This window comes from Streptomyces sp. NPDC050759 (assembly GCF_044456945.1).
GTDB lineage: Bacteria > Actinomycetota > Actinomycetes > Streptomycetales > Streptomycetaceae > Streptomyces.
This window is the reverse complement of record NZ_JBITGI010000030.1, coordinates 32,975-86,939: the sequence shown is the minus strand read 5'-3', so window position 1 is coordinate 86,939 and position 53,965 is coordinate 32,975. Positions and strand designations below refer to the sequence as shown.

At 69.9% G+C, this 53,965-nt stretch carries 51 protein-coding genes; 8 read left to right on the top strand and 43 right to left on the bottom strand.

Translation table 11 applies throughout. The annotated features are described in order from the left end of the window. From ACIBJB_RS46040 to pyrR, 13 genes are all read right to left on the bottom strand, one after another. A partial coding sequence (locus ACIBJB_RS46040) for an S-adenosylmethionine synthetase N-terminal domain-containing protein (protein ID WP_225845865.1) occupies positions 1–77 on the bottom strand: 77 nt, incomplete at its 3' end. A 241-nt stretch (positions 78–318) separates the two neighbouring features. After that, positions 319–1,521 (bottom strand): bifunctional phosphopantothenoylcysteine decarboxylase/phosphopantothenate--cysteine ligase CoaBC, encoded by a 1,203-nt coding sequence (gene coaBC / locus ACIBJB_RS46035; protein ID WP_398940138.1) that lies wholly within the window; start codon positions 1,519–1,521, stop codon positions 319–321. Between the two features lie 126 nt (positions 1,522–1,647). Further along, positions 1,648–1,920, bottom strand: a complete 273-nt coding sequence (gene rpoZ / locus ACIBJB_RS46030) for a DNA-directed RNA polymerase subunit omega (protein WP_003988945.1) — start codon at positions 1,918–1,920, stop codon at positions 1,648–1,650. A 65-nt stretch (positions 1,921–1,985) separates the two neighbouring features. Next, the gene (gene gmk / locus ACIBJB_RS46025; protein ID WP_398940137.1) at positions 1,986–2,579 is read right to left on the bottom strand and encodes a guanylate kinase; all 594 of its coding nucleotides are present in this window, start codon (positions 2,577–2,579) and stop codon (positions 1,986–1,988) included. A 59-nt stretch (positions 2,580–2,638) separates the two neighbouring features. Next, positions 2,639–2,962: an integration host factor gene (locus ACIBJB_RS46020; protein WP_003977346.1), complete on the bottom strand. Its 324-nt coding sequence runs from the start codon at positions 2,960–2,962 to the stop codon at positions 2,639–2,641. Between the two features lie 324 nt (positions 2,963–3,286). Beyond that, complete coding sequence (gene pyrF / locus ACIBJB_RS46015; RefSeq protein WP_398940136.1) at positions 3,287–4,126, bottom strand: orotidine-5'-phosphate decarboxylase; 840 nt, start codon at positions 4,124–4,126, stop codon at positions 3,287–3,289. Continuing rightward, positions 4,123–5,232 (bottom strand): quinone-dependent dihydroorotate dehydrogenase, encoded by a 1,110-nt coding sequence (locus ACIBJB_RS46010; protein WP_398940135.1) that lies wholly within the window; start codon positions 5,230–5,232, stop codon positions 4,123–4,125. The genes pyrF and ACIBJB_RS46010 overlap by 4 nt, the downstream gene beginning before the upstream one ends. A gap of 51 nt (positions 5,233–5,283) precedes the next feature. After that, positions 5,284–8,592, bottom strand: a complete 3,309-nt coding sequence (gene carB, locus ACIBJB_RS46005; protein WP_398940134.1) for a carbamoyl-phosphate synthase large subunit — start codon at positions 8,590–8,592, stop codon at positions 5,284–5,286. Beyond that, positions 8,585–9,757, bottom strand: a complete 1,173-nt coding sequence (gene carA / locus ACIBJB_RS46000; RefSeq protein WP_398940133.1) for a glutamine-hydrolyzing carbamoyl-phosphate synthase small subunit — start codon at positions 9,755–9,757, stop codon at positions 8,585–8,587. Before carA ends, carB begins: the two co-directional genes overlap by 8 nt. Then, positions 9,754–10,398 carry a hypothetical protein gene (locus tag ACIBJB_RS45995; RefSeq protein WP_398940132.1) on the bottom strand — a complete coding sequence of 215 codons (645 nt, stop codon included), beginning with the start codon at positions 10,396–10,398 and terminating at the stop codon, positions 9,754–9,756. Before ACIBJB_RS45995 ends, carA begins: the two co-directional genes overlap by 4 nt. Then, complete coding sequence (locus ACIBJB_RS45990; RefSeq protein ID WP_398940131.1) at positions 10,395–11,681, bottom strand: dihydroorotase; 1,287 nt, start codon at positions 11,679–11,681, stop codon at positions 10,395–10,397. Before ACIBJB_RS45990 ends, ACIBJB_RS45995 begins: the two co-directional genes overlap by 4 nt. Positions 11,682–11,686: 5 nt before the next feature. Continuing rightward, on the bottom strand, positions 11,687–12,682 hold the full coding sequence (locus tag ACIBJB_RS45985; RefSeq protein WP_398940130.1) for an aspartate carbamoyltransferase catalytic subunit: 996 nt from the start codon (positions 12,680–12,682) through the stop codon (positions 11,687–11,689). A gap of 86 nt (positions 12,683–12,768) precedes the next feature. Beyond that, positions 12,769–13,341, bottom strand: coding sequence for a bifunctional pyr operon transcriptional regulator/uracil phosphoribosyltransferase PyrR (gene pyrR, locus ACIBJB_RS45980; RefSeq protein ID WP_057614157.1), 573 nt, complete (start codon positions 13,339–13,341; stop codon positions 12,769–12,771). 253 nt (positions 13,342–13,594) lie between these two features. Between pyrR and bldD the strand changes: the two genes are divergently transcribed. Beyond that, positions 13,595–14,095: a transcriptional regulator BldD gene (gene bldD / locus ACIBJB_RS45975; protein WP_003956405.1), complete on the top strand. Its 501-nt coding sequence runs from the start codon at positions 13,595–13,597 to the stop codon at positions 14,093–14,095. Between the two features lie 329 nt (positions 14,096–14,424). Here the strand turns inward: bldD and nusB are convergent, their stop codons facing one another. From nusB to ACIBJB_RS45910, 13 genes are all read right to left on the bottom strand, one after another. Beyond that, entirely contained in the window at positions 14,425–14,859 is a 435-nt protein-coding gene (nusB, locus tag ACIBJB_RS45970; RefSeq protein ID WP_057614158.1) for a transcription antitermination factor NusB, read from the bottom strand. A gap of 2 nt (positions 14,860–14,861) precedes the next feature. Next, the gene (gene efp, locus ACIBJB_RS45965; RefSeq protein ID WP_057614159.1) at positions 14,862–15,428 is read right to left on the bottom strand and encodes an elongation factor P; all 567 of its coding nucleotides are present in this window, start codon (positions 15,426–15,428) and stop codon (positions 14,862–14,864) included. 52 nt (positions 15,429–15,480) lie between these two features. Beyond that, positions 15,481–16,584, bottom strand: coding sequence for an aminopeptidase P family protein (locus tag ACIBJB_RS45960; protein WP_398940129.1), 1,104 nt, complete (start codon positions 16,582–16,584; stop codon positions 15,481–15,483). Between the two features lie 159 nt (positions 16,585–16,743). Next, on the bottom strand, positions 16,744–17,622 hold the full coding sequence (locus ACIBJB_RS45955; protein ID WP_398940128.1) for a Pro-rich N-terminal domain-containing protein: 879 nt from the start codon (positions 17,620–17,622) through the stop codon (positions 16,744–16,746). A 290-nt stretch (positions 17,623–17,912) separates the two neighbouring features. Further along, positions 17,913–19,004, bottom strand: a complete 1,092-nt coding sequence (gene aroB, locus ACIBJB_RS45950) for a 3-dehydroquinate synthase (protein WP_398940127.1) — start codon at positions 19,002–19,004, stop codon at positions 17,913–17,915. Further along, the gene (locus ACIBJB_RS45945; protein WP_398940126.1) at positions 19,001–19,516 is read right to left on the bottom strand and encodes a shikimate kinase; all 516 of its coding nucleotides are present in this window, start codon (positions 19,514–19,516) and stop codon (positions 19,001–19,003) included. Before ACIBJB_RS45945 ends, aroB begins: the two co-directional genes overlap by 4 nt. Then, on the bottom strand, positions 19,513–20,697 hold the full coding sequence (gene aroC / locus ACIBJB_RS45940) for a chorismate synthase (protein ID WP_398940125.1): 1,185 nt from the start codon (positions 20,695–20,697) through the stop codon (positions 19,513–19,515). The genes ACIBJB_RS45945 and aroC overlap by 4 nt, the downstream gene beginning before the upstream one ends. 229 nt (positions 20,698–20,926) lie before the next feature. Then, entirely contained in the window at positions 20,927–21,766 is an 840-nt protein-coding gene (locus tag ACIBJB_RS45935; protein WP_398940124.1) for a shikimate dehydrogenase, read from the bottom strand. Continuing rightward, a complete protein-coding gene (mltG, locus tag ACIBJB_RS45930; RefSeq protein WP_398940123.1) occupies positions 21,747–23,483 on the bottom strand; it encodes an endolytic transglycosylase MltG in 1,737 nt (578 codons plus the stop codon). Before mltG ends, ACIBJB_RS45935 begins: the two co-directional genes overlap by 20 nt. A gap of 122 nt (positions 23,484–23,605) precedes the next feature. Next, the gene (ruvX, locus tag ACIBJB_RS45925) at positions 23,606–24,070 is read right to left on the bottom strand and encodes a Holliday junction resolvase RuvX (protein ID WP_007380695.1); all 465 of its coding nucleotides are present in this window, start codon (positions 24,068–24,070) and stop codon (positions 23,606–23,608) included. Beyond that, on the bottom strand, positions 24,070–26,742 hold the full coding sequence (gene alaS, locus ACIBJB_RS45920) for an alanine--tRNA ligase (protein WP_398940122.1): 2,673 nt from the start codon (positions 26,740–26,742) through the stop codon (positions 24,070–24,072). The genes ruvX and alaS overlap by 1 nt, the downstream gene beginning before the upstream one ends. After that, complete coding sequence (locus ACIBJB_RS45915; RefSeq protein ID WP_398940121.1) at positions 26,742–27,068, bottom strand: hypothetical protein; 327 nt, start codon at positions 27,066–27,068, stop codon at positions 26,742–26,744. The genes alaS and ACIBJB_RS45915 overlap by 1 nt, the downstream gene beginning before the upstream one ends. A gap of 10 nt (positions 27,069–27,078) precedes the next feature. Further along, the gene (locus tag ACIBJB_RS45910) at positions 27,079–27,504 is read right to left on the bottom strand and encodes a DUF948 domain-containing protein (RefSeq protein WP_307073923.1); all 426 of its coding nucleotides are present in this window, start codon (positions 27,502–27,504) and stop codon (positions 27,079–27,081) included. 160 nt (positions 27,505–27,664) lie between these two features. Here ACIBJB_RS45910 and ACIBJB_RS45905 point away from each other — a divergent pair, with 160 nt between their 5' ends. After that, positions 27,665–29,827, top strand: coding sequence for an ATP-binding protein (locus tag ACIBJB_RS45905; protein ID WP_398940120.1), 2,163 nt, complete (start codon positions 27,665–27,667; stop codon positions 29,825–29,827). Between the two features lie 30 nt (positions 29,828–29,857). Here the strand turns inward: ACIBJB_RS45905 and rpsD are convergent, their stop codons facing one another. The 3 genes from rpsD to ACIBJB_RS45890 all read right to left on the bottom strand — a co-directional run bounded on the left by rpsD (position 29,858) and on the right by ACIBJB_RS45890 (position 32,817). After that, on the bottom strand, positions 29,858–30,472 hold the full coding sequence (gene rpsD, locus ACIBJB_RS45900; protein WP_037714931.1) for a 30S ribosomal protein S4: 615 nt from the start codon (positions 30,470–30,472) through the stop codon (positions 29,858–29,860). A gap of 280 nt (positions 30,473–30,752) precedes the next feature. After that, a complete protein-coding gene (locus ACIBJB_RS45895) occupies positions 30,753–32,108 on the bottom strand; it encodes a replication-associated recombination protein A (RefSeq protein WP_398940119.1) in 1,356 nt (451 codons plus the stop codon). 46 nt (positions 32,109–32,154) lie between these two features. Next, on the bottom strand, positions 32,155–32,817 hold the full coding sequence (locus ACIBJB_RS45890; RefSeq protein ID WP_398940118.1) for a vitamin K epoxide reductase family protein: 663 nt from the start codon (positions 32,815–32,817) through the stop codon (positions 32,155–32,157). Positions 32,818–32,962: 145 nt separating this feature from the next. Here ACIBJB_RS45890 and ACIBJB_RS45885 point away from each other — a divergent pair, with 145 nt between their 5' ends. The 4 genes from ACIBJB_RS45885 to ACIBJB_RS45870 are packed head-to-tail and all read left to right on the top strand — an operon-like array spanning position 32,963 to position 36,487. Next, complete coding sequence (locus ACIBJB_RS45885; protein WP_398940116.1) at positions 32,963–33,829, top strand: ABC transporter ATP-binding protein; 867 nt, start codon at positions 32,963–32,965, stop codon at positions 33,827–33,829. Then, positions 33,826–34,671 carry an ABC transporter permease gene (locus tag ACIBJB_RS45880; protein ID WP_398940115.1) on the top strand — a complete coding sequence of 282 codons (846 nt, stop codon included), beginning with the start codon at positions 33,826–33,828 and terminating at the stop codon, positions 34,669–34,671. Before ACIBJB_RS45885 ends, ACIBJB_RS45880 begins: the two co-directional genes overlap by 4 nt. Further along, positions 34,668–35,867 (top strand): sensor histidine kinase, encoded by a 1,200-nt coding sequence (locus tag ACIBJB_RS45875; protein ID WP_398940114.1) that lies wholly within the window; start codon positions 34,668–34,670, stop codon positions 35,865–35,867. Before ACIBJB_RS45880 ends, ACIBJB_RS45875 begins: the two co-directional genes overlap by 4 nt. Next, a complete protein-coding gene (locus tag ACIBJB_RS45870; RefSeq protein ID WP_398940113.1) occupies positions 35,864–36,487 on the top strand; it encodes a response regulator in 624 nt (207 codons plus the stop codon). The genes ACIBJB_RS45875 and ACIBJB_RS45870 overlap by 4 nt, the downstream gene beginning before the upstream one ends. 29 nt (positions 36,488–36,516) lie before the next feature. Here the strand turns inward: ACIBJB_RS45870 and hisS are convergent, their stop codons facing one another. Both hisS and ACIBJB_RS45860 read right to left on the bottom strand, forming a co-directional pair. Continuing rightward, positions 36,517–37,779 carry a histidine--tRNA ligase gene (gene hisS, locus ACIBJB_RS45865; RefSeq protein ID WP_398940112.1) on the bottom strand — a complete coding sequence of 421 codons (1,263 nt, stop codon included), beginning with the start codon at positions 37,777–37,779 and terminating at the stop codon, positions 36,517–36,519. An 11-nt stretch (positions 37,780–37,790) separates the two neighbouring features. Beyond that, positions 37,791–38,498: an MBL fold metallo-hydrolase gene (locus ACIBJB_RS45860; protein ID WP_398940111.1), complete on the bottom strand. Its 708-nt coding sequence runs from the start codon at positions 38,496–38,498 to the stop codon at positions 37,791–37,793. 180 nt (positions 38,499–38,678) lie between these two features. Between ACIBJB_RS45860 and ACIBJB_RS45855 the strand changes: the two genes are divergently transcribed. Together ACIBJB_RS45855 and ACIBJB_RS45850 are read left to right on the top strand one after the other, a co-directional pair. Continuing rightward, the gene (locus ACIBJB_RS45855; protein ID WP_398940110.1) at positions 38,679–39,494 is read left to right on the top strand and encodes a peptidylprolyl isomerase; all 816 of its coding nucleotides are present in this window, start codon (positions 38,679–38,681) and stop codon (positions 39,492–39,494) included. Positions 39,495–39,626: 132 nt separating this feature from the next. Continuing rightward, positions 39,627–40,856: a DUF349 domain-containing protein gene (locus ACIBJB_RS45850; protein WP_062045071.1), complete on the top strand. Its 1,230-nt coding sequence runs from the start codon at positions 39,627–39,629 to the stop codon at positions 40,854–40,856. Positions 40,857–40,910: 54 nt separating this feature from the next. On the opposite strand, the gene ACIBJB_RS45845 is transcribed toward ACIBJB_RS45850, so the two are convergent. The 12 genes from ACIBJB_RS45845 to ACIBJB_RS45790 form a co-directional block, all read right to left on the bottom strand. Next, positions 40,911–43,442, bottom strand: coding sequence for a RelA/SpoT family protein (locus ACIBJB_RS45845; RefSeq protein WP_398940109.1), 2,532 nt, complete (start codon positions 43,440–43,442; stop codon positions 40,911–40,913). A 233-nt stretch (positions 43,443–43,675) separates the two neighbouring features. After that, a complete protein-coding gene (locus ACIBJB_RS45840; RefSeq protein ID WP_398940108.1) occupies positions 43,676–44,224 on the bottom strand; it encodes an adenine phosphoribosyltransferase in 549 nt (182 codons plus the stop codon). Then, on the bottom strand, positions 44,221–45,327 hold the full coding sequence (secF, locus tag ACIBJB_RS45835; RefSeq protein WP_398940142.1) for a protein translocase subunit SecF: 1,107 nt from the start codon (positions 45,325–45,327) through the stop codon (positions 44,221–44,223). The genes ACIBJB_RS45840 and secF overlap by 4 nt, the downstream gene beginning before the upstream one ends. 2 nt (positions 45,328–45,329) lie before the next feature. Beyond that, entirely contained in the window at positions 45,330–47,093 is a 1,764-nt protein-coding gene (gene secD / locus ACIBJB_RS45830) for a protein translocase subunit SecD (RefSeq protein ID WP_398940107.1), read from the bottom strand. Between the two features lie 131 nt (positions 47,094–47,224). Next, positions 47,225–47,758 carry a preprotein translocase subunit YajC gene (gene yajC, locus ACIBJB_RS45825; protein WP_398940106.1) on the bottom strand — a complete coding sequence of 178 codons (534 nt, stop codon included), beginning with the start codon at positions 47,756–47,758 and terminating at the stop codon, positions 47,225–47,227. Between the two features lie 174 nt (positions 47,759–47,932). Then, complete coding sequence (ruvB, locus tag ACIBJB_RS45820) at positions 47,933–49,003, bottom strand: Holliday junction branch migration DNA helicase RuvB (RefSeq protein WP_398940105.1); 1,071 nt, start codon at positions 49,001–49,003, stop codon at positions 47,933–47,935. A gap of 25 nt (positions 49,004–49,028) precedes the next feature. Beyond that, positions 49,029–49,634: a Holliday junction branch migration protein RuvA gene (ruvA, locus tag ACIBJB_RS45815; protein ID WP_398940104.1), complete on the bottom strand. Its 606-nt coding sequence runs from the start codon at positions 49,632–49,634 to the stop codon at positions 49,029–49,031. After that, on the bottom strand, positions 49,631–50,170 hold the full coding sequence (gene ruvC / locus ACIBJB_RS45810) for a crossover junction endodeoxyribonuclease RuvC (protein ID WP_398940141.1): 540 nt from the start codon (positions 50,168–50,170) through the stop codon (positions 49,631–49,633). The genes ruvA and ruvC overlap by 4 nt, the downstream gene beginning before the upstream one ends. A 131-nt stretch (positions 50,171–50,301) precedes the next feature. Further along, positions 50,302–51,054, bottom strand: a complete 753-nt coding sequence (locus ACIBJB_RS45805) for a YebC/PmpR family DNA-binding transcriptional regulator (protein ID WP_398940103.1) — start codon at positions 51,052–51,054, stop codon at positions 50,302–50,304. 49 nt (positions 51,055–51,103) lie between these two features. Further along, positions 51,104–51,709 (bottom strand): pyridoxal 5'-phosphate synthase glutaminase subunit PdxT, encoded by a 606-nt coding sequence (pdxT, locus tag ACIBJB_RS45800; protein ID WP_398940102.1) that lies wholly within the window; start codon positions 51,707–51,709, stop codon positions 51,104–51,106. A 6-nt stretch (positions 51,710–51,715) separates the two neighbouring features. Continuing rightward, entirely contained in the window at positions 51,716–52,621 is a 906-nt protein-coding gene (gene pdxS / locus ACIBJB_RS45795; protein WP_352247992.1) for a pyridoxal 5'-phosphate synthase lyase subunit PdxS, read from the bottom strand. A gap of 115 nt (positions 52,622–52,736) precedes the next feature. Further along, positions 52,737–53,279, bottom strand: coding sequence for a hypothetical protein (locus ACIBJB_RS45790; RefSeq protein ID WP_398940101.1), 543 nt, complete (start codon positions 53,277–53,279; stop codon positions 52,737–52,739). Positions 53,280–53,965: the final 686 nt, after the last annotated feature.

Genomic DNA, 53,965 nt, shown 5'->3' with positions numbered 1-53,965 from the left:
GTGTCACTGATCTGGTCAGCGATCTTGTCGGGGTGGCCCTCGGTCACGGACTCCGAGGTGAACAGACGACGGGACACAACGCTCCCTGGGGTTGCAGCGGCTGCTGGCTGATCATTGGCGGACGGGCTCGGGGGCTGCGCCCGGCATCCGTCCGAGAACAGTTTATCGGTCGTGCTCGGCCACCGGCTCCCCCGTCTCGCCACTCGGGAGTGCCGTGACCTGCGGCACGGGCATTGTGCCCAATGACGAGCGGGCTTGGCCAGGGGCGCCACGCCTCTGTGGCAGAGGTTTGAGGGGACCGAGAAGCGAAGGAAACATTCACGTGAGGCGCTGTGTCACCAGGTCCCACACGGTTTCGGCCAGGAACTCCTTCGGGCCGTGCGGTACCGGGGTCTCGCTGCCGTCGGCGCCCAGCACCACCGCCTCGTTCTCCTCCGACCCGAAGGTCTTGCGCTCCCCCACCTCGTTGACGACGAGGAGGTCGCAGCCCTTGCGCCGCAGTTTCGTACGGCCGTTGGCCAGGACGTCGTCGGTCTCGGCGGCGAAGCCGACTATCACCTGGCCGGGGCGGGCGCGCTCGGCCGAGATCTCGGCGAGGATGTCCGGATTCCGCACCAGGACGATCGGCTCGGGGTCCTGACCGTCCTTCTTCTTGATCTTTCCGGCCGCGTAGGCCTGCGGGCGGAAGTCGGCGACCGCCGCCGCCATGACGACCGCGTCGGCGTCGGCCGCGGCCTTCAGGACCGCCTCGCGCAGCTGCACGGCCGTCCCCACGGGGACCACATCCACGCCCGCCGGGTCCGGCATACCGGTGTTCGCCGCGACCAGGGTGACCCGGGCGCCGCGCGCGGCCGCTGTGCGGGCGAGGGCGTAGCCCTGCTTTCCGGAGGAGCGGTTGCCGAGGAACCGGACGGGGTCGAGGGGCTCGCGGGTGCCGCCGGCGCTCACGACCACGTGCCGGCCCTTGAGGTCGGGCTCGGTGACGCCCCGGGCCAGCACCCGGCGGCAGACCTCGAAGATCTCCGCGGGTTCCGGCAGCCGGCCCTTGCCGGTGTCGACGCCGGTCAGCCGGCCGACGGCCGGCTCGATCACGATCGCACCGCGTCGGCGCAGCGTCTGCACGTTCTCCTGGGTGGCCGGGTGCTCCCACATCTCGGTGTGCATGGCGGGCGCGAAGACGACCGGGCAGCGGGCCGTCAGGAGGGTGTTGGTGAGGAGGTCGTCCGCCAGGCCGTGCGCGGCCCTGGCGAGGGTGTCCGCGGTCGCCGGGGCCACGACCACCAGGTCGGCGTGCTGCCCGATACGGACGTGCGGGACCTCGTGGACGTCGTCCCAGACCTCGGTGGAGACCGGATGACCGGACAGGGCGGACCAGGTCGCGGCGCCCACGAAGTGCAGTGCGGAGGCGGTGGGAACGACGCGGACGTCGTGGCCGGACTCCGTGAGCCTTCTCAGCAGCTCACAGGCCTTGTACGCGGCGATGCCGCCACTGACCCCCAGCACGACCTTCGGCTTGTCCACCGTGTCTCCCCGTCTCTCCCCGGCTCGGCAACGTACGACTGCGACGTACGGGTCCATCACACACCACAGGCCCGACAGTCGCGCTGCCGGGCCTGTGGATAAGTCAGCCAAAAGCTGAAAGTACTACTACTGCGCCGGGCCCTCGACGGCCTCGGACGTCAGCAGACCAGCGTTGATCTCACGCAGGGCGATCGAGAGCGGCTTCTCGTGGACATGGGTGTCCACCAGCGGACCGACGTACTCAAGCAGGCCCTCACCGAGCTGCGAGTAGTACGCGTTGATCTGGCGGGCCCGCTTGGCCGCGTAGATCACGAGGCTGTACTTCGAGTCCGTGGCCTCGAGGAGCTCGTCGATCGGCGGGTTGATGATGCCCTCGGGCGCGGAGATGGAAGAGGACACGCTCTACCTTCCGATGGATGGGAAAGATTCAGTGTGATGGATCAAGCCTCGATGAGCAGGCGGGATCACACCACATCCATCAAGGCTAGCAGCTCGCGCGCCACGTCCTCGACGGAGGTGTTGACCAAGGTCACATCGAACTCGGGTTCAGCCGCGAGTTCGACCGTCGCCGCCTCCAGGCGGCGTTCGATCACCTCGGGCGGCTCGGTGCCCCGTCCGGTGAGTCTGCGCACGAGCTCCTCCCAGGAGGGAGGAGCCAGGAACACCAGCTGGGCGTCCGTCATGGACTCACGGACCTGCCGGGCGCCCTGGAGATCGATCTCCAGCAGGACGGGCTCACCCGCCTCCAGCCGCTCCAGCACGGCCGCACGCGGCGTGCCGTAGCGGTTGCCGGCGAACTCCGCCCACTCCAGCAGTTCGCCGTTGGCGATCAGCTTGTCCATCTCCTCGTCGGTGACGAAGAAGTACTGGACACCGTGCTTCTCGCCGGGGCGGGGCCTGCGGGTCGTCGCCGACACCGAGAGCCAGACCTCGGGGTGTTCCTTGCGCATATGAGCGACGACCGTGCTCTTGCCGACCCCCGAGGGGCCGGAGAGCACGGTCAGCCGCGGACGTACGTCCGGGGGCTCGGGGGTCGTCCCCCGGAATGTTGCAGCCATGCAGCGATTATTCCAGCAATCCCGGAGTGCCCGGGACTCCCTTCCCGGAGTGACCCGGTTCAGGAACCGGTGCTGCCGAACTCACGCTCCAGCGAAGCGATCTGGTTGGAGCCGAGGCCGCGTACACGACGGCTCTCGGAGATGCCGAGTCGCTCCATGATCTGCTTGGCGCGGACCTTGCCCACGCCCGGCAGGGATTCGAGCAGGGCGGAGACCTTCATCTTGCCGATGACGTCGTTCTCCTGGCCCTGCTTGATGACCTCGTGAAGGGAGGCGCCGGAGTGCTTGAGTCGATTCTTGACCTCGGCCCGCTCCCGGCGAGCCGCGGCGGCCTTTTCGAGCGCGGCTGCGCGCTGTTCAGGGGTAAGGGGCGGAAGAGCCACGCCTACGTCACCTCGGATGTCGAACTTGTCGGATACGGACCGGTGAGGAACCTAGTCGCCCCACACCTGGGGAGCCACGAGCAACACGCTTGCCCGTTCACTCTGCGTCGGAGACTAGCGGGCAAGTCCGCCAGAGTCAGCGAGAACAGCGGAAAAGTCCTGGTCAGCCTCCGTCAGGTCGGACATTCCTGACATAATGCCCCGGATTTGAGGATGTATTCAGACTCAAGCGGGCCTCGAACCACGCGTCGGAGGACTCGAACGGGGCTGTCGAACATCCGCGACGACCGTCGCGTACGCCTCGTGCGGTCCTCGACGGACGCCTCAACCCGTCGGCAGCGCGGACCTGATCTCGTCCGCGAACCGTTCGGCGGACGCGCGCAGCGCACTGACGTCGGGACCGTGCCTCAGCAGACCCCGGCTGACGTTCGGGACGACATTGCGGATCGCCGACCCGAAGACACCGGGGAGATCGGCCGGTGTGGCCCCCTGGGCCCCGACCCCGGGCGCGAGGAGCGGACCGTTGATGTCCAGGTCGTACGACGACAGATCGCCGAGCGTGGCCCCGACGACGGCGCCGAAGGACCCCAGAGGCTCCTCCCCCGTGTTCTCGGCGGCCAGATGGGCCAGCATGGTCGCACCGACGTCCCGGCCGTCCGCGCGGACGGCGTGCTGGACCTCGCCGCCCTCCGGGTTGGACGTCAGCGCGAGCACGAACAGGCCCGCACCGCTCTCGCGCGCCAGCACGACGGCCGGTGAGAGCGAGCCGTAACCGAGGTACGGCGACACGGTCAGCGCGTCCGAGAACAGCGGGGAGTCCTTGCGCAGGAAGGCCTCGGCGTACGCGGCCATGGTCGAGCCGATGTCACCGCGCTTGGCGTCCATGAGGACCAGCGCGCCGGCCGCGCGGGCCTCCTGGACGGTCTTCTCCAGCACGGCGACACCGCGCGAGCCGAAGCGCTCGAAGAACGCGCTCTGGGGCTTGAACACGGCGACCCGGTCGGACAGCGCCTCCACAACCGTGCGGCTGAACCGCTCCAGACCGGCCACGTCGTCGTCCAGGCCCCATTCGGAGAGCAGTGAGGCGTGCGGGTCGATCCCCACGCACAGCGGGCCGCGCTCGTCCATGGCTCGGCGCAGGCGTGCGCCGAAGGGCTCGGTCATACCGTGGTCTTCCTCACGTCGGCGCCGACCGCGTCGGCGAGGGTGGCGTACGGACTCGTGCGCAGACGCGCGGCGAGCCCCTTGTGGACGGCGCGGGCCCAGAAGGGACCCTCGTAGATGAACGCGCTGTAGCCCTGGACCAGCGTGGCACCCGCCAGGATGCGCTGCCAGGCGTCCTCGGCGTCCTGGACGCCACCGACGCCCACCAGGGTGATCCGGTCGCCCACGCGGGCGTACAGGCGCCTCAGGACCTCCAGGGAGCGTTCCTTGAGGGGTGCTCCGGACAGGCCGCCGGTCTCGTTCACCAGGGCGGGTGCGGATGTCAGACCGAGTCCCTCGCGCGCGATGGTCGTGTTGGTGGCGATGATGCCGTCCAGACCGAGCTCGACGGCCAGGTCGGCGACCGCGTCGACGTCCTCGTCGGCGAGGTCGGGCGCGATCTTCACGAGGAGCGGGACGCGACGGGAGGCCACCCTGCGGTCGGCGGCCTCGCGGACAGCGGTCAGGAGCGGACGCAGATGGTCGACCGCCTGGAGGTTGCGCAGGCCCGGCGTGTTGGGCGACGACACGTTCACGACCAGGTAGTCGGCGTACGGCGCCAGCCGCTCCGCCGACTTCACGTAGTCACCGATCGCCTCGGTCTCCGGGACGACCTTGGTCTTGCCGATGTTGACGCCCACAACGGTCCTGAACACCGGCTCACGGGAGGCCAGGCGGGCCGCCACGGCCAGCGAGCCCTCGTTGTTGAAGCCCATGCGGTTGATGAGCGCGCGGTCCTGTACCAGGCGGAACAGCCGCTTCTTGGGGTTGCCCGGCTGGGCCTCCCCGGTCACCGTGCCGATCTCTACGTGGTCGAAGCCCAGCATCGTCAAGCCGTCGATGGCGACCGCGTTCTTGTCGAAGCCCGCGGCCAGTCCGAAGGGGCCGTGCATGCGCAGCCCGAAGGCCTCGGTGCGCAGCTCCTTGTAGCGGGGTGCGAGAGCGGCCGCGACGAACGTGCGCAGCACGGGAAGGCGGGCGGCGAGGCGGATCCATCGGAAGGCCAGATGATGGGCCTTCTCAGGGTCCAGGTGTTTGAAGACGAGGTTGAAAAAGATCTTGTACATGGTGTCCTCACCAAAAGGGGGACACCGTTTCCGGTGTCCCCCTCAGGGCTGCTAGTCGCGGGCCGCGGTCAGGTGTTCCGCGTGTTCCTGGAGCGAACGGACGCCCACATCGCCGTGGTTGAGGGCGTCGATGCCCTGGACGGCGGCGGCGAGCGCCTGGACCGTCGTCAGACACGGGACGGACCGCGCCACGGCCGCCGTACGGATCTCGTAGCCGTCGAGGCGGCCGCCGGTGCCGTAGGGGGTGTTGACGATCAGGTCGACCTCGCCGTCGTGGATGAGCTGGACGATGGTCTTCTCGCCGTTCGGGCCGGTGCCCTCGGACTGTTTGCGCACCACGGTGGCGTTGATGCCGTTGCGCTTGAGGACCTCGGCGGTGCCGGAGGTGGCGAGCAGTTCGAAGCCGTGGGCGACCAGCTCGCGCGCCGGGAAGATCATCGAGCGCTTGTCGCGGTTGGCGACGGAGATGAACGCACGCCCCTTGGTCGGCAGCGGACCGTAGGCGCCGGCCTGCGACTTGGCGTACGCCGTGCCGAAGACGGAGTCGATGCCCATGACCTCGCCGGTGGAGCGCATCTCCGGGCCGAGGACCGTGTCGACGCCGCGGCCGTGGATGTCGCGGAAGCGCGACCACGGCATGACGGCCTCCTTCACGGAGATCGGCGCGTCCAGGGGGAGTTCGCCGCCGTCGCCGTTGGCGGGCAGCAGACCCTCGGCGCGCAGTTCGGCGACGGTCGCGCCCAGCGAGATCCGGGCCGCGGCCTTGGCGAGCGGCACCGCGGTCGCCTTCGAGGTGAAGGGGACGGTGCGGGACGCGCGCGGGTTGGCCTCCAGGACGTAGAGGATGTCACCGGCCATCGCGAACTGGATGTTGATCAGGCCCCGGACGCCCACCCCGCGCGCGATGGCCTCCGTGGAGGCCCGCAGGCGCTTGATGTCGAAGCCGCCCAGCGTGATCGGCGGCAGTGCGCACGCCGAGTCGCCGGAGTGGATGCCGGCCTCCTCGATGTGCTCCATCACGCCGCCCAGGTAGAGCTCCTGGCCGTCGTAGAGGGCGTCGACGTCGATCTCGATGGCGTCGTCCAGGAACCGGTCGACGAGGACCGGCCGCGAGGGGCTGATCTCGGTCGACTCGGCGATGTAGGACTCCAGGCGGGTCTCGTCGTAGACGATCTCCATGCCGCGGCCGCCGAGGACGTAGGAGGGCCGTACGAGGACCGGGTAGCCGATCTCGTCGGCGATGGCCTTGGCGCCGGTGAAGGTGGTGGCGGTGCCGTGCTTGGGGGCCGGCAGGCCCGCCTCGGCGAGGACGCGGCCGAACGCGCCGCGGTCCTCGGCGGCGTGGATCGCCTCGGGCGGGGTGCCCACGATGGGCACGCCGTTGTCCTTGAGCGCCTGCGCCAGACCCAGCGGGGTCTGCCCGCCGAGCTGCACGATCACGCCCGCGACCGGACCGGCCTGCTGCTCCGCGTGGACGATCTCCAGGACGTCCTCGAGCGTGAGCGGCTCGAAGTACAGCCGGTCGGAGGTGTCGTAGTCGGTGGAGACGGTCTCCGGGTTGCAGTTGACCATCACCGTCTCGTACCCGGCGTCCGACAGCGCGAAGGACGCGTGCACGCAGGAGTAGTCGAACTCGATGCCCTGGCCGATGCGGTTCGGACCGGAGCCCAGGATGATCACCGCGGGCTTGGTCCGGGGCGCGACCTCGCTCTCCTCGTCGTAGGAGGAGTAGAAGTACGGCGTCTTGGCGGCGAACTCGGCCGCGCAGGTGTCGACGGTCTTGTAGACCGGGCGCACACCCAGTGCGTGCCGCACCTCGCGCACCACGTCCTCGCGCAGGCCCCGGATCTCGCCGATCTGCTGGTCGGAGAAGCCGTGCCGCTTGGCCTCGGCGAGCAGACCGGCGTCGAGGCGGTCGGCGGCGGCCAGCTCGTCCGCGATCTCCTTGATGAGGAAGAGCTGGTCGACGAACCACGGGTCGATCTTCGTGAACTCGAAGACCTCCTCGGGGGTGGCGCCCGCGCGGATGGCCTGCATGACGGTGTTGATGCGGCCGTCGGTGGGGCGCACGGCCTCCGTCAGGAGCGCGTCCTTGTCGCCGGTCTCGCCGACGAAGGTGAACTGCGAGCCCTTCTTCTCCAGCGAGCGCAGTGCCTTCTGGAAGGCCTCGGTGAAGTTGCGGCCGATCGCCATGGCCTCGCCGACCGACTTCATGGTCGTGGTCAGCGTGGAATCGGCAGAGGGGAACTTCTCGAACGCGAACCGCGGGGCCTTGACGACCACATAGTCGAGAGTCGGCTCGAAGGAGGCCGGGGTCTTCTCCGTGATGTCGTTCGGGATCTCGTCGAGCGTGTAGCCGACGGCGAGCTTGGCCGCGATCTTCGCGATCGGGAAGCCGGTCGCCTTGGAGGCGAGCGCCGAGGAACGCGACACGCGCGGGTTCATCTCGATGACGATGATGCGGCCGTCGACGGGGTTCACCGCGAACTGGATGTTGCAGCCGCCGGTGTCGACGCCGACCTCGCGGATGATCGCGATGCCGATGTCACGCAGCCGCTGGTACTCGCGGTCGGTCAGCGTCATCGCGGGCGCCACGGTGATCGAGTCGCCGGTGTGCACGCCCATCGGGTCGAAGTTCTCGATGGAGCAGACGACCACGACGTTGTCGTTCTTGTCGCGCATCAACTCCAGCTCGTACTCCTTCCAGCCGAGGATGGACTCCTCCAGGAGCACCTCGGTGGTGGGAGACAGCGTCAGCCCCTGGCCGGCGATGCGGCGCAGCTCCTCCTCGTCGTGCGCGAAGCCGGAGCCGGCGCCGCCCATGGTGAAGGAGGGGCGGACGACGACCGGGTAGCCGCCGAGCTGCCCGACCCCCTTCAGGACGTCGTCCATCGAGTGGCAGATGTAGGACCGGGCGGACTCGCCATGCCCGATCTTCTGGCGGACGGCCTCGACGACGCCCTTGAAGAGGTCGCGGTCCTCGCCCTTGTTGATCGCCTCGACGTTGGCGCCGATCAGTTCGACGCCGTACTTCTCCAGCACACCCTGCTCATGCATGGAGATGGCGGTGTTGAGGGCTGTCTGGCCGCCCAGAGTCGGCAGCAGCGCGTCCGGCCGCTCCTTGGCGATGATCTTTTCGACGAACTCCGGCGTGATCGGCTCGACGTAGGTGGCGTCGGCGATCTCCGGGTCGGTCATGATCGTCGCAGGGTTGGAGTTCACCAGGATCACCCTGAGGCCCTCGGCCTTCAGGACCCGGCACGCCTGCGTGCCGGAGTAGTCGAACTCGGCGGCCTGGCCGATGACGATCGGGCCGGAGCCGATGACCAGGACGGACTGGATATCGGTGCGCTTAGGCACGCTGGCCCTCCATCGAGACTGTGCTCATCAAAGACGTGAAGCGGTCGAACAGGTAGGCGGCGTCGTGCGGACCCGCTGCCGCTTCGGGGTGGTACTGGACGGAGAAGGCCGGCTGGTCGAGCAGCTGGAGTCCCTCCACGACGTTGTCGTTCAGGCAGACGTGCGAGACCTCGACGCGCCCGAACCTGGTCTCGCTGACCTTGTCGAGCGGCGCGTCCACGGCGAATCCGTGGTTGTGCGCGGTGACCTCGACCTTGCCGGTGGTCCGGTCCTGCACGGGCTGGTTGATGCCCCGGTGGCCGTACTTCAGCTTGTAGGTGCCGAAGCCGAGCGCGCGGCCGAGGATCTGGTTGCCGAAGCAGATGCCGAACAGGGGTGTCCTGCGCTCCAGGACGGCGGTCATCAGCGCGACCGGTCCGTCGGCGGTGGCCGGGTCGCCGGGCCCGTTGGAGAAGAAGACCCCGTCGGGAGCGACGGCGTAGACGTCCTCCGGGGTGGCCGTGGCCGGCAGTACGTGCACCTCGATGCCGCGCTCGGCCATGCGGTGCGGGGTCATGCCCTTGATGCCGAGGTCGATCGCGGCGACCGTGAACTTTTTCTCGCCGACCGCGGGGACGACGTAGGCCTCCTTGGTGGCGACCTCCTCGTAGAGCGAGGCGCCCTTCATGTGCGGCTGGGCCTGCACGCGCGCGACGAGCTCGGGCTCGGCGGCGATCGCCTCGCCGGAGAAGATCCCGGCGCGCATCGAGCCGCGCTCGCGCAGGTGGCGGGTGAGCGCGCGGGTGTCGATGCCGGAGATCCCGACGATGTCCTGCGCGACCAGCTCGTCGTCCAGGGAGCGCCTGGCGCGCCAGTTGGACGGCACACGCGCGGGGTCGCGCACGACGTAGCCGGAGACCCAGATGCGCCGCGACTCGTCGTCCTCGTCGTTCCAGCCGGTGTTGCCGATCTGCGGGGCGGTCGCGACGACGATCTGGTGGGCGTACGACGGGTCGGTCAGGGTCTCCTGGTAGCCGGTCATGCCGGTGGAGAACACGGCCTCGCCGAAGGTCTCCCCCACGGCCCCGTAGGCACGGCCGCGGAAGATCCGGCCGTCCTCCAGGACGAGTACCGCGGGAGACACCTCTTTCCTCTGCGAGGCGTTCCCCTTCGTGGAGGTCGTCATCGTGCGCCTTCCGTTTCCGTCTTGTTGATCATGGAGTTAATGGCGTCGACCCATTCGGTGTGCTCGGCCGCGCGGTCCGAGCGGAACCCGGAGTCGATCAGCCGGTCGCCGTGCGCCCAGGTCACCAGGAGCAGCCCGCCCTCGGTCAGGACCTTGCCGGCGATGCCCTTGCCGAGCACGGCCTCCCGCAGGGCCTCGCGCGGGATGAAGAAGTCGGTCGCTCCGGGGCGCACGACGTCCAGTCCCGCGTCCGTCAGCGTGAGCTCGACCCGGCTGCGGGCGCCCAGGCCGTGGGCCACGATCCGGTCGAGCCACTGCCCCGCGGTGGTGGAGCCGTGGTAGCGGCCGCTCATGCCCAGTCTCACCGGGCCGGGGTCGTCCGGCATTCCGTGCAGCGGCGGCTTGCCGCCTCCGTTGAGGGTGGTGGTGGGCGACGGGCGGGCAGGCAGCTCGGGCAGGTCGCCCTGGAGCGTGCCGCGCCACTTCCAGCCCTCACGCATCAGCCAGTAGACGAGCGCGACGAAGAGAGCGAGGCCGACGAGCCAGCCGGCGCGGGCGGCCCAGTCGGTGACCTCGGCCGACTTCTTCTCGGCGGCAAGGCCGGTGGTGAGTCCGGCGGCGAGCAGAGTTGCAGGTGTCACGTGAGCTTCCCGTCGACGAGCGTGGCCTTGCCCCGGAGCCACGTGTGCGTGACACGGCCCGGCAGCTCACGCCCCTCGTACGGAGTGTTGCGGCTGCGCGAGGCGAAGCCCGCGGGGTCCACGGACCCACGGTATTCCGTGTCGACGAGCATGAGGTTGGCGGGCTCACCAGCCGAGACGGGACGCCCGTGCCCCCTCGCCCCGCCGATCTCGGCGGGCTTGAAGGACATGCGCTCGGCGACCCCGGCCCAGTCGAGGAGCCCGGTGTCCACCATGGTCTCCTGCACCACTGACAACGCGGTCTCCAGGCCGACCATGCCCATGGCGGCCGCGGCCCACTCGCAGTCCTTGTCCTCGTGCGGGTGCGGGGCGTGGTCGGTGGCGACGATGTCGATGGTTCCGTCGGCCAGGGCCTCGCGCAGGGCGAGCACGTCCCGCTGGGTGCGCAGTGGCGGGTTCACCTTGTAGACCGGGTTGTACGACCGGACCAGCTCGTCGGTGAGCAGCAGGTGGTGCGGGGTGACCTCGGCGGTGACGTCGATGCCGCGGGACTTGGCCCAGCGGACGATCTCGACGGACCCGGCGGTCGAGAGGTGGCAGATGTGGACGCGGGAGCCGACATGCTCGGCGAGCAGGACATCCCGGGCGATGATCGATTCCTCGGCCACCGCGGGCCAGCCCCCGAGCCCCAGCTCGGCGGAGACCACGCCCTCGTTCATCTGGGCGCCCTCGGTCAGCCGCGGCTCCTGGGCGTGCTGGGCGACGACCCCGCCGAAGGCCTTCACGTACTCCAGCGCGCGCCGCATGATCACGGCGTCGTCGACGCACTTGCCGTCGTCGGAGAAGACGGTCACACCGGCGGCCGACTCGTGCATGGCACCGAGTTCGGCGAGCTTGCGGCCCTCCAGGCCGACGGTGACCGCGCCGATGGGCTGCACGTCGCAGTAGCCGTGCTGCTGGCCGAGCCGGTAGACCTGCTCGACCACACCGGCAGTGTCGGCGACCGGGAAGGTATTGGCCATGGCGAACACGGCGGTGTAACCGCCGGAGGCCGCCGCGCGCGTGCCCGTCAGCACCGTCTCGGAGTCCTCGCGGCCCGGTTCGCGCAGATGGGTGTGCAGGTCGACGAGGCCCGGCAGGAGCACCTTTCCGCCCGCGTCGACGACCTCGGCGCCCTCGCTGGAAATCCCCGTGCCGACCGCCTCGATGGACGAGCCGTCGATCAGCACGTCCTGCGGCTCGCCGCCGAGGACCTTCGCACCACGGATCAGGATCTTGCTCATGTGACTTACTTCTCCTCGATACGGGTGGGGGAGACGGCGGGCACGTTCCTCGAGTCGAACACAGCGCCACCGAGCAGCAGATACAGGACGGCCATCCGGATGGAGACTCCGTTGGCGACCTGCTCGACGACGGTGCAGCGGTCGGAGTCGGCGACCTCGGCGGTGATCTCCATGCCGCGGACCATCGGGCCGGGGTGCATCACGATGGCGTGCTCCGGCATCCGCGCCATACGGTCGCCGTCCAGGCCGTAGCGCCGCGAGTACTCGCGCTCGGTCGGGAAGAAGGCGGCGTTCATCCGCTCGCGCTGCACACGCAGCATCATCACCGCGTCGGACTTGGCGAGGGTGCCGTCGAGGTCGTACGCGACCTCGCAGGGCCAGGTCTCCACGCCGACCGGCACCAGGGTGGGCGGAGCGACGAGGGTGACCTCGGCGCCGAGGGTGTGCAGCAGGTCGACGTTGGAGCGGGCGACCCGGCTGTGCAGGATGTCACCGACGATCGTGATGCGCTTGCCGGCGAGGTCCTGGCCGATCCCCGCGTCCCGGCCGACGAGCCGGCGCCGCATGGTGAACGCGTCCAGCAGGGCCTGGGTGGGGTGCTGGTGGGTACCGTCACCGGCGTTGATGACGGCCGCGTCGATCCATCCGGAGGTGGCGAGGCGATACGGCGCCCCCGAGGCGCCGTGGCGGATGACCACGGCGTCGACACCCATGGCCTCCAGGGTCTGGGCGGTGTCCTTGAGGGACTCGCCCTTGGACACGCTGGAGCCCTTGGCGGTGAAGTTGATGACGTCCGCCGAGAGACGCTTCTCGGCGGCTTCGAAGGAGATACGCGTGCGCGTGGAGTCCTCGAAGAAGAGATTGACGATCGTGCGGCCGCGCAGGGTCGGCAGCTTCTTGATCGGCCGGTCGGCGACCCGGGCCATCTCCTCGGCGGTGTCGAGGATCAGGACGGCGTCGTCGCGGGTGAGGTCGGCGGCCGAGATGAGATGACGCTGCATCTTTCAGGCTCCGTAAGGCAGTTCAGGATCGGGAGATTCCGGGCAGGCGAGGGCACACCGGAGGGGCGCACCCGGTCCGTCTGCCGCTAGGTCTGCTTCACACCGAGCAGCACGGTGTCGCGACCGTCCTCCTCGGCGAGCTGGACCTTGACCGTCTCCCGCAGCGACGTGGGGAGGTTCTTGCCGACGTAGTCGGCGCGGATGGGCAGTTCGCGGTGGCCTCTGTCGACGAGGACCGCGAGCTGCACCGCGCGGGGGCGCCCGATGTCGTTCAGGGCGTCCAGGGCGGCGCGGATGGTGCGGCCGGAGAAGAGCACGTCGTCGACGAGGACGACCAGACGGCCGTCGATGCCGTCACCGGGAATCTCGGTGCGGGCCAGCGCACGCGGCGGGTGCATGCGCAGATCGTCCCGGTACATGGTGATGTCGAGCGAACCGACCGGAATCCTGCGGTCGGTGATCTCCTCGAGCTTGACGGCGAGCCGCTGGGCGAGGAAGACGCCTCGGGTGGGGATGCCGAGGAGCACCACGTCGTCGGCGCCCTTGGCGCGTTCGACGATCTCGTGGGCGATACGGGTCAGCACGCGCGCGATGTCGGGGCCTTCGAGAACGGGCCGGGCATCGGACGCCTGGTGGTCGGAAGTGTCCTGCTTGTCCATACGAAACGGACCTCCTTCTCCGCCTCACGGGACGGACCTTAAAGGACGTCGGATTTGCGCCATCCACGGTACCAGGCCGGAACGACGTCCCTGATCACCCCCTTGGCCCAATCAGCCACCACTCTCACGGAAGAGTCGGTGTGGACCATTCGGCTTGACGCAGAAGAGTCACGCTGCGTAACCTCACAGTGAGTTACCAGACGCGCGGCTCGAAACCACTGCGGCCGCGTCGATCCAGTGTCCGGGGAGCTATATGTCCAGCGAATACGCCAAACAGCTCGGGGCCAAGCTCCGGGCCATCCGCACCCAGCAGGGCCTTTCCCTCCACGGTGTCGAGGAGAAGTCCCAGGGACGCTGGAAGGCGGTCGTGGTCGGTTCGTACGAGCGCGGCGACCGCGCGGTGACCGTGCAGCGTCTTGCCGAGTTGGCGGATTTCTACGGCGTTCCGGTGCAGGAGCTGCTGCCCGGCACCACTCCGGGCGGGGCCGCCGAGCCGCCGCCGAAGCTGGTCCTGGACCTGGAGCGGCTGGCCCACGTCCCGGCCGAGAAGGCCGGCCCCCTCCAGCGGTATGCGGCGACCATCCAGTCCCAGCGTGGTGACTACAACGGCAAGGTGCTCTCGATCCGCCAGGACGACCTGCGCACACTCGCCGTCATCTACGACCAGTCGCCCTCGGTCCTCACCGAGCAGCTGATCAGCTGGGGCGTGCTGGACGCGGACGCGCGTCGCGCGGTGTCCCACGAGGAGAGCTGAGCCGCTCCCAGCCTCAGCAGAAACGTGCCGCCGGGGTGGCCGGAACTTCACGGTTCCGGCCACCCCGACGGCTTTCTGCGCGCCTTGTGGGGCCTCCGCGTACACGGACGCCTGAGGGCCCGCAGCGGTCTCGCTGCGGGCCCTCAGGCGTTTTCGCGCCTCTTACGCGTCGTCTCGACGCGGTCCTGCCGCCTCGTCTCGACGCGGTCCTACCGCCTCGTCCCGACGCGGTCCCACCGCCTCGTCCCGACGCAGCCCTGCCGCCTCGTCCCGACGCAGCCCTGCCGCCTCGTCCCGACGCAGCCCTACCGCCTCGTCCCGACGCGGTCCTACGCCTCGTCCCGGCGCAGCGACGGCTTCAGGTCCTTGAGCCGGCCCAGCAGGCCGTTCACGAACGAGGGCGACTCGTCCGTGGAGAACTCCTTCGCCAGCTGCACCATCTCGTCGAGCACCACCGCGTCCGGGGTCTCGTCGGCCCAGATCAGCTCATGGGCGCCCAGACGCAGGATGTTGCGGTCGACGACCGGCATCCGGTCCAGCGTCCAGCCGACCGAGTACTGCGCGATCAGCTCGTCGATGCGCTTCGCGTGCTCCGCGTAGCCCTCGACCAGCTGCATCGTGTACTCGCTCACCGGCGGCTGCCGGGTGTCTTCCCGGGAAAGCCGGATCCAGTCCGCCAGGACCGTCAGGACGTCGACTCCGCGCTGGTCGCCCTCGAAGAGGATCTGGAAGGCGCGCTTGCGGGCCGTGTTGCGGGCAGCCACGGTTAGCTGTTCACCCGGCCGAGGTAGTCGCTCGTGCGGGTGTCGACCTTGATCTTCTCACCGGTGGTGATGAAGAGCGGGACCTGGATCTGGTGACCGGTCTCCAGGGTGGCGGGCTTGGTGCCGCCGGTGGAGCGGTCGCCCTGCAGGCCCGGCTCGGTCTCCTGGACGACGAGCTCGACGGCGGCCGGCAGCTCGACGAAGAGCACCTCGCCCTCGTGCTGCGCCACGGTGGCGGTGAAGCCCTCGATCAGGAAGTTGGCGGCGTCGCCGACCGCCTTGCGGTCGATCATCAGCTGGTCGTAGGTCTCCATGTCCATGAAGACGAAGTACTCGCCGTCCATGTACGAGAACTGCATGTCGCGCTTGTCGACAGTGGCCGTCTCGACCTTGACGCCGGCGTTGAACGTCTTGTCGACGACCTTGCCGGACAGCACGTTCTTGAGCTTGGTGCGCACGAATGCGGGGCCCTTGCCGGGCTTGACGTGCTGGAACTCGACGACGGACCAGAGCTGGCCGCCTTCGAGCTTGAGCACCAGGCCATTCTTGAGGTCGTTCGTGGAAGCCACGGTTGCGGAATCTCCTGGACTGACGTGGACGACCCCGGCGCACGCACCTTGCCTATAGTGCGAGCAGCTCCTTGGTCGTGATGGTGAGTAGCTCGGGTCCGCCGTCCGCCTCGGGGCGTACGACGAGCGTGTCATCGATCCGGACGCCGCCCCGTCCCGGGAGGTGGACCCCCGGTTCGACGGTGACCGGCACGCAAGCGTCCAGTTTACCCATGGCCGCGGGGGCCAACTGCGGGTCCTCGTCGATTTCCAGTCCCACACCGTGTCCGGTGAGGGTCGTGAGGCCCTCGTGGTGGCCCGCCGACTCCAGTACCTGACGGGCCGCACGGTCCACGTCGCGGTAGGCCGCACCGGGCGTCAGCGACTCGCGTCCGGCCCGCTGAGCGGCGAAGACGAGGTCGTACAGCTCGATCTGCCAGTCGGCGGGGGACGTACCGATGACGAAGGTACGGCCGATCTCGCAGCGGTATCCGCGATAGCTCGCGCCCAGGCAGACGGAGAGGAAATCGCCCTCCTCGACACGGCGGTCGGTGGGACGGTGGCCAGGGCGGCCGGCGTTCGGACCGGTACCCACGGACGTGGCGAAGGCCGGACCGTCGGCGCCGTGATCGACGAGACGGCGCTCCAGTTCGAGGGCGAGATGTCGCTCGGTGCGGCCGACGAGGATGGACTCCAGGAGTTCTCCCAGTGCCTGGTCGGCGATCTCTGCGCCGATACGCAGGCAGGAGATCTCCTCCTCGTCCTTGATGACGCGGAGCTGTTCGACCGCGCCTCCGAGGTCTGCGAGACGCAGCCGTGGGACGACCGAGCGGATGGCTCGGTGGCGGCCGACGGTGAGGTGGTGTTCCTCGACGGCGAGGGAGTCGGCGTCCTGCCCCGCCGCGAGGTCGGCCGCAGCGACGGCCGGGTCGCCGGCGGCGCCGGGGAGGGCGTGGATCCGAAGGGCCTCGTCGGGACGGCCGTCCATGCGGTCGTCCAGCGGACCGGGACAGAGCAGGACGTCCTCACTCGCGCCGAGCAGGAGGACGGCGCCGCGGGGGGCGGTGCCCGCGAGGTAGCGGACGTTGGCGGGGCGGGAGATCAGCGCGGTGGCGCTGCCGCTGGCCTGACAGCGGGCCCTGAGCTTCGTTCGGCGGGTGACGTACACCTCTGACATGACACGAGCGTAGGAGTCATGCGAGTGCGGCGCCGTTCGGGAGAGGCCGAGTGGGGGTTCGTTGTCGGCTGCGGGTCGGTGGGGGCTTGTCGCGCCCCACGGCGGAGCCGCTGATGGATGCGGCCCCGCGCCCCTGGGTGGGTCCAGATCCCCCCGCGACTACCAGCTCGGTGGGCTCGCGATCGACCGCGCCAGCACGTCGTCCAGGACCCTCGCCGTCTGGGCCACGTCCATCTGACTGTTGTCGATGATCGGCAGGCCCGAGCCGTACCACCCGGCCATCCGGCCGTGGATCCGGGCGACCTCTTCGTCGGTCAGGCGGCGGTTGCCCGAGCGTTCGGCGTTGCGCTCCAGGACGATCTCCAGGCCCGGCAGCAGCACCACCGGCAGCAGTCCCGGACCGACGTGCCGCTTCCAGCCGCCGAGGCCGACCACCGGACGGTCGGGGAAGACGGCGTCGTCGAGGATGCAGGAGATGCCGTTGGCCAGGAAGTTGCGCGCGGCGAAGCCGCAGGTGCGGCGGGCCAGGCGGTACTGGGCCTCGGAGTGGTCGTTCCAGCCGGACTGGGGGTCGGCGAAGCCCGAGCGGACCCACTCCCGCACGTCGTCGAGGCTGATGTGGGCGGTGGGGACCCTGCGGTGGTCGGCCCAGTACTTGGCGACGCTCGTCTTCCCGGCGCCCGCCGGGCCGATGAGCAGCACGGCGAGGGTGGTGCCCGTGGGATCGGGCACGGCGGCGGGCGGGGTGCTGGGGGCGCCCACGGGGGCACCGGGCGGCAGCGGCACATGGCCGGTGGTGTCCGGCACCGGCGCGGGTGAGTGCTGCGGTGCGGGCGGCACCGGAGAGTGCTGCGGCGTCGGCGGAACCGGGGCCGGGGTGAAACCGGGTGCCGGAGGCGGTGGGGGCACCGGGGCGGACCCCTGGTGCGCGCCCGGGTGATGCGGTCCCGGGTGGTGTGCGGCCGGCGACCAGCCGGCGGCGGGTCCGTGCCCCGGCTGATGGGGCGGCGGCAGCGGAGAACCCACTGCGTGCTGCATCCGGTGCCACTCCGTCTCGTCTTTTCGGCTTGCTCGCCCCCGGGGCGCTCGCGTCGGTGCCGGGAGCCCGACCGTGCTCGGCCCGGAGGCCTGTGCTCGCTCGTCCTCTCGTCTCCGACGCGCCCCTCCGGCTCACTCGCGGCAGGCTGATCGGCGCTGGTTACGGGGTGGTACATACCCCGCTCGTCACCGAACGGTACCGCCCCCGGCCCTCGTTTGGTGAAACGGCCGGGGGCGCCCCGAAGTGCCCCTGTGGCAAGGCGAATCAGGCGGAACGCCCGTCGCGGGACTTACTGGCCGACCTCGCCGTACGCGGCGAGCAGGACCGCCGGGTCCGGGCCCTCCAGGACCGTGGGCTTGCCCAGTCCGTCGAGGACGATGAACCGCAACAGGTTGCCGCGGGACTTCTTGTCGACCTTCATGGTCTCCAGCAACTTCGGCCACTGGTCGTAGCGGTAGTGCAGCGGCAGGCCGACCGATTCGAGGACGGTGCGGTGGCGGTCGGCCGTCACGTCGTCCAACCGGCCCGCCAGACGGCCCAGTTCGGCGGCGAAGTGCATGCCCACGGCGACCGCGGCGCCGTGCCGCCACTTGTACCGCTCGTTCTTCTCGATGGCGTGGGCGAGCGTGTGGCCGTAGTTGAGGATCTCCCTGAGGCCCGACTCCTTGAGGTCGGAGGAGACGACTTCGGCCTTGACCCGGATCGAGCGCTCGATGAGCTCGGCGGTGTGCGGGCCCGCCGGGGTGCGCGCGGCCTCGGGGTCGGACTCGATGAGCTCCAGGATCACCGGATCGGCGATGAAGCCCGCCTTGATGATCTCGGCGAGTCCGGAGACGTAGTCGTTGACCGGCAGGGAGTCCAGCGCGGCCAGGTCGCACAGGACGCCGGCGGGCGGGTGGAAGGCGCCGACGAGGTTCTTGCCCTCTGCGGTGTTGATGCCGGTCTTGCCGCCGACGGCCGCGTCGACCATGGCGAGCACGGTGGTCGGGATGGCGATCCAGCGCACTCCGCGCAGCCAGGTCGCGGCCACGAAACCGGCGAGGTCGGTGGTGGCGCCGCCGCCGACGCCGACCACGACGTCGGTGCGGGTGAAGCCGGACTGTCCGAGCGCCTTCCAGCAGTAGGCGGCGACCTCGGCGGTCTTGGCCTCCTCCGCGTTCGGGACCTGGATGGCGACGGCCTCGAACCCCTGTCCGGCGAGGTCGGCGCGCAGCGCGTCACCGGTGTCGGCGAGCGCCTCGGGGTGGATGATCGCCACCCGCTGCGCCTTCTCCCCGATCAACGCGCCGAGTTCACCCAGGAGTTGACGTCCCACCAGGACCTCGTACGGCTCGCTGCCCGCGGTGCCGCCGACCTGGATGCGCGTCACTGCCTCGCTCATGCTTCCTTCAACTCCAGTGCGTCCAGCGCGATTCGGGTGACTTCTTCGGGTGTACGGCCGTCCGTGGCGACCACCGTCGTGGCGATCGACTCGTACAGGTGGCGCCGGGCCTCCATCAGCTCCCGCCACTGCTTGCGCGGGTTGACCGCGAGCAGCGGACGCGCGGCGTTCAGGCCGGTGCGCTTGACCGCCTCCTCGACGTCCATCGAGAGGTACACCACCTGCTGTCCGGCCAGCAGCGCGCGGGTGTCCGCGTCCAGCACCGAGCCGCCACCGAGGGCGAGGACCCCGTCGTGCTCGGCGAGCGCCCGCCGCACGGCGGCCTTCTCGATCGCCCGGAAGGCCGGCTCGCCCTCGTCGACGAAGATCTCCGCGATCGTGCGGCCCTGCTCGGCGACAATGTCGTCGTCGGTGTCCCGGTAGCCGACACCGAGCCGCTCGGCCAGCAGCTGCCCGACGGTGGACTTGCCCACGCCCATCGGACCCACCAGCACCACCTGGGGACCGGTCATCGGATGGCCAGGTTCTCGAGGTAGGACCGCACGTTGCGGCGGGTCTCGGGCACGCTGTCGCCGCCGAACTTCTCCGCCACCGCGTCCGCCAGGACCAGGGCGACCATGGCCTCGGCGACGATGCCGGCGGCCGGGACCGCGGACACGTCGGAGCGCTGGTGGTGGGCCTGCGCGGCCTCGCCGGTGGTCACGTCGACGGTCTGCAGGGCGCGCGGCACGGTCGCGATCGGCTTCATCGCGGCCCGCACGCGCAGCAGCTCACCCGTGCTCAGTCCGCCCTCGGTGCCGCCCGAGCGACCGGAGACGCGCCGGATGCCCTCGGGCGAGTTCACGATCTCGTCGTGCGCCTTCGAGCCCGGCACCCGCGCCAGCTCGAAGCCGTCGCCGAGCTCGACACCCTTGATCGCCTGGATGCCCATCAGCGCACCCGCCAGGCGGGCGTCCAGCTTGCGGTCCCAGTGCACGTGCGAGCCGAGGCCCACCGGGACGCCGTACGCCAGGATCTCGACCACTCCGCCGAGGGTGTCGCCGTCCTTGTGGGCCTGGTCCACCTCGGCCACCATCGCCTTCGAGGTGTCAGCGTCCAGGCAGCGCAGCGGGTCGGCGTCCAGCTTCTCGACGTCGGCCGGGGTCGGGTAGACGCCCTGCGGGGCCTTCACGGAACACAGCTCCACGACATGGCTGACGATCTCGATGCCGGCCGTCTCCTTCAGGTACGACCGGGCCACCGCACCCAGCGCCACCCGGGCCGCCGTCTCCCGGGCCGAGGCCCGCTCCAGGATCGGCCGAGCCTCGTCGAAGCCGTACTTCTGCATACCCGCGAGGTCGGCGTGACCGGGCCGCGGCCGGGTCAGCGGGGCGTTGCGCGCGAGGCCCGCCAGGATCTCCGGGTCGATGGGGTCGGCCGACATGACCTGCTCCCACTTCGGCCACTCGGTGTTGCCCACCATGATCGCGACCGGGGAACCAAGGCTGAGGCCGTGCCGGACACCGCCGAGGAAGGTGACCTCGTCACGCTCGAACTTCATCCGGGCCCCGCGGCCATAGCCCAGCCGACGCCTCGCCAGGTGGTCCGCCACCATCTCCGTGGTGATCGGCACGCCGGCCGGAAGGCCCTCCAGCGTCGCGACGAGTGCGGGACCGTGGGACTCCCCCGCGGTCAGCCAGCGCAACCTGCTCAACGGTGCTCCTCAGTGCTCGCGCCCTGGTACTGCCCTGCTTACGCGCGTCCTCGCGTACGGCAACGGCGCGACCAGGTGCGCGGCCCCGGCCCGCCACCTCCGATCCTCCCACGTTCGGCGCCGGGAGCCGGTCACAGGTCCAGCAGACGGACGTGGACACACGTACCGCCCTCAGGCCAGGAGTACGGCACTCTCACAGGACCACCCATGCCGCACCTCACCGAAGAGCTCAGCGAGCCGCCACCGCATGCTCGCCCGCCTTGCGCATGGCCTCCACCGGCGCGGGCCCGATACCCGTCATCTGCTCGACCTGGAGCACCGCCTGGTGCACCAGCAGGTCGAGGCCGCTGACCACGGCCCCGCCGATCATCGACCAGCGGGCCGCCAGCTCGGTCGGCCACGGGTCGTAGAGCACGTCGAAGAGGGCCGCGGGGCGCTCCGGTACGGCGTGGGCGAGGGCGTCCGTCGCCCCGGCGGGGGTGGTCGCGATCACCAGAGGAGCGTCCAGGGCCTCGGCCGCGTCCGCCCAGTCCGCCGTGCGCATCTCGACGTCGAGACGCTCGGCCCACTGCCGCATCTCGGCGGCCCGGGCCTCGCTGCGCACATAGGCGACGACCTCACCGGTGCAGATCCGGGCCAGCGCGGCGAGCGCGGAGGAGGCGGTGGCGCCGGCGCCGAGGATCGCTGCCGAGTCGACCTGCTCGATGCCCCGCTCGCGCAGGGCGGCGACCATCCCCGGGATGTCGGTGTTGTCGCCGAGGCGGCGGCCGTCCTCGGTGAACACGACGGTGTTGACCGCCTCCACCGAGGCTGCCGTCTCACTGATCTCGTCGAGCAGCGGGATGACCGCCCGCTTGAGCGGCATGGTCACCGACAGCCCGGCCCACTCCGGCCCGAGCCGCCCGACGAACCCGGGCAGTGCGGCCTCGTCGAGCTCGAACCGGTCGTACGACCAGCCCGTGAGCCCCAGCTCCTCGTAGGCGGCCCGGTGCAGCACCGGCGAGAGGGAGTGGGCGATGGGCTTTCCGAGGACGGCGGCCCGGCGGGCGTCAGCTGCCCGTGCTTGCATCGAACTTGTCCTTGAGCCTCAGGAATTCAGCGTGGGTCTTGGCGAATTCGGTGGTCTTCAAGCCGTCGGTCGCGACGAAGTAGTACCACCCGTCGTCGGTCGGATTCAGCGCTGCCTTCAGTGCGACATCGCCCGGATTGTCGATCGGGCCGGGCGGCAGACCCTTGTTCGTGTACGTGTTGTACGGGTCCTTGTTGCTCTTGATCTCCGACTCGGAGATGCGGATGTCGCTCTCGTTCTTCAGGTAATTGAAGGTCGAGTCGAACTGGAGCAGGCCGTAGGTCTCGGGGTTGGCGAGGTTGAGCCGGTTGTAGACCACTTCCGCCATCTTGCGGTAGTCGTCCTCGGTCTTTCCCTCGGCCTGGACGAGGCTCGCGACCGTGATGACCTGCAGGGGGTTGTCCAGCTTGAGCGCCTTGGCCTTCGCCTCCAGGTCGTACTTGCCGTATACCTCGGCGGCCTGGGTGACCATGTCCTTCAGCACCGTCTCGGGCTTCATGCCCTTCGCCGCGGGATAGGTGCCCGGATAGAGGAAGCCCTCCAGCGGGTCCTTGATGTCCTCGTTGTCGTTCGCCCAGCTCGGCAGCCCGAGGCTCTTGTATTTCTTTTCGGCGATCTTCTTCGTGGTGCCGGAAGCAAGATCGAGTTTATCGTCGATCCTCTTGTAGACGGTGATGTTCCGCAGTCCCGGAGCGACCTGCACGTTGTTCTGGCTCTTCGGGTCGAGCATCATCACGACGGCGCTCTCGGCGGACATCTCCTTCTTCAGGAGATAGGCGCCGGCCTGGATCGTCTTCCCCTTGGGGTTCTGCTCCTGGGCGGACACGAAGGCGTCGACGCTCTTCACGACACCCGCGTCCTTCAGCAGCCGGCCGATCGCGTACCCGCCCGCGCCCTTGGGGACCTGGACGGTGACCATCTGGCTCGTCCCGTCCCCGGCATAGTCCGGGGCGGCGCCGAAACGATTTTGGTAGAACTGGTACCCGAAGTAGCCGATGGTTGCCGTGCCGCCGCCGAGGACGAGCAGGACCACCAGACAGGCGCATCCGCTCCTGCGCTTCTTGCCGCCCTTGCCGCCGCGCCGGTCGCCGCGGCCGCCTTTCGGGTCGTCGGAGTCGTCCTCGCTGTCGTCGTCGCCCGCGAAGAAGGCGTGTTCTCCTTGGTCCGGGCCCGGATCCCAGTCGATCTGCGGCTCCGGCTCGGCCCGTCGACGGCTCGGCGGCTCCGGCGGCGGGTACGCGTCCGGGCTGCCGTAGTAGTCCTGCTGCTCAGCGCCGTACGCGGCCGCCCGCTGTCCGTACGGGTCCGACGGATCGGCGGGGTACGGCACCTGCGCCTGTGTGCCGGTCGCCCAGCCGTTGCCGTTCTGGTCGTACGACTGCTGCGGCTGACCGTGGTACGCCTGCTGGTCGTACTGCTGCTGGTGTTGGTCGTACTGCTGCTGGTCGTACTGCTGCTGGTTGTACTGCTGGTGCTGGTCGTACTGGCCGTCGTGCTGCGGGTACTGCTGCGGCGCCTGACCATAGGCGGCCTGTTGGCCGTCGCCCCAGCCACCGTCGTCGTACTGCGGCTGCTGCTGCGGATAGTGCTGCGGCTGGCCGCCGTAAGGGGACTGCTGACCCGCGTGGGCCTGCTGCCCTTCCCATCCGCCGTCCCCGTACAACGGGTCCTCGGGATGCCACGGTTCGGAGCCTTCGCCCCGGCCATACTCAGTCATCGATCCCCTAGAGCCGCGAGGCGGCGGTCTCCTTCTCTCACCATCCGGCTACCGTTTCGCCTCTTTCTGTGCGGTGACTGTTCGAATGTCGCCGCATCGCGCGGAACGTTACCGTACCGCGATCAGATGACCACTTCGACGCCCTCGCCGGGTGCTTTACCTGACACCCGTTCGGATTCCAGCGCCTGCTGAAGAATGATCACGGCGGCTGCCTGGTCGATGACCGATCTGCCCTTTTTGGATTTCACTCCGGATGCGCGCAGTCCCTGACTGGCCGTCACGGTGGTCATCCGCTCGTCGACGAGCCTGACCGGGACGGGCGCGATCCCCCGGGCGAGCTCCTGGACGAAGCCGCGGACCTTGACCGCGGCCGGACCCTCACCCCCCTTGAGGGAGCGAGGGAGGCCGACGACGACCTCGATCGGTTCGTACTCCTCGACCAGCTGCTTCAGCCGACGATGAGCCGCCGGGACGTCCCGGCCCGGGACCGTCTCCACCGGAGTGGCGAGGATCCCGTCGGGGTCGCACGAGGCGACCCCGATGCGGGCGTCCCCGACGTCGATCGCGAGCCTGCGGCCTCGGCGCATTACTTGGCCGTCTCCCCGACCATGCGCTCCACGGCGTCCACGGCGTCACCGATCGCGGCCGGGTTCTGGCCACCGCCCTGGGCGACGTCCGGCTTGCCGCCACCGCCGCCGCCGAGGGTCTTGGCGGCGGTCCGGACCAGGTCACCGGCCTTGAGCCCGCGCTCACGGGCGGCCTCGTTGGTGGCGATGACGGTGAGCGGCTTGCCGTTGTTCACGGTGAAGAGGGCGACCACGGCGGCCCGGCCGCCCTGGATGCGCCCGCGCACGTCGAGGACCAGCTTGCGCAGGTCGTCGGGGGTCGTACCGTCCGGGACCTGACCGGTGACGACCGCGATCCCGCGGATGTCCTTGGCGGACTCGGCGAGCCCGGCGGCGGCCTGCAGGACCTTCTCCGCGCGGAACTTCTCGATCTCCTTCTCGGCGTCCTTCAGCTTGCCGAGCATGGCGGAGACCTTCTCCGGGAGTTCCTCCGGACGTCCCTTGATCAGCTCCTGGAGCTGGGCGACGACGGTGTGCTCGCGGGCGAGGAAGTTGTACGCGTCGACACCGACCAGCGCCTCGATACGGCGGACCCCGGAGCCGATGGACGACTCGCCGAGCAGCTTCACCAGGCCCAGCTGGGCGGTGTTGTGCACGTGGGTGCCGCCACACAGCTCCTTGGAGAAGTCGCCGATGGTGACCACGCGGACGCGCTCGCCGTACTTCTCGCCGAACTCGGCGATGGCGCCCTGCTTCTTGGCCTCGTCGATGCCCATGACGTCGGCACGGACGTCGAGCTCGCGGGCAAGCACTTCGTTGATCTTCTGCTCGACATCGGTCATCACGGCCGTCGGAACGGCGGACGGGGACCCGAAGTCGAAGCGGAAGCGGCCGGGCTGGTTCTCGGAACCGGCCTGGGCGGCCGTCGGTCCGAGCGCGTCCCGCAGGGCCTGGTGGGTGAGGTGGGTGGCCGAGTGGGCGCGCGCGATGGCCGTACGGCGGCGGCTGTCGATCGAGGCGTGGGCCTTGGCGCCGACGGTCACCTCACCGAACTGCACGACGCCCTTGTGGACGTAGACGCCCGGAACCGGCTTCTGGCAGTCGCGGACCTCGATGACGGCACCGGAGTCGACCTTGATCCTGCCGGTGTCGCCGATCTGGCCGCCGCCCTCGGCGTAGAACGGGGTGCGGTCCAGGACGATCTCGACCTCGTCGCCCTCGGTGGCGGCCGGCGAGGAGGCGCCGTCGACGAGGATGCCGACGATCGTGGACTCGCTCTCGGTGTCCGAGTAGCCGAGGAACTCGGTCTCGCCGGCCTGGTCGGCGATCGCACGGTAGGCGCCCGCGCCGACGTGACCGGTCTTCTTGCCCTGGGCGTCGGCCTTGGCGCGCTCCCGCTGCTCCTTCATCAGGCGGCGGAAGCCGTCCTCGTCCACGGACAGGCCCTGCTCGGCGGCCATCTCCAGGGTGAGGTCGATCGGGAAGCCCCAGGTGTCGTGGAGCAGGAACGCCTTGTCGCCGGCGAGGACCGTGCCGCCGGACTGCTTGGTCTCGGTGACGGCGGTGTCGAGGATGTTGGTGCCGGCCTTCAGCGTCTTGAGGAAGGCGTTCTCCTCGGCGACGGCGACCTTCTCGATGCGCTCGCGGTCGGTGACAAGCTCCGGGTACTGCTGGCCCATCATGGCGATCACGGTGTCGATCAGGTCGAGCACGACCGGGCCGGTGGCACCGAGCAGGCGCATGTTGCGGATGGCGCGGCGCATGATGCGGCGCAGCACGTAACCGCGGCCCTCGTTGCCGGGGGTGACACCGTCGCCGATGAGCATCACGGACGTGCGCATGTGGTCGGTGACCACGCGCAGCGAGACGTCCGAGTCGTGGGCGTCGCCGTAGGCCACGCCGGTCAGCTCGGTGGCCTTCTTGATGACGGCCATGGAGGTGTCGATCTCGTACATGTTCTGCACGCCCTGCAGGATCATCGCCAGGCGCTCGAGTCCGAGGCCGGTGTCGATGTTCTTGCTGGGGAGCTCGCCGAGGATCTCGAAATTGTCCTTGCCGATGCCCTCGCCGCGCTCGTACTGCATGAAGACGAGGTTCCAGATCTCCACGTACCGCTCGTCGTTGACGGCGGGGCCGCCCTCGACGCCGAACTCGGGGCCGCGGTCGTAGTTGATCTCGGAACAGGGGCCACAGGGTCCGGGGACGCCCATGGACCAGTAGTTGTCCTTCATGCCGAGGCGCTGGATGCGCTCCTTGGGCACGCCGATGATCTCGTGCCAGATGCGCTCGGCCTCGTCGTCGTCCTTGTAGACGGTGATCCAGAGCTTCTCCGGCTCCAGGCCGTAACCACCCTTGTCCTGGGGGCTGGTGAGCAGCTCCCAGGCGTACTTGATGGCGCCTTCCTTGAAGTAGTCGCCGAAGGAGAAGTTGCCGCACATCTGGAAGAACGTGCCGTGCCGGGTGGTCTTGCCGACCTCTTCGATGTCGGGCGTGCGCACGCACTTCTGCACGCTGGTGGCGCGCGACCACGGGGGCTTGACCTCACCGAGGAAGTACGGCTTGAAGGGCACCATGCCGGCGGGGACCAGGAGCAGAGTCGGGTCGTCCGCGATGAGCGACGCCGAAGGCACGACGGTGTGCCCGCGCTCCTCGTAGAAGCTCAGCCAGCGGCGGCGGATCTCGGCCGACTCCATCAGTGGTCCTCATTCCGGTTGTACGAATGCGTGGGGTACGTCGTGTTCTCGATGGCGGCGACGCGCCTGGGTGCGGGGAGTTCGGGGCTGTCGCGGATACCGAGGGCATCCGTCAGCTCGGCCTCCCGCTGGGCCATGTTGTACCGGACGTCGAGCGCGAAGCCGACCGCGCGGTCCCTGAGACGGGCACCCGTCTCGATCGCCTTGTTGGCCGCGGTCACGGCGAGGTTCTCGGGGGTCAGCTGCTTCAGCTTGCGATTCACCTTGGTGGTGGCCCAGACACCCGTGGCCACGCCCGTGGAGAACCAGAAAGTACGGCGGAACATCTCTTGAGCCTCAGTCCTTCTTCCCGCGGCCCCGGGAAACCGCCCGGCCCACGATCACGGTACGCCGGGGCGTCTTGGCGGGCACGTCGTCCTTGCGGCCGCTGATCGCGCGGCGCACGCCGTAGCCGAAGGCCGCGACCTTGACCAGGGGGCCGCCGAAGGTGGAGGCGACGGTGGTGGACAGCGCGGAGGCGTTCGACGTGACCTCCTGGACATCCGAGGCGATCGCGTCGACCCGCTCGATCTGGGTCTGCGCGGAACGCACCGCGGTGGAGGCGTCGGCCAGCAACGGGACGGCCTGGTCGGTCACGTCCGCCACGAGCTTGGTGGTCGCCTTGAGCGTCTGGGCCAGCCTCGCCAGCGCGACGGCGAGGAAGGAGACCAGGATCGCCCAGAAGACGGCCACCAGGATCCCGGCAACCTCTCCACCGGACACTGTGTGCACCCGCTCCCTGAAACGTGCTGTCTATGAAAAAAGTCTCCGCCGAGCCTATCGCGCCGGGGACGGCGCTCCGCACCGGATAACCCCTCACCCGCGCGCGGGCCGCCCATCGCGATTGCACGGAGCGAACACGCTTCAGTACGCTCCGTGTTCCATGCGTAGTCATCAGCCCGACGGCACCGAGGTGAACGGCAATCTCCCCCTGGAGCTCGACGGCTTCGTCGGCCGGCGCGCGGAACTCTCGGGGCTGGCACGGGCGCTCGACACCTCGCGGCTGGTGACGGTGACGGGCCCCGGCGGGATCGGCAAGTCCCGGCTCGCGTCGCGGGTGGCGGGCGGGCGGTGTGCGCCGCCCGACGGCGTGTGGCACGTCGAACTGGCCGCCGTACGCGATCCCGAGTTCATCGACTACGCCGTCGTGGAGACGCTGGGTCTGACGGACCACACCACGCGGCTGCCGCGTGAGACGCTCCTCGCACACCTCGCCGGGCGTCGGCTCCTGCTGGTCCTCGACGGTTTCGAGCATCTGGTGGACGCGTGCGCCGCTCTGGTGGCCGACCTGCTGGGACAGGTGCCGGGCCTGGCCGTCCTCGCTGTGGGACGCCGACCGCTGGCCGTGGCCGGCGAGCAGGTGTTCGCGCTGGGCCCGCTGAGCGAGGACGAGTCCGTGGAGCTGTTCCGCGAGCGGGCCGGACGGCAGGGGGTGACGACCGGCGACGATCCGCACGTACGGGAGTTGTGCCGGCGTCTGGACGGCATCCCGCTGGCGATCGAGCTGGCCGCGGGCCGGCTGGGAACGCTGTCCCCCGGGCAGTTGCTGGAGCGGCTCGACGACCGGTTCCGGCTGCTGACGGGCGGCGGCCGGGACGCCCTCCCCCGCCATCGGACACTGCGCACGGCGATCGGCTGGAGCCATGAACTGTGCACGCCCGAGGAGCGGTTGCTGTGGTCGCGGCTCTCGGTGTTCGCCGGGCAGTTCGATCTGGAGGCCGCCGAGTACGTGTGCAGCGGCGACGGTCTGCACTCCGACGACGTCCTCGACGTCCTGTCCGCGCTGCTCGCCCAGTCGGTGGTGGCCCGTGAGGAGACCGCGACCGGCGTGCGCTACCGCATGCTCGACACGGTTCGCGCGTACGGCGCCGAGTGGCTGGAGGCGACGGGCGACGCGGTCCGGATGCGCAGGCGACACCGCGACTGGTACGTGGGCCTGGCGACCTGGTGCGAGCTGGAGTGGTTCTCCCCGCGGCAGAACGAGGTGGCCGCACGGATCGAGGCCGAGCTGCCGAACCTGCGCAGCGCCCTGGAGTACTGCCTGACCGAGCCGGACGGGGCGGAGCTGGGCCGGCATCTCGCGGGCTCCCTCTGGTTCTGCTGGGTCGGCTGCGGCCGGCTGTCGGAGGGCCGGCACTGGCTGCAGCGCAGCGTCGAACTCGAGCCCGGCCATGAGCCCGCCCGACTGAAGGCCCTGTGGGTCCTCGGATATGTGGCGATCCTCCAGGGCGACACCCTGTCGGCGCTGGCGGCGCTCCAGGAGTGCCGGGAGGAGGCGGAGCGCTCCGCGAATCCGACGGCGGTGGCGTACGCCGAGCATCGCACCGGCTGTCTGGCGCTCGTCTCGGACGACATGCCCCGCGCGGAGCGGCTGCTGCGCTCGTCGCTTCAGCGCTACCAGGAGATCGGCGAACTCAACAGCAACGTGCTGATGGCGCAGGTCGAGCTGGCGATGGCCCGCGCCTTCCTGGGCGATCTGCCGGACGCGGTGCGGCTGTGCGAGGACGTGCGCCAGGTGTGCGAGGACCACGGAGAGCGGTGGGCCCGGTCGTACGCGCTGTACGTCCTGGCGTACGCGGCCTGGAGCGAGGGGGACGCGGCACGCGCGCGTGGGCTGCTCACCGACTGCCTGGCCTGCGCGCACGGCTTCCACGACCTGCTCGGCTCGGTCCTGTCCCTCGAGCTGCTCGCCCTGGTCACCGTGACCGAGGGCGATCCGGCCGAGGCCGCCGTGCTGCAGGGCGCGGCGGGCTCGCTGTGGCCGTCGGTGGGCCTGCCCCTGTTCGGTTCGGCCTACTACAACGCCCCGCACGAGCTGTGCGAGGCGACGGCCCGGGAGCGGCTGGGCGACGAACGGTACGAGGAGTGCGTACGACAGGGCCGGGCGCTCGGGCGGGACGCCGCGGTGTCCCGGGCGCTGGGCCGTGCCCGCCCGCTCGAGGGGCTGCCGGCGCCGCGGGGTTCCGTGCGGCACGCGCGAGTGACCCTCGACATGCAGCAGCCCGCCGCCTCGCCCACCCGGAAGGGCGGGGAGACGGCGGGCTGAAGTGGTGCGGGTGCTACGGCCTGCCGGTGATCAGCGGGCGTAGTACTCGACGACGAGCTGCTCGTCGCAGATCACCGGGATCTCCTTGCGGTTCGGCTCACGGTCCAGGCGGAAGGCCAGGGCGCGGAGGTTCACCTGGAGGTAGCGCGGGGTCTCGCCGTCGGGGGCGAAGCCGCCCTCACGGGCGATCGAGAAGAGGGTCTTCTCGCGGCTGCGCTCGCGGACCATCACGACGTCGTCGGGACGGACGCGGAAGGACGGCTTGTCGACCTTCTGACCGTTGACCTCGATGTGGCCGTGGACGACCATCTGGCGGGCCTGGTAGATGGTGCGGGCGATGCCCGAACGCAGGACCAGGGCGTCGAGACGGCGCTCGAGCTCGATGACCAGGGCCTCACCGGTCTTGCCCTGGGTCTTGGCGGCACGCTCGTAGGCGCGGACGAGCTGACGCTCGGACACGTCGTACTGCGCGCGCAGACGCTGCTTCTCGAGCAGACGGACCTTGTAGTCCGAGTTCTGCTTGCGGCCACGGCCGTGCTCACCCGGCGGGTAGGGACGGGCCTCGAAGTACTTCACGGCCTTCGGGGTCAGCGCGATGCCGAGGGCACGCGACTTCTTGACCTTGGGGCGGGGCTGGTTCGCCACTGTCTCTCATTTCCTGGTTTTCGGCTTGTCAGGGTTGAGGGAGGTCGCATCCGCAGCCGGGGAAACCCGCCGGGTCCTCGAGGAACCTGGTGGGCAGCCGCTCCCCTGGTCTGGGCACATACGTGCAGCACGCGAGTGGCCCACCTACCGCTGACGGTGGTGGGCTGCCCGCGACACCATTCGAACGGTGCGCGACGCTCCTGGAACCCGCTGGGGGTTCCGGCTGACCGTCCCGTTCTGACTGCACGGGACACAGCGCTTCGAGGATTCTACAGGGTGCTCAGGACCGCTTGCGACCGAGGTGCTTGCGGGTCCACTCCACGGCGTCCGCGTACCGTGCCTCGGCGCCGTGCCGGGTGGGTTCGTAGTACGCGCGGTCCTTGACGGCGTCCGGGGCGTACTGCTGCTCGGCGATCCCCTCGGGCAGGTCGTGCGGGTAGACGTACCCCTGCGCGTGCCCGAGTTTGGCGGCGCCCTTGTAGTGCCCGTCGCGCAGATGCGGCGGCACCGGCCCGGCCAGCCCCTTGCGTACGTCCTCCATCGCGGCGCCGATGGCCGTCGTCGCGGCGTTGGACTTCGGGGCCAGGGCGAGGGCGATGGTGGCGTGGCTCAGTGTCAGCGCGGCCTCGGGGAAGCCGATCATGGCGACGGCCTGGGCGGCGGCGACCGCGATGGGCAGGGCGTTCGGGTCGGCGAGGCCGATGTCCTCGCTGGCGGAGATCATCAGCCGACGGGCGATGAAGCGGGGGTCCTCACCGGCCTCGATCATGCGGGCCAGGTAGTGCAGGGCCGCGTCCACGTCGGAGCCCCTGATGGACTTGATGAGGGCGCTGGCCACGTCGTAGTGCTGGTCGCCGTCGCGGTCGTACGTGACGGCCGCGCGGTCGACCGTCTCCTCCAGCGTGGTGAGGGTGATCTCCGGCTCGCCCTTGTCGAGGGCGGCCCCGGCGGCGGCCTCCAGGGCGGTCAGGGCACGGCGGGCGTCGCCACCGGCGATCCGCAGGAGGTGGGCCTCGGTGTCCTCGGGGAGGGCGACGGCGTCCTTCAGGCCCCGCTCGTCGCTCAGCGCCCGCTTCAGAAGTGCTTTGACGTCGTCGTCGGTGAGGGGTTCGAGGGTCAGCAGCAGGGACCGGGACAGCAGCGGGGAGATGATCGAGAAGTACGGGTTCTCGGTGGTCGCCGCGATGAGGGTCACCCAGCGGTTCTCGACCGCGGGGAGCAGGGAGTCCTGCTGGGCCTTGCTGAAGCGGTGGATCTCGTCGAGGAAGAGGACGGTCTCCTTGCCGAAGCCGCCGGTGGCGCGGCGGGCGCCCTCGATGACCGCGCGGACCTCCTTGACGCCGGCGGTGATCGCGGAGAGCTCCACGAAGCGCTTGTTGGTGGCCTTGGAGACGACGTACGCCAGGGTCGTCTTGCCGGTGCCGGGCGGGCCCCAGAGGATCACCGAGGAGGGTCCGGCAGGACCGCCGCTGCCCTCGCCGACCAGTCGCCGCAGCGGCGAACCCGGCTTGAGCAGGTGCTGCTGGCCCACCACCTCGTCGAGGGTGCGCGGGCGCATCCGGACCGCCAGGGGACTGCCGGCCGGGTCCTTCTCCTGGCGCTCTTCCGCCGCGGCGGTGAACAGATCGGGCTCCACGTTCAAAACCCTATGTCACGCCACTGACAACGCCGTCGGCCGTGGGTCAGGCCCAGAGCTTGTCGCCCCAGCGGGTCAGGATCAGCATGGCGATGATGCCGCAGTGGGTGACCGGCAGGACCCAGGTGAACTCGGAGAGGAAACGCTTGAGCCAGCCCGGGGACGGCAGCAGGTCGTTGCGGATGTTGAACGAGGTCACGTACCAGAACATCGTGATCGTCGCGACCCAGGCCAGCGAGCACCACAGGCACAGCGCGTTGATGCGGTACAGCGACTGGAACTGCAGCCAGGTGCAGAAGGCCACGCCGAAGAGCGTGCCGAAGTTGAAGGTGAGCCAGTACCAGCGCGGGAAGGTGGCGCGGGCCAGCAGGGTCATGCCGACGCAGATGACGATGCCGTAGCAGACGAGGCCGAGCATCGGGTTGGGGAACCCGAAGGCGGCGGCCTGCTTGCTCTCCATCACGCTGCCGCAGGAGACGATCGGGTTGAGGGAGCAGCTCGGCGTGAACGTCTTGCCGCTGACCTTGCCCTCGAGGATCTTGAACTTGTCGATCGTGATGACCCACGCGGCGAGCAGTCCGGCGGCGCCGGTGATCACCAGCAGCAACGCGAAGACACGGCTGCCGCCCACCGTCCGGGGCGCGGCGTCGGCGCTCGCCGACGAGGGCTCGGGCTCCGTGGAGACGTCTTTCACTGTGGTCTTGCTCATCACGCCGATCCGTCTGCTGGAGAGTGGGACCTTCTTCGGGCAGGGGCCATTCTGCCGCACCCGGAGGCTTGTCCACCGTTCGGTGGACATAAGGAAGTACGCACGGTCGTCCCTGAGCGTTCGGTTCCGGCCGATGCTCACAGGCATGACCACACACGCGAACGAACTCGCGGTGGACGTTCGGGGGCTGCGCAAGCAGTACGGCGACGTGACCGCGGTCGACGGGATCGATCTCGGCATCCGCAGGGGCGAGGTGTTCGGCCTGCTCGGGCCCAATGGCGCGGGCAAGAGCACCACGGTGGAGATCCTCCAGGGCAACCGGGACCGGGACGCGGGGGAGGTGTCCGTGCTCGGCGCGGACCCGGCGCACGGCACGCGCGCGTGGCGTTCAAAAGTCGGAATCGTCTGGCAGGACGAATCCGCGCCCGCCGAGTTGACGGTCGCGGAGACCGTCCGCCATTTCGCCCACTACTACCCACGGCCGCGGGATCCGGAGGAGGTCATCGGACTGGTGGGTCTTGAGGCCAAGGCGGGCAGCCGGATCAAGGCCCTGTCCGGCGGGCAGCGGCGGCGGCTCGACGTGGCGCTCGGTGTGATCGGCGGCCCCGAGTTGCTGCTCCTGGACGAGCCGACGACCGGTTTCGACCCGGCGGCCCGGCGCCAGTTCTGGGACCTGATCCGCAAACTGTCCGACGAGGGCACCACAATCCTGCTCACCACGCACTACCTGGAGGAGGCCGAGGCGCTCGCCGACCGGCTGGCCGTGATCTCCCGGGGAAAGGTCGTCGCCGAGGACGAGCCCGCCGCGCTGCGGGAGCGGTACGGCACCGGCGCCACCGTCGAGTGGACCGAGCCGGACGGCGCCCCGCGCGCGGAGCACACCGACACCCCGACCAGGACGGTCGCCGCGCTGATGCGCCGCTTCGACGGCGAGATCCCGGGGCTCCAGGTCAGCCGCCCCACGCTGGAGGACGTCTACCTCCGGCTCACCGGACAGGAGGACGCGCGATGACCACGACCGCCGTACGGTCCCGGACCGATGCTCGTGCCGGAAGGCTGCCCGGAGTCTGGGGGCTCGGACTGCGGCGGGGGGCTCTGGAGATCAGGCAGTTCTTCCGCCAGCGCGACCAGGTGGTGTTCACCTTCGCCTTCCCGGTGGTCTTCCTGTTCCTGTTCGCGTCGATCTTCCGTGACGACGTGGAGGGGGCGGGTATCAAGGCCTCGCAGCTGTATGTCCCGGCGATGATGGCCGCCGGCATCATGTCGACGAGTTTCCAGTCGCTCGGCATCTCGATCGCCGTCGAGCGGGACGAGAAGGTGCTGCGCAGGCTGCGCGGGACCCCGATGCCGCCGGCGGCGTACTTCCTCGGCAAGATCTGGCTGGTTCTGGTTACCGGCATCCTGGAGACGGCGATCCTGCTGCTCGTCGGCACGACGCTGTACGACGTCGATCTGCCGTCGGACGCCGACCGGTGGTTCGCCTTCGCGTGGATCTTCGTGCTCGGCCTGACGGCGTGCGCGCTGCTCGGCATCGCGATCAGCTCGGTGCCCGACTCCAGCAAGAGCGCGAGCTCGGTGGTCGTCCTGCCCTTCCTGGTCCTCCAGTTCATCTCCGGGGTGTACATCGCGATCGACACGATCCCCGACTGGATGCTGAACATCGGCGCGCTGTTCCCCCTGAAGTGGATGTGCCAGGGGCTGCGTGGGGTGTTCCTGCCGGACTCGGCGCAGGTCCTGGAGCAGGCCGGCGGCTGGGAGTTCGGGCGCATCGCCCTGGTGCTGGGGGCGTGGTGCGTCGGAGGATTGCTGCTGTGTCTGCTGACCTTCCGGTGGAAGAACCGGCGCGACGGATGACCGGTCCGGCGGACGCCGTGGGCGCGTACTCGTGGGACCGTTCCTTCCGGCTCTGGGACACCTACTTCGCGCTGATCTGGCTGGCCACCCTGGTGTTCGTGCTGGGTGCGGGACACCCCGGGTGGCCGGTCCGCGTCACGGCGGCGGCGCTGCTGGTCCCCCTGGTCCCGCTCTTCGTACGGGTCGGGCGTCCCCTGCTCCGGCAGGATCCGCCCGACGCGCGCAAGGCCCTCGCCTACCTCGGCGCGATGATGGCGCTGTTCCTTCCCTCGGCGATCCTGGTCGGCGAGACCCGGCTGATGACCTTCGCTCTCGTCCCCCAGTGCTTCATGACGCTGCGGATGCGGTGGGCTCCGACCGCCGTGGCGGTGATCAATCTCGCCCCCGTGGCGGGCTGGGCGCTGCTGTGGCGGCCGAGCGAGCAGGACGTCTTCTTCAACGGCCTGTTCGCCGTCGTCACCCTGGTCTTCTCGGTGGCCGTCGGCAGCTATGTCATCCGGATCATCGAGCAGAGCCAGGAACGGGCGGCTCTGATCGCCGAGTTGGACTCGAGCCGGCACGAGGTCTCGCGGCTGTCCGCGGCGCACGGGGCACTGACCGAGCGACAGCGGATGGCCCGGGAGATCCACGACACCCTCGCACAGGGTTTCACCAGCCTGCTGATGCTGATCCAGGCCGTCGAGGCCGAGCTCGACCACGACATGCCGCAGGCCCGCCGTCATCTGGCCCTGATGGACGAGACGGCCCGGCTGAACCTCGCCGAGGCACGGGCTCTGGTCGCCGACGGCACCCCCGCCGACCTGGGCGGTGCCACGCTGCCGGACGCCCTGGGCCGGCTGGCGGCCCGGCACTCCGCGAAGCTCGCCGTGACCGGCCGGGTCCGTCCGCTGCCCGCGGGCGCCGAGGTCGTCGCCCTGCGCTCCTGCCAGGAGGCGCTCACGAACTGCCGTAGACACGCGGGGAGTTCGGCGACCGTGACCATCGACCTCGACTACGCCGACGAGCGCCTCACCCTGTCCGTACGGGACGACGGTCACGGCTTCGACCCGGGGGCCGCCCGTGACGGCTACGGTCTGGCGGGGCTTCGTGCCCGCGCCACCGAGGTCGGCGGGACGGTCCGGGTGCACAGTGCGCCCGGCGGCGGCACCACGGTCACCGTCCGTCTGCCCGTACCGCCCGCGAGGAGCTGTCCATGATCCGGATCATCCTGGCCGACGACCACCCGGTCGTACGGGAGGGCCTGCGGGCGATGCTGAGCGCGGAACCGGACCTGGAGGTGATCGCGGACGCGTCCAGCGGGCCGCAGGCGGAGGCGCTGGCGGCCGAACTCCGGCCCGACATCGTGCTGATGGACCTGCGGATGCCGGGCGGCTCGGGCGTCGAGTCGATCGTACGGATGACGGAGGCGGGGCTGCCCAGCCGGGTGATCGTCCTGACGACGTACGAGACGGACCGGGACATCCTGCGGGCCGTGGAGGCGGGCGCGGCCGGCTATCTCCTCAAGGACCTGCCCCGCGCCGAACTGGCCGAGTCCGTACGGGCCGCAGCCCGCGGCGAGACGGTCCTGGCGCCGACCGTCGCCGCCCGCCTGGTCGACCAGCTGCGCACCAGGCCGGAACGGCCGCGACTCTCGGAGCGCGAGACGGCCGTACTGCGCCTCGTCGCCGAGGGCTGCACGAACGCGGAGATCGGGCGCAGGCTGTTCATCGGCGAGTCGACGGTGAAGACCCATCTCCTGCGCGTCTTCGGCAAGTTGGGCGTGGACGACCGGACGGCGGCGGTGACGAGCGCCATGCGGTTCGGGCTGTTGGAGTGAGGGGGCTCGTCCCCCTCACTCCGTCGCGCTCAGCCCAGGCGTGACTCCAGTTCCGCCACGATCTCGTTGACCCCGATCGCCGACTGCTCCCCGGACTCCATGTCCTTCAGCTGTACGACGCCCTCGGCGAGGTCGCGTTCGCCGGCCACGATCGTGTAGCGCGCGCCGCTGCGGTTGGCGTTCTTCATGGCGCCCTTGAGGCCCTTGGCGCCGTAGGAGAAGTCGGCCGCGATGCCCACCTTGCGGAGCTCGGTGACCTTGGCGAACAGGATCCGGCGGGCCTCCTCGCCCAGCGGCACCGCGAACACGCTGGTGGCGGAGGGGAGTTCGAGCTCCACGCCCTCCGCCTCCAGGGCGAGGACCGTGCGGTCGACGCCGAGGGCCCAGCCGACGGACGGGAGCGCGGGGCCGCCGATCATCTCCGACAGACCGTCGTAGCGTCCGCCGCCGCCCACCGCGGACTGGGAGCCCAGACCGTCGTGGACGAACTCGAAGGTCGTGCGGGTGTAGTAGTCGAGGCCGCGCACCAGCTTCGGGTCGTCCTCGAAGGCCACGCCCGCCGCGGTGATCAGCTCGCGGACCTCTTCGTGGTACGCCTTGCAGGCGTCGCAGAGGTAGTCGCGCAGCAGCGGGGCGTCCCCGAGCTGCTTCTGCACGGACTCGCGCTTGTCGTCGAGGACGCGCAGCGGGTTGATGTCCGCCCGGCGCAGGGTGTCCTCGTCGAGGTCCAGGCCGCGCAGGAAGTCCTGGAGCGCGGCCCGGTAGACCGGCCGGCACTCCTTGTCGCCCAGGCTGTTGAGCAGGATGCGGAAGTTCCTGAGGCCCAGCGAACGGTACGCCTGGTCGGCCAGGATGATCAGCTCGGCGTCGAGCGCCGGGTCCTCCGCGCCGATCGCCTCGGCGCCGACCTGCGAGAAGTGCCGGTAACGGCCCTTCTGCGGACGCTCGTAGCGGTAGTACGAGCCGGAGTACCAGAGCTTGACCGGCAGGTTGCCCGTCTTGTGCAGGTTGGCCTCCAGCGCCGCGCGCAGCACGGAGGCCGTGCCCTCGGGGCGCAGGGCCAGCTTGTCGCCGCCCTTGGTCTCGAAGGCGTACATCTCCTTGGTCACGATGTCGGTGGACTCACCGACCCCGCGCGCGAACAGCTCGACGCTCTCGAAGCCGGGCGTCTCGATGTAGCCGTAGCCGGAGGTGCGCAGCGGAGCGGCGATCGCCTCCCGGACGGCCAGGAACTTGGCGCTGTCCGGCGGGATCAGGTCGTACGTGCCCTTGGGGGCCTGAAAGGTGCTCACGAAGTCTCTTGTCACATTCCTCGTCGGGGAGCCTCGGTGGCTCCCTGGCCGTCGGCCACCTCCCGCAGATACGGGTTGGTGGCGCGCTCCTGGCCGATGGTCGTCTGGGGGCCGTGGCCGGACAGCACCACGGTCGAGTCGTCGAGCGGCAGGCACACGCGGGCCAGCGAGTCGAGCATCTCGGCCATGTCACCGCCGGGCAGGTCGGTGCGTCCGATGGAGCCGGCGAAGAGCAGATCACCCGAGAAGAAGACCGAGGGAATCTCGGCCGTCTCGGGCATCCGGAAGGTCACCGACCCCTTGGTATGGCCCGGCGCGTGCGCGACGGACAGCTCCAGCCCCGCGAGCTCCAGCTTCGCGCCGTCGGTCAGCTCCTTGACGTCGTCCGGCTCCCCCACGGTGATCTCGCCCATGAGCGGCATCCCGATGGAACGCCCGAGACCCATCGACGGGTCCTTCATCATGTAGCGGTCCTCGGGGTGGATCCAGGCAGGTACTCCGTGCGCGCCGCACACGGGGACGACCGAGGCCACGTGGTCGATGTGGCCGTGGGTGAGGACGACGGCGACGGGCTTGAGCCGATGCTTCTTCAGCGCTTCCTCGACTCCCTCGGCGGCCTGGTGGCCCGGGTCGATGATCACGCACTCCTCACCGGCGGCGGGGGCGACGAGATAACAGTTCGTCCCCCAGGCCCCGGCGGGGAACCCGGCAATGAGCACGATCGTCCTCGGTTTGTCTAGGTACGGGCGGTCTTCCGGGCGGCTGCCCCAGTGGTCAGAGCCTACCGGCGCTGCCGATTCCTCAGCGAACCCATATACGGTACGGGGCACACGCAGGCGGTCGGTTCATAGGACGCATGCGTACCGGTCGGCGTACGAGACGCATGAGGAGAGAACCCCGTGGTCACCCAGGAACAGCGGAAGCGGCAGCTCGCGCGGGAGAAGTTCTTGCGGCAGCAGCAGCGGCGCACGGCCGCGCGCCGCAAGGCCCGTGTACGCAACTCTGTGATCGCGTCGGTGCTCGGCGTGGTCCTGGTGGGCAGCCTGGCGCTCTACACGTCCGGGGTCATGAAAGACGACGACAAGGCCAGCGCGAGCGCTCAGACCACTCCCAGCGCGACGCCGAGCAAGGCGCCGGACCCGTGTGAGAAGGCGGCCCCCGGCAAGGTCGAGACGCAGACCTGGAAGAAGGAGCCGGCGATGTCCATCGACAAGTCGGCGAAATACACCCTTGACCTCGCGACGACCTGCGGGAAGATCGACATCGCGCTGAAGGCGTCGGCGGCCCCGCACACCGTGAACTCGTTCGACTTCCTGGCGAACAAGGGCTTCTTCGACCACACCAAGTGCCACCGGCTCACCACCAACGGCATCTACGTCCTGCAGTGCGGCGACCCGACGGGCTCCGGCAGCGGCGGACCGGGCTACACCATCCCGGACGAGAACCTGAAGGACAAGAGCCTCAAGTCCAACGTCTACCCGGCGGGCACCGTCGCGATGGCGAACACCGGGCAGGCGCACACCGGCGGGAGCCAGTTCTTCCTCGTCTACGAGGACAGCCAGCTGCCCCCGAGCTACACCCCGTTCGGCACGATCTCGGAATCCGGTATGAAGGTGCTGAAGAAGATCGCCGCGGCCGGTGAGAGCACCGGCGCGGGCGACGGCGCGCCGAACGCGACCGTCGTGATCAACAAGGCGACGGTCAGCAAATCCTGACCGCCAAGTGCGAAATTTCGGTCGCGCGGGATGCGGACAGGCAACCCGCCGGTCGCCTATGTTGGCCGTGACGAAACTGTGGACGATGCCCGGGGGCGCTGAAGCCTCTCGGCATCATGTGGAGGAGGCGCTGTGAGCAGCGACCCGTGGGGCCGCGTCGACGAGACGGGGACCGTGTACGTGCGTACGGCCGACGGCGAGCAGGTCGTCGGTTCCTGGCAGGCCGGCTCCCCCGAGGAAGCCCTGGCCTACTTCGAGCGCAAGTACGAGGGCCTGGTTGTCGAGATCGGCCTCCTCGAGAAGCGGGTGAAGACCACCGACCTGTCGGCGAAGGACGCTCAGGCGGCCATCGACCACATCCGCGAGCAGGTCGACGCGCATCACGCGGTCGGCGACCTGGACGCGCTCAAGGTGCGGTTGGACAAGCTCGTGGAGACCGTCGACAAGCGCCGCGAGGAGCGCAAGCAGCAGCGCGCGAAGCAGTCCGACGAGGCCCGGCACGCCAAGGAGGCGCTGGTCGTCGAGGCGGAGGAGCTGGCCCAGTCCGACCAGTGGCGGGCCGCCGGTGAGCGGCTGCGCGCGCTGGTGGACACCTGGAAGGGTCTGCCCCGCCTGGACCGCAAGTCGGACGACGAGCTGTGGCACCGCTTCTCGCACGCGCGCTCGGCGTTCTCCAAGCGCCGCAAGGCCCACTTCGCGTCGCTGGACGCGCAGCGCGAGGACGCCCGCAGGACCAAGGAGCGCCTGGTCGGCGAGGCCGAGGCGCTGTCCGGGTCGACGGACTGGGGTCCGACGGCCGCGCGCTACCGCGAGCTGATGGCCGAGTGGAAGGCGGCCGGCCGCGCCCAGCGCGAGCACGAGGACGACCTGTGGAACCGCTTCCGCGGCGCCCAGGACGTGTTCTTCGCCGCCCGCAGCTCGGTCTTCGCCGAGCGGGACGCCGAGCAGACCGAGAACCTCAAGCTGAAGGAGGAGCTGGCCGAGGAGGCCGAGAAGCTCCTGCCGATCGGTGACCTGAAGAGCGCCCGCGCCGCCTTCCGCGCGATCAACGAGCGCTGGGAGGCCATCGGTCACGTCCCGCGGGACGCCCGGCCGAAGGTCGAGGGCCGGATGCACGCCGTCGAGCGCGCCCTCCAGGAGGCCGAGGAGACCGAGTGGCGCCGGACCAACCCGGAGGCACGCGCGCGTGCCGCGGGTCTGACCGGCCAGCTCCAGGCCGCCGTGGACAAGCTCAGGGGCCAGATCGACCAGGCACGCGCCCAGGGCAACAACGCCAGGGCCGACAAGCTGGAGCGTGAGCTGGAGGGCCGCCAGGCGCTCCTGGACCAGGCCCTCAAGGGTCTCCAGGAGTTCGGCGGCTGAGGCCGTATGGGAAAGGGCCCCGCACCTTGGGTGCGGGGCCCTTTCCCGTGTCTGCTACGACCGGTTCCGCGCCGAGGTCACGCGGTAGACGTCGTACACGCCCTCGACTCCCCTGACCGCCTTCAGGACGTGACCGAGGTGCTTCGGGTCGCCCATCTCGAAGGTGAAGCGGGAGGTGGCGACGCGGTCGCGGGAGGTCTGTACGGCCGCGGAGAGGATGTTGACGTGCTGGTCGGACAGGACGCGGGTGACGTCGGAGAGGAGCCGGGAGCGGTCCAGGGCCTCGACCTGGATGGCGACCAGGAAGACCGAGGACTGCGTGGGCGCCCACTCGACCTCGAGGATGCGCTCGGGCTCGCGGGACAGTGAGTCCACGTTGACGCAGTCGCTGCGGTGAACCGATACGCCACTACCGCGGGTGACGAAACCGATGATCGGGTCGCCGGGGACGGGTGTGCAACAGCGGGCCAGCTTGACCCACACGTCCTCGACACCCTTGACGACGACGCCCGGGTCGGTGTTGGAGCGCCGCTTGCGACGGCCGCGGCTCGGAACCGACTCGTCGATCTCCTCGGTGGCCGCTTCCTCGCCGCCGAGCGCGGAGACGAGTTTCTGCACGATGTTCTGCGCGGAGACATGTCCCTCGCCGATCGCCGCGTACAGGGCGGAGATGTCGGAGTACCGCATCTCGTGCGCGAGCGTGACGAGCGAGTCACCGGTGAGGATGCGCTGGATCGGCAGGTTCTGTTTGCGCATCGCGCGGACGATGGCGTCCTTGCCCTGCTCGATCGCCTCGTCGCGGCGCTCCTTGGAGAACCAGGCGCGGATCTTGTTGCGCGCCCGCGGCGACTTCACGAAGTTCAGCCAGTCCCGGGACGGCCCTGCCCCGGGTGCCTTGGAGGTGAAGACCTCGACGAGGTCGCCGTTGTCCAGGGTCGATTCGAGCGGTACGAGACGGCCGTTGACGCGGGCTCCTATGGTGCGGTGGCCCACCTCGGTGTGCACCGCGTAGGAGAAGTCGACCGGTGTGGCACCGGCCGGCAGCGCTATGACGTCGCCCTTGGGGGTGAAGACGAAGACCTCGTTGCGGGAGAGGTCGAAGCGCAGGGACTCCAGGAACTCGCCGGGGTCCTCGGTCTCCTTCTGCCAGTCCAGGAGTTGGCGCAGCCACGCCATGTCGTTGAGGTGGTCGTCCTTGCCGGTGGTCCGCGGCTGGTCCGAGCGCACCTTGGAGGTACCGGCGACGGCCTCCTGCTTGTACTTCCAGTGCGCGGCGATGCCGTACTCGGCGCGGCGGTGCATGTCGAACGTACGGATCTGGAGTTCGACCGGCTTGCCGTTCGGCCCGATGACCGTGGTGTGCAGCGACTGGTACATGTTGAACTTGGGCATCGCGATGTAGTCCTTGAACCGGCCGGGGACCGGGTTCCATCGCGCGTGCACGGTGCCGAGGGCGGCGTAGCAGTCGCGGACGGTGTCGACGAGGACTCGGATGCCGACCAGGTCGTAGATCTCCGCGAAGTCGCGGCCGCGGACGATCATCTTCTGGTAGACGCTGTAGTAGTGCTTCGGCCGCCCGGTGACGGTGGCCTTGATCCGGGCCGCGCGCAGGTCGGACTGCACCTCGTCGGTCACTATGGCCAGGTACTCGTCGCGCTTGGGCGCCCGCTCTGCCACCAGCCGTACGATCTCGTCGTACATCTTCGGGTAGAGGATCGCGAAGGCGAGGTCCTCCAGCTCCCACTTGATGGTGTTCATGCCGAGGCGGTGGGCGAGCGGGGCGTAGATCTCCAGCGTCTCGCGCGCCTTCTTCTCCTGCTTCTCGCGCTTGAGATAGCGCATGGTGCGCATGTTGTGCAGGCGGTCGGCGAGCTTGATGACCAGGACGCGGGGGTCCTTGGCCATCGCCACGACCATCTTGCGCACGGTCTCCGCCTGCGCGGCCTCGCCGAACTTGACCTTGTCGAGCTTGGTGACGCCGTCGACGAGCAGGGCCACGGAGTCGCCGAAGTCGCGGCGGAGCTGGTCGAGGCCGTACTCGGTGTCCTCGACGGTGTCGTGCAGCAGGCCCGCCATGAGGGTGGCCGGGTCCATGCCGAGCTCGGCAAGGATCGTGGTCACCGCGAGGGGGTGGGTGATGTACGGGTCGCCGCTCTTGCGCTTCTGGCCGCGGTGCCAGCGCTCGGCGACCTGGTAGGCCTTCTCGATCTGGCGGAGCGTGGCGGTCTCGATCTTCGGGTCGTTGCTGCGCACTATCCGCAGCAAGGGCTCCAGGACCGGGTTGTACGGGTTGGAGCGCTGGACGCCGAGGCGGGCGAGACGGGCACGGACGCGGTTGGAGGAGCCGGTACGGGCGGGCTGGCCCGCGCTGGGACGGGCCGCTGGGGTAGCCGACGTGGAGCCCTCGGGCGTCGCGGGCTTGGGCCGGGGCGGTTCGGCCGGCTTGTCGACGGGCGCCGACTGGGCGTGCTCGACCGGCCCGCGGGCGTCGTTCGTCGCGCTCTTCGCGTCCGGCGCGGGCTTGGCCGCGGGCGCCGAGTCGGGCTCGGGCTTGGCGGCGGTAAGGGGCTGGGCCTCGTCTGGCAAGAGGACTCCTCGTGCGCGATCCGGGTCCCCCGGTCAGGCTCCGGAGACCCCATGGTAGCGATCCTGCGCCCGGGGATCGCCTTCAGCCCGATGTGGGGGACGTCTACACGTGCAACAAGAGGCGCTCCCGCATGATTCCTGAGGGTGGCCCGGGCCGCGGCGGACAGCGCCCGGCTCACATGCGAACGGCCGCCCCGAAGAGGGACGGCCGTTCGTGCGGGGCTTGCTGTGGGTCAGACCTTGAGGAGTGACTCCAGCGGGGCTCCGGCCAGCGCCGGCTCCAGGCGGGCCCGGCCGCCCAGGAAGCCCAGTTCCATCAGGACCGCGAGGCCTGCGACCTCGGCGCCCGCTCGGCGGATCAGCTCGATCGAGGCCTCGGCGGTGCCGCCGGTGGCCAGGACGTCGTCGACGATCAGGATGCGGTCGTCGGCGGACAGGTCCTCCGCGTGCACCTCGATCTCCGCCGAGCCGTACTCCAGGTCGTACGCCTGGCTGAGGGTCGCCCCGGGGAGCTTGCCCGCCTTCCGTACGGGGATGAAGCCGAGGCCCGCGCGGATCGCGACCGGGGCGCCGAGGATGAAGCCCCGGGCCTCCAGGCCGACGACCTTCGTGGCGCCGGTGTTCGCCGCGACCGCCGCCAGCGCGTCGGTGAGCGCCGAGAACGCCGCAGGGTCCGCCAGGAGCGGGGTGATGTCCTTGAACATCACTCCTGGCTCCGGATAGTCGGCCACATCACGGATACGGCTGAGCAGCAGCGCCGTGACGTCGGTGAGCTCGGTCATCGGCGCTTCCCCGAGGGACGGCCACGGCCCCGGCCCCGGGACGCGGGCTGGGTGCGCGGACCGACGACCGCGGGGGCGGCGTCGTCGTCCGGCTCGTCGGAGACGGGACGCGCGTCGGCCGTCTCCTCCTCGGCGGACGCCTGGGCACGCTTGGCCAGGACCCGCTTCCTGAGGGCCTTGATCGCCGGCTCGCGTTCCTTGAGGTCGGCGACGAGCGGGGTGGCGATGAAGATCGAGGAGTAGGCACCGGCGGCGAGACCGACGAACAGCGACAGCGAGATGTCGTTGAGCGTGCCCGCGCCGAGGAAGCCGCCACCGATGAACAGCAGGCCCGCCACCGGGAGCAGCGCGACCACCGTGGTGTTGATCGAACGGACCAGGGTGCCGTTGATCGAACGGTTGGCGATGTCGCTGTACGTCCACCGGTTCTGCTTGGTGATGTCCTTGGTCTGCTCCTTGAGGGAGTCGAAGACGACCACCGTGTCGTAGAGCGAGTAACCGAGGATGGTCAGCAGACCGATCACCGTGCCCGGCGTGACCTCGAAGCCGACGAGGGCGTAGATGCCTACGGTGATGGTGATGTCGTGGATCAGGGCGACGAGCGCCGCGATGGCCATGCGCCATTCGAAGGCGATCGCCAGATAGATCACGACGAGGACCATGAAGATCGCCAGGCCCTGCCAGGCCTTGTTGGCGATCTGGTCGCCCCAGCTGGGTCCGACCAGGTCGGCGGCGATGGTCTCCGGGTCGACCTTGAAGTCCTTGGCCAGGTCGGTCTTGATCTGGTCGGACTGCTGGGTGTCCATACCGGCGATCTGGATGCGCAGCGTGCCGTTGCCGAGCTTCTGCACGACGGCGTCGTGGCCGGATGCTTCCTTCGCGTAGTCCTCGGCCTGGGAGACCGAGACACTGGTCTTCTGGGTGGTGAAGACCGCGCCGCCCTGGAAGTCGATGCCCATGTTGAGGCCGCGTACCGCGAGGCCCACGATCGCCGTGATGGTGATCAGGATCGAGATGCCGTACCAGAGCTTGCGGTGACCGATGAAGTCGTAGCTGATCTCGCCACGGTGCAGTCGGGCGCCGAGGTTGCCGAGTTTCGACATGCTCACGCCTCCTTCGTCTCAACGGGGGCGGGACGGCGGGTGCGGCGCAGCGGGGGCTTGGCACCCAGACTCTTCGGGTCGAGGCCGGACCACTTGCTGCCGCTCGCGAAGAACTTCCGACGGGCCAGCAGCGTCATCAGCGGCTTGGTGAAGAAGAAGACCACGACGACGTCGAGCACGGTGGTCAGGCCGAGCGTGAACGCGAAGCCCTGGACCTTGCCGACCGTCACGATGAACAGCACCGCGGCGGCGAGGAACGACACGAAGTCGGAGACCAGGATGGTGCGCCGGGCACGCGGCCAGGCCCGCTCGACGGCGGGACGCAGCGAGCGGCCCTCCCGGATCTCGTCCCTTATGCGTTCGAAGTACACGATGAACGAGTCCGCGGTGATACCGATGGCGACGATGGCACCGCACACGGCCGGCAGGTTCAGCGCGAAGCCGATGGCCGGGCCGAGCAGCGCCATGAGCACGTAGGTGAGGATGCCGGAGACCAGCAGCGAGGCCATCGCGACGAGCGACAGGCCCCGGTAGTACGCCACCAGGTAGATCACGACCAGGAGGAGGCCGATGGCACCGGCGAGGAGACCGGCGTGCAGCTGGTCACCGCCGAGCGCCGCGGTCACCGTGGTCACGCTCTGCTCCTTGAAGGAGAGCGGAAGGGCGCCGTACGACAGCATGTTGGCGAGGTTCTGGGCCTCCTCCTGCGTGAAGCTGCCGGAGATCTGGGCGCTGCCGCCGGTGATCGAGGAGCTGACGTAGGGGCTGGAGACGACCTCGCCGTCGAGGACGATGCCGAACTCGTTCTGCGGCTGGGTGTTCTTCGCGAGCTGGCCCGTGATGTCCGCGAACTTCTTGGAGCCCTTGCCGTTGAAGGTCATGGTGACCTGCCAGCCGGCGGCGGTCTGGGTGTCGAAGACCGCCTGGGCCTTCTTGACCTCGGTGCCGTCGACGGCGGCCGGGCCGAGCAGGTACTTGTACCAGACGCCGGAGCTCTCGCCGCAGCCCACCGTGGTGTCGGTCGGCTTGGCGCCGTCGCCGGCGGTGTTGCGCTGCGCCTTCTTGGAGCAGTCCAGGGCGGTGTACTGGGCCTGGAGCTTGGCCTGGGCGGAGGAGGTGTCGGTGCCGCCGCTCGCGGGGGCCGACGGGGACGCGGAGCTCGACGCGCTCGCGGACGCCGACGGCGTGGAGTCCGCCTTCAGCGCGTCGGTGACGGCGCGGCCCTGCGAGGTGGCGGAGGCCGACGGGGAGGACGACGAGGTCGCCTTCTCACCCGTGGAACCGGACTTGCTCGCGGAGGGGCTCGGCGACGCGGTCGAGGAGCCGCTCGCTGACGGGCTCGGCGAGGTGGCCGCGGCGCCGCCGGTGGCCTCCTGGGCCAGGACCGGGCGGAAGTACAGCTTGGCGGTGGTGCCGACCTGGTCGCGGGCCTCTTGGGAGTTGGTGCCCTTCGGGATGTTCACGATGATGTTGCGATCACCCTGGGTCTGCACCTCCGCCTCGGAGACGCCCAGGCCGTTGACACGGCGGTTCATGATGTCGACCGCGGTGTCCATGTTGGCCTTGTTGATCGCGGACCCCTGGTCGGCCTTGGCCTCCAGCGTGATGCTGGTGCCTCCGGCAAGGTCGATGCCGAGGCGCGGGGTGGTGTGCCCGGAGAGGAACATTCCACCGGTGAGCGCCACGATGGCGATCAGGATCAGGGCCAGCGCGCGCCCTGGCTTGCTCTGGGCACTCGCGCTCCGGCCCCTTTTAGGTGCTGCCACCTTCTCGTACTCCCTCTCGGGCCGCTCTCGCGCCGGATCGGCGGGCGGGCGGCCATGACTGGTGTCGGGATCCCGTGCGAGCCGCGCAGGTCCGGGGCGCGCGGAGTTGGTCCGCGCGCCCCGGAGTGCGACTACTTCGCGCCGGAGTCGCCGTCGGTCTTCTTCGGCTCGTCGTCCGACTTCGCCTCGGTTGCCTCGCTCTCGGCGTCGGCCTTGGCGGGCGCCTCGTCGGCGGGCTCCTCGGCCGTGTCCTTCTTACCGAGGTCGACGGACTTCTCGTCGGAGGCGGCGGCAGCTTCGTCGGCGGACTCGTCGGTCTCGGTGTCGGAGAGGGAGGAGGCGTCGTCCGGGACGACGTCGGAGTCGGACTTCAGGTCGTGCTCGATGCCGTGGACGATGCGGTTGTACTCGTCGTCGGTCAGGACGGCACCGATGGCGTTCTTCGCGAAGAGAAGTTCGACGCCGGGAGCGGCGTCGAGGAGGACCGTGTCCTCGTTGACCTCCTTGACCGTGGCGTACATGCCCCCGATGGTGCGGACGCCACTGCCGGGCTGCATGTCGTTCCGCATGCTGGCGGCCTGCTGCTGCTTCTTCTTGGCCGAGCGGGTCATCAGGAACATGGCCCCGATGAGCACGATGAACGGGAGGAGGGTCACGAGACTCACGGGTCGGTACTTCCTTCACGCGACCGCGAGGTGAGCGGCCTGATGGTTGGGGGTATGTCTGCCGCCGACAAAGGCGGCATCGGCGGAGTCTAAGCGAGTCCGCGCGCAGTGAACAACGCTCAGCATGGCACCAGGGTTCCTGACCGGGCCAATGCCCGCGCCGTCACGATCGCGTCACGTCCCGAACAGGTCCTGTTGTCCGTTTCCTGTGGACGCCGAGCGGGGCGGGGTGAGGCCGAGGTGCGCCCATGCGGCGGGAGTGGCGACCCGTCCGCGGGGCGTGCGGGCGAGCAGGCCCTCGCGCACGAGGAAGGGTTCGGCGACCTCCTCGACGGTCTCGCGCTCCTCCCCCACCGCGACCGCGAGGGTGGACAGGCCGACCGGGCCGCCGCCGAAGAGCTTGAGCAGGGCCTCCAGGACTCCGCGGTCGAGGCGGTCGAGGCCGCGGGCGTCGACCTCGTAGACCTTGAGCGCTGCCGCGGCGATGTCGCGCGTGATGACTCCGTCGGCCCTGACCTGGGCGTAGTCCCGGACCCGGCGCAGCAGACGGTTGGCGATACGGGGCGTGCCGCGGGAGCGGCCCGCGATCTCGGCGGCGCCGTCGGCACCGATCTCGACGTCGAGCAGGTTGGCCGAGCGGTGGATGACGCGTTCAAGCTCGGCGGGTTCGTAGAACTCCATGTGCGCGGTGAAGCCGAAGCGGTCGCGCAGCGGAGGCGGCAGCAGGCCCGCGCGCGTGGTGGCGCCGACCAGCGTGAACGGGGGCAGCTCCAGCGGGATGGCGGTGGCGCCGGGGCCCTTGCCGACGATGACGTCGACGCGGAAGTCCTCCATCGCCATGTAGAGCATCTCCTCGGCGGGCCGCGACATGCGGTGGATCTCGTCGAGGAAGAGAACCTCGCCCTCCTGGAGGGAGGAGAGGATCGCCGCGAGGTCGCCGGCGTGCTGGATGGCGGGGCCGCTGGTGATCCGGATCGGGGCGTTCATCTCGGCCGCGATGATCATCGACAGGGTGGTCTTGCCGAGGCCGGGGGCGCCGGAGAGCAGCACATGGTCGGCGGTGGCACCCCGCGCGCGTGCCGCCCGGAGCACCAGGTCGAGCTGTTCGCGCACCTTCTCCTGGCCGATGAACTCGTCCAGGTCCTTGGGGCGCAGGGCGGCCTCCACCGCCTGGTCCTCACGGTCGGCGGACGCACCGACGAGCCGCTCGGAGGCGCTCGCGTCGGTGGTGTCGTCCCAGTTCATGTGGTGTGCCTCTGTGTCGGGTGGGTCAGCGGGCGCGGTTCAGGGTCTGGAGGGCCGCCTTCAGCAGTTGGCCGACCTGGGGTGTGCCCCCGGCTGCCTCTGCCTGCGGGGCGACGGCGGTGACGGCCTCGTCGGCCTCACGCGTGGCGTATCCGAGGCCGATCAGGGCCGCGTGCAGCTGGTCGCGCCAGCCCTGGGTGACCGGAGCGCCGATCGCGGGCGCGCCGATCGGCTCGCCCAGCCGGTCCTTCAGCTCCAGGAGCAGCTTCTGGGCGCCTTTCTTGCCGATGCCGGGCACGGCGATGAGCGCCTTCTCGTCGCCCGTGGCCACCGCTCGGCGCAGCGCGTCGGGCGCGTGCACCGCCAGCATGGACTGGGCCAGCCGCGGGCCGACTCCGCTCGCGGTCTGCAGCAGTTCGAAGACCTGGCGCTCGTCGTCGTCGACGAAGCCGTAGAGGGTGAGGGAGTCCTCCCGTACGACGAGGGAGGTGGCGAGCTTGGCGGGTTTGCCGAGGCGGAGCGTCGAGAGCGTGTTCGGCGTGCATTGCACCGCCATGCCGATACCGCCGACCTCGACCACGGCGGCGTCGGGAGCGAGTGCGGCGACCGTGCCGCTCACAAAGGCGATCATGCCGTACGGCCTTTCCGTGCTGTGGCTGCGTGCAGGGCGACGGCCTGCTGGAGTCGGTTCTGGGCGGGCGCGCGCCAGATGTGGCAGATGGCGAGCGCGAGGGCGTCGGCGGCGTCGGCCGGCTTGGGCGGGGCGTCGAGCCGCAGCAGGCGGGTGACCATGGCGCCGACCTGGGCCTTGTCGGCGCGTCCGCTGCCGGTGACGGCGGCCTTGACCTCGCTCGGGGTGTGCAGGGCGACGGGCATGCCACGGCGGGCGGCGCACAGCATCGCGACGGCGCTGGCCTGAGCGGTGCCCATCACCGTACGGACGTTGTGCTGGCTGAACACCCGCTCCACGGCGAGGCATTCGGGCCGGTACTCGTCCAGCCACTGCTCGATGCCCTGCTCGACGGCGACGAGCCGCTGCCCCAACTCGGCGTCCGCGGGCGTGCGTACGACCCCGACGCCGATCATCGTGAGCGGCCGGCCGGCGACGCCTTCGACCACGCCGACACCGCACCGCGTCAGTCCGGGGTCCACCCCGAGTACGCGCACGCTCACCCCGCCCTTCGATCTCCTGTTTGTGCAGGCTATCGGGTGCCACCGACAACGGGCGCCAACAACCCCCGGCAACGCGACGGGCCGACGGGGGTGTCCCGTCGGCCCGTTCGAAGGTGAGCGTCGGCTCAGGCGTCGACCTTCTCCATGACCTCGTCGCTCACGTCGAAGTTGGCGAAGACGTTCTGGACGTCGTCGCTGTCCTCGAGGGCGTCGATCAACTTGAAGATCTTCTTGGCCCCTTCCTCGTCCAGCTCGACCTGCATGGTCGGAACGAAGTTGGCGTCGGCGGAGTCGTAGTCGATGCCGGCGTCCTGGAGGGCGGTGCGGACCGCGACCAGGTCGGTGGCCTCGCTGATGACCTCGAAGGACTCCCCGAGGTCGTTGACCTCCTCGGCGCCCGCGTCCAGGACGGCACCGAGGACGTCGTCCTCGGTGAGCTCGCCCTTGGGGACGATGACGACGCCCTTGCGGTTGAAGAGGTACGACACCGAGCCCGGGTCGGCCATGGAGCCGCCGTTGCGGGTCATGGCGACACGGACGTCGGAGGCGGCGCGGTTGCGGTTGTCGGTCAGGCACTCGATGAGCACCGCGACGCCGTTCGGGCCGTAGCCCTCGTACATGATCGTCTCGTAGTCGGCGCCACCGGCCTCGAGACCGCCGCCGCGCTTGACCGCGGAGTCGATGTTCTTGTTCGGGACCGACTGCTTCTTCGCCTTCTGGATGGCGTCGTACAGCGTCGGGTTGCCCTCGATGTCGACTCCGCCCATCCGGGCCGCGACCTCGATGTTCTTGATCAACTTCGCGAAGAGCTTGCCGCGCTTGGCATCGATCACGGCCTTCTTGTGCTTCGTCGTAGCCCATTTAGAGTGGCCGGACATCTGCCTGTCTCCTTCGCGTAACCCATACACACAACGAACGCCAGAGATCCTACAAGGACTCGGCCGTCCGGTTGGCGCGCACCATGTCGACGAACAGGGAGTGCACGCGGTGGTCGCCGGTCAGTTCCGGGTGGAACGACGTGGCGAGCGCGTTGCCCTGACGCACGGCGACGATGTGGCCCTCGTGCTCGGCGAGCACCTCGGCCTCGACGCCGACGGACTCGACCCAGGGGGCGCGGATGAAAACGCCCTCTACAGGATCGCCCTCGACGCCCTTCACGTCGACCGCCGCTTCGAAGGACTCGTTCTGACGTCCGAAGGCGTTGCGGCGCACGATCATGTCGATGCCGCCGATCGTCTCCTGGCCCGAGCGCGGGTCGAGGATCTTGTCGGCCAGCATGATCAGGCCCGCGCAGGTGCCGTAGACAGGCATTCCGGCACGCACACGCGCGCGGAGCGGCTCCATCACGCCGAACAGGACGGCCAGCTTGGAGATGGTGGTGGACTCGCCGCCGGGAATGACGAGGCCGTCCACCTCGGCGAGTTCGTCGGGGCGCCGCACCGGCCTGGCCACGGCGTCGGCCGCGGCCAGGGCCACGAGGTGCTCCCGGACGTCGCCCTGGAGGGCCAGGACGCCTATGACAGGAGTGCTCATGAGTGGTTACCAGCCGCGGTTGGCGTAGCGCTCGGTCTCGGGGAGGGTGTCGCAGTTGATGCCGACCATGGCCTCGCCGAGGTTGCGGGACGCGTCCGCGATGATCTTGGGGTCGTCGTAGAAGGTGGTGGCCTTCACGATGGCGGCGGCGCGCTTGGCCGGGTCGCCGGACTTGAAGATGCCGGAGCCGACGAAGACGCCCTCGGCGCCGAGCTGGCGCATCAGGGCGGCGTCGGCCGGGGTGGCGACGCCGCCGGCGGAGAACAGCACGACCGGGAGCTTGCCGAGTTCGGCGACCTCCTTGACGAGCTCGTACGGGGCGCGCAGCTCCTTGGCGGCGGCGTACAGCTCGTGGTTGTCGTAGCCGCGCAGCCTGGCGATCTCGTTCTTGATCTGGCGCAGGTGGCGGACGGCCTCGACGACGTTGCCGGTGCCGGCCTCGCCCTTGGAGCGGATCATGGCCGCGCCCTCGGCGATGCGGCGCAGGGCCTCGCCCAGGTTGGTGGCGCCGCAGACGAAGGGCGTGGTGAAGGCGAACTTGTCGCTGTGATTGACCTCGTCGGCCGGGGTGAGGACCTCGGACTCGTCGATGTAGTCGACGCCGAGGGACTGCAGGACCTGGGCCTCGACGAAGTGGCCGATGCGGGACTTGGCCATGACCGGGATCGAGACGGCCTCGATGATGCCCTCGATCATGTCCGGGTCGGACATCCGGGCCACGCCGCCGTCCTTGCGGATGTCGGCGGGGACCCGCTCCAGGGCCATGACGGCGACGGCGCCCGCGTCCTCCGCGATCTTCGCCTGCTCCGGCGTGACGACGTCCATGATCACGCCGCCCTTGAGCTGCTCCGCCATACCGCGCTTCACGCGCGCGGTGCCGGTCTCGGGAGCCTGGTTCTCGGTGCTGGACACGGGTTGACCTCGCTGAAGTGAAAGGGACTGCTGCAGCACCGAGGAAACGTCACCGGACCAGGCCACAGCAAGGGCCAATGGAGAGGCGGTGGATCGTTTTGGTGCGGCCCTGGCCCTACGCTGCCCGGTCGACCAGGGCCGCGGGGGGCTCGTCGTCCATCTCGAAGGCCATCGGGAAGGGGGCGTGACCGGCCAGGCGGAACCAGCGGACCTTGCGGTGCTGGCGAAGGCGGCGGGCGGCGCCGACCGCGTCGTTGTGGAAGCGGCGAGCCATCGGGACCCGTCGTACGGCCTCGGTGAGTTCGTGAGCGGCCGCCTCTCCCCCGGGCGCCTCGCGGACCGCCTCCACCTGGGCCGGCTCCGCGAACACGGCCCGCAATGCCTGACTCAGCTCGCTCTCGGCGACCTCCCGCTGCTCCTCCTCGGCCTGCCGGGCAGCGTGCGCGGCCTCGTACAGGACGATCGACGCGGCCGGGTCGAGCACGCCCGCGGTGGCCAGCTCCTGGGCCACGGAGGCACGGCGGAGCAACTGCGCGTCCAGGCCCGCGCGCGTGGCGTCGATCCTGGCGTGCAGCCGGTCGAGACGGCCCGCGGTCCAGCTCAGATAAAGGCCGATCGCGACGAGCGCGACGAGAATCCAGATGAGGGTGGGAGTCACGGGCAGCAAGGCTATCGGGGCGGGTTCGGGCAGGGCGGACCAGGCACGGGACGGACGCACGCGGGCTGCATGAGGGTCCGCCGGGTATGCCTCCTCGGCGCGAGATCGGTCGGCGGGTGAGTGGGGCCGCCCGGCGCGACAAGAGCTCGAGGTGAGCCCGACACGGGGGCGGACCCGATCGCCCGCGAGCCCGGACGCGGCACGAGGTCGTGGCCGTGGCCGTGGCCGTGGCCGTGGCTGTGGCTGTGGCCGTGGCTGTGGCTGTGGCTGTGGCCGACGAGAGGAGACCCAGCACGCCACGAGGTCATCCGCAGCGGGAGGAGACCCGCCACGGGGAGGGTCGGTCTCGGCGGAATGGGCCCCGACGTTGCCCGACCGCCCCGACGTGGCCGAGCCGGCCCCAGCCCTTATCCGGTCAACGGCGTTCCGGTCCCGCACGCCGGCCCCAGTCGAGCCCGCAACCCCGTACCCGGTCATCGGTGAATCGTTGAATTGGGCAGCCCACACGCCGGCCTTGCCCACGCCGGCGGCTTTGCCGGTCGACCGTGGGCGAATCCGCGAACCCCTGCCCCGCCGGTCCACCGCGGGCGAACCCGCAGCCTCATGCCCCACCAGCCCACCGCAGGCCAACCCGCAGCCTCATGCCCCACCAGCCCACCGCAGGCCAACCCGCAGCCTCATGCCCC

Excerpts from the sequence above, each read along its gene's own strand:
- ACIBJB_RS45880 (WP_398940115.1), top strand. The coding sequence starts at position 33,826 with ATGACCACGACCGCCGTACGGTCCCGGACCGATGCTCGTGCCGGAAGG.
- ACIBJB_RS45870 (WP_398940113.1), top strand. The coding sequence starts at position 35,864 with ATGATCCGGATCATCCTGGCCGACGACCACCCGGTCGTACGGGAGGGC.
- ACIBJB_RS45885 (WP_398940116.1), top strand. The coding sequence starts at position 32,963 with ATGACCACACACGCGAACGAACTCGCGGTGGACGTTCGGGGGCTGCGC.
- ACIBJB_RS45890 (WP_398940118.1), bottom strand. The coding sequence starts at position 32,817 with ATGAGCAAGACCACAGTGAAAGACGTCTCCACGGAGCCCGAGCCCTCG.
- ACIBJB_RS45990 (WP_398940131.1), bottom strand. The coding sequence starts at position 11,681 with ATGAGCAAGATCCTGATCCGTGGTGCGAAGGTCCTCGGCGGCGAGCCG.
- ACIBJB_RS45875 (WP_398940114.1), top strand. The coding sequence starts at position 34,668 with ATGACCGGTCCGGCGGACGCCGTGGGCGCGTACTCGTGGGACCGTTCC.
- pyrR (WP_057614157.1), bottom strand. The coding sequence starts at position 13,341 with ATGGACAAGCAGGACACTTCCGACCACCAGGCGTCCGATGCCCGGCCC.
- ACIBJB_RS45935 (WP_398940124.1), bottom strand. The coding sequence starts at position 21,766 with ATGCAAGCACGGGCAGCTGACGCCCGCCGGGCCGCCGTCCTCGGAAAG.
- ruvB (WP_398940105.1), bottom strand. The coding sequence starts at position 49,003 with ATGAACTGGGACGACACCACCGACGCGAGCGCCTCCGAGCGGCTCGTC.
- ruvX (WP_007380695.1), bottom strand. The coding sequence starts at position 24,070 with ATGCGCCGAGGCCGCAGGCTCGCGATCGACGTCGGGGACGCCCGCATC.
- ACIBJB_RS45805 (WP_398940103.1), bottom strand. The coding sequence starts at position 51,054 with ATGTCCGGCCACTCTAAATGGGCTACGACGAAGCACAAGAAGGCCGTG.
- secF (WP_398940142.1), bottom strand. The coding sequence starts at position 45,327 with ATGTCGAAACTCGGCAACCTCGGCGCCCGACTGCACCGTGGCGAGATC.
- ACIBJB_RS45955 (WP_398940128.1), bottom strand. The coding sequence starts at position 17,622 with ATGCAGCACGCAGTGGGTTCTCCGCTGCCGCCGCCCCATCAGCCGGGG.
- ACIBJB_RS45985 (WP_398940130.1), bottom strand. The coding sequence starts at position 12,682 with ATGCAGCGTCATCTCATCTCGGCCGCCGACCTCACCCGCGACGACGCC.
- pyrF (WP_398940136.1), bottom strand. The coding sequence starts at position 4,126 with ATGACCGAGCCCTTCGGCGCACGCCTGCGCCGAGCCATGGACGAGCGC.
- ACIBJB_RS45905 (WP_398940120.1), top strand. The coding sequence starts at position 27,665 with ATGCGTAGTCATCAGCCCGACGGCACCGAGGTGAACGGCAATCTCCCC.
- ruvA (WP_398940104.1), bottom strand. The coding sequence starts at position 49,634 with ATGATCGCCTTTGTGAGCGGCACGGTCGCCGCACTCGCTCCCGACGCC.
- ACIBJB_RS45915 (WP_398940121.1), bottom strand. The coding sequence starts at position 27,068 with ATGTTCCGCCGTACTTTCTGGTTCTCCACGGGCGTGGCCACGGGTGTC.
- ACIBJB_RS45840 (WP_398940108.1), bottom strand. The coding sequence starts at position 44,224 with ATGACCGAGCTCACCGACGTCACGGCGCTGCTGCTCAGCCGTATCCGT.
- ACIBJB_RS46010 (WP_398940135.1), bottom strand. The coding sequence starts at position 5,232 with ATGTACAAGATCTTTTTCAACCTCGTCTTCAAACACCTGGACCCTGAG.
- aroB (WP_398940127.1), bottom strand. The coding sequence starts at position 19,004 with ATGAGCGAGGCAGTGACGCGCATCCAGGTCGGCGGCACCGCGGGCAGC.
- ACIBJB_RS45945 (WP_398940126.1), bottom strand. The coding sequence starts at position 19,516 with ATGACCGGTCCCCAGGTGGTGCTGGTGGGTCCGATGGGCGTGGGCAAG.
- bldD (WP_003956405.1), top strand. The coding sequence starts at position 13,595 with ATGTCCAGCGAATACGCCAAACAGCTCGGGGCCAAGCTCCGGGCCATC.
- ACIBJB_RS45960 (WP_398940129.1), bottom strand. The coding sequence starts at position 16,584 with ATGTCAGAGGTGTACGTCACCCGCCGAACGAAGCTCAGGGCCCGCTGT.
- alaS (WP_398940122.1), bottom strand. The coding sequence starts at position 26,742 with ATGGAGTCGGCCGAGATCCGCCGCCGCTGGCTGAGCTTCTACGAGGAG.
- mltG (WP_398940123.1), bottom strand. The coding sequence starts at position 23,483 with ATGACTGAGTATGGCCGGGGCGAAGGCTCCGAACCGTGGCATCCCGAG.
- carA (WP_398940133.1), bottom strand. The coding sequence starts at position 9,757 with ATGACGACCTCCACGAAGGGGAACGCCTCGCAGAGGAAAGAGGTGTCT.
- pdxT (WP_398940102.1), bottom strand. The coding sequence starts at position 51,709 with ATGAGCACTCCTGTCATAGGCGTCCTGGCCCTCCAGGGCGACGTCCGG.
- gmk (WP_398940137.1), bottom strand. The coding sequence starts at position 2,579 with ATGGCTGCAACATTCCGGGGGACGACCCCCGAGCCCCCGGACGTACGT.